48 protein-coding genes, 2 tRNA genes, 1 other RNA gene and 4 pseudogenes (1 of these 55 running past the window's edge) are annotated in these 56,063 nt (G+C 70.8%); 20 read left to right on the plus strand and 35 right to left on the minus strand.

The features are described from left to right. From ACIBK8_RS32475 to metF, 3 genes are all read left to right on the plus strand, one after another. Positions 1 to 294, plus strand: a 294-nt coding sequence (locus tag ACIBK8_RS32475) for a methionine adenosyltransferase domain-containing protein (protein ID WP_399045909.1), incomplete at its 5' end; no start/stop codon positions are given. 35 nt (positions 295 to 329) lie between these two features. Continuing rightward, positions 330 to 1,307, plus strand: coding sequence for a carbohydrate kinase family protein (locus tag ACIBK8_RS32480; RefSeq protein WP_399045911.1), 978 nt, complete (start codon positions 330 to 332; stop codon positions 1,305 to 1,307). 41 nt (positions 1,308 to 1,348) lie between these two features. After that, on the plus strand, positions 1,349 to 2,260 hold the full coding sequence (metF, locus tag ACIBK8_RS32485; protein WP_399045985.1) for a methylenetetrahydrofolate reductase [NAD(P)H]: 912 nt from the start codon (positions 1,349 to 1,351) through the stop codon (positions 2,258 to 2,260). A gap of 61 nt (positions 2,261 to 2,321) precedes the next feature. Here the strand turns inward: metF and ACIBK8_RS32490 are convergent, their stop codons facing one another. Beyond that, positions 2,322 to 3,536: a cytochrome P450 gene (locus ACIBK8_RS32490; RefSeq protein WP_399045913.1), complete on the minus strand. Its 1,215-nt coding sequence runs from the start codon at positions 3,534 to 3,536 to the stop codon at positions 2,322 to 2,324. A 481-nt stretch (positions 3,537 to 4,017) separates the two neighbouring features. On the opposite strand from ACIBK8_RS32490, the gene ACIBK8_RS32495 reads away from it, so the two are divergent. Further along, positions 4,018 to 5,256 (plus strand): cytochrome P450, encoded by a 1,239-nt coding sequence (locus ACIBK8_RS32495; RefSeq protein ID WP_399045915.1) that lies wholly within the window; start codon positions 4,018 to 4,020, stop codon positions 5,254 to 5,256. A gap of 38 nt (positions 5,257 to 5,294) precedes the next feature. On the opposite strand, the gene ACIBK8_RS32500 is transcribed toward ACIBK8_RS32495, so the two are convergent. From ACIBK8_RS32500 to ACIBK8_RS32515, 4 genes are all read right to left on the minus strand, one after another. Further along, positions 5,295 to 6,353: a PP2C family protein-serine/threonine phosphatase gene (locus ACIBK8_RS32500; protein ID WP_399045917.1), complete on the minus strand. Its 1,059-nt coding sequence runs from the start codon at positions 6,351 to 6,353 to the stop codon at positions 5,295 to 5,297. A 215-nt stretch (positions 6,354 to 6,568) separates the two neighbouring features. Continuing rightward, complete coding sequence (locus ACIBK8_RS32505; RefSeq protein ID WP_399045919.1) at positions 6,569 to 7,273, minus strand: DUF4232 domain-containing protein; 705 nt, start codon at positions 7,271 to 7,273, stop codon at positions 6,569 to 6,571. Positions 7,274 to 7,465: 192 nt separating this feature from the next. Continuing rightward, a complete protein-coding gene (locus tag ACIBK8_RS32510) occupies positions 7,466 to 8,668 on the minus strand; it encodes a cytochrome P450 (RefSeq protein WP_399045921.1) in 1,203 nt (400 codons plus the stop codon). Between the two features lie 47 nt (positions 8,669 to 8,715). Beyond that, positions 8,716 to 9,453 carry a DUF3159 domain-containing protein gene (locus ACIBK8_RS32515; protein WP_399045923.1) on the minus strand — a complete coding sequence of 246 codons (738 nt, stop codon included), beginning with the start codon at positions 9,451 to 9,453 and terminating at the stop codon, positions 8,716 to 8,718. 241 nt (positions 9,454 to 9,694) lie between these two features. Here ACIBK8_RS32515 and ACIBK8_RS32520 point away from each other — a divergent pair, with 241 nt between their 5' ends. Both ACIBK8_RS32520 and ACIBK8_RS32525 read left to right on the plus strand, forming a co-directional pair. Beyond that, a complete protein-coding gene (locus ACIBK8_RS32520; protein WP_399045924.1) occupies positions 9,695 to 10,423 on the plus strand; it encodes a response regulator transcription factor in 729 nt (242 codons plus the stop codon). A gap of 40 nt (positions 10,424 to 10,463) precedes the next feature. Beyond that, positions 10,464 to 11,858, plus strand: coding sequence for a sensor histidine kinase (locus ACIBK8_RS32525; protein ID WP_399045926.1), 1,395 nt, complete (start codon positions 10,464 to 10,466; stop codon positions 11,856 to 11,858). 393 nt (positions 11,859 to 12,251) lie between these two features. On the opposite strand, the gene ACIBK8_RS32530 is transcribed toward ACIBK8_RS32525, so the two are convergent. The 5 genes from ACIBK8_RS32530 to ACIBK8_RS32550 form a co-directional block, all read right to left on the minus strand. Then, positions 12,252 to 15,695: an FG-GAP-like repeat-containing protein gene (locus ACIBK8_RS32530; RefSeq protein ID WP_399045928.1), complete on the minus strand. Its 3,444-nt coding sequence runs from the start codon at positions 15,693 to 15,695 to the stop codon at positions 12,252 to 12,254. 790 nt (positions 15,696 to 16,485) lie between these two features. Beyond that, positions 16,486 to 16,572 (minus strand) — tRNA-Ser (locus ACIBK8_RS32535). A gap of 68 nt (positions 16,573 to 16,640) precedes the next feature. After that, a complete protein-coding gene (tadA, locus tag ACIBK8_RS32540; protein WP_399045930.1) occupies positions 16,641 to 17,168 on the minus strand; it encodes a tRNA adenosine(34) deaminase TadA in 528 nt (175 codons plus the stop codon). 67 nt (positions 17,169 to 17,235) lie between these two features. Continuing rightward, positions 17,236 to 17,772: a hypothetical protein gene (locus tag ACIBK8_RS32545; RefSeq protein ID WP_399045932.1), complete on the minus strand. Its 537-nt coding sequence runs from the start codon at positions 17,770 to 17,772 to the stop codon at positions 17,236 to 17,238. Positions 17,773 to 18,030: 258 nt separating this feature from the next. After that, positions 18,031 to 18,237, minus strand: coding sequence for a hypothetical protein (locus ACIBK8_RS32550; protein WP_399045934.1), 207 nt, complete (start codon positions 18,235 to 18,237; stop codon positions 18,031 to 18,033). A gap of 178 nt (positions 18,238 to 18,415) precedes the next feature. On the opposite strand from ACIBK8_RS32550, the gene upp reads away from it, so the two are divergent. Next, a complete protein-coding gene (upp, locus tag ACIBK8_RS32555; RefSeq protein WP_393689449.1) occupies positions 18,416 to 19,051 on the plus strand; it encodes a uracil phosphoribosyltransferase in 636 nt (211 codons plus the stop codon). A gap of 103 nt (positions 19,052 to 19,154) precedes the next feature. Here upp and ACIBK8_RS32560 read toward each other — a convergent pair whose 3' ends face one another. The 8 genes and pseudogenes from ACIBK8_RS32560 to ACIBK8_RS32595 form a co-directional block, all read right to left on the minus strand. Further along, positions 19,155 to 19,811, minus strand: coding sequence for a LytR C-terminal domain-containing protein (locus ACIBK8_RS32560; RefSeq protein ID WP_399045936.1), 657 nt, complete (start codon positions 19,809 to 19,811; stop codon positions 19,155 to 19,157). 142 nt (positions 19,812 to 19,953) lie between these two features. Further along, complete coding sequence (locus ACIBK8_RS32565; RefSeq protein ID WP_003986294.1) at positions 19,954 to 20,250, minus strand: type II toxin-antitoxin system VapB family antitoxin; 297 nt, start codon at positions 20,248 to 20,250, stop codon at positions 19,954 to 19,956. Positions 20,251 to 20,442: 192 nt separating this feature from the next. Then, positions 20,443 to 21,045 (minus strand): DUF4232 domain-containing protein, encoded by a 603-nt coding sequence (locus tag ACIBK8_RS32570; RefSeq protein WP_399045938.1) that lies wholly within the window; start codon positions 21,043 to 21,045, stop codon positions 20,443 to 20,445. Positions 21,046 to 21,186: 141 nt separating this feature from the next. Next, positions 21,187 to 21,732 (minus strand): hypothetical protein, encoded by a 546-nt coding sequence (locus tag ACIBK8_RS32575; RefSeq protein WP_399045940.1) that lies wholly within the window; start codon positions 21,730 to 21,732, stop codon positions 21,187 to 21,189. Beyond that, positions 21,729 to 22,433, minus strand: a complete 705-nt coding sequence (locus ACIBK8_RS32580) for an RNA polymerase sigma factor (protein ID WP_399045942.1) — start codon at positions 22,431 to 22,433, stop codon at positions 21,729 to 21,731. Before ACIBK8_RS32580 ends, ACIBK8_RS32575 begins: the two co-directional genes overlap by 4 nt. Before the next feature lie 26 nt (positions 22,434 to 22,459). Then, complete coding sequence (locus tag ACIBK8_RS32585; protein WP_399045944.1) at positions 22,460 to 22,939, minus strand: LPXTG cell wall anchor domain-containing protein; 480 nt, start codon at positions 22,937 to 22,939, stop codon at positions 22,460 to 22,462. 216 nt (positions 22,940 to 23,155) lie between these two features. After that, positions 23,156 to 23,355: pseudogene (locus tag ACIBK8_RS32590) on the minus strand (bL32 family ribosomal protein). 250 nt (positions 23,356 to 23,605) lie between these two features. Next, entirely contained in the window at positions 23,606 to 24,661 is a 1,056-nt protein-coding gene (locus tag ACIBK8_RS32595; RefSeq protein WP_399045946.1) for an NAD(P)-dependent alcohol dehydrogenase, read from the minus strand. A 139-nt stretch (positions 24,662 to 24,800) separates the two neighbouring features. Between ACIBK8_RS32595 and ACIBK8_RS32600 the strand changes: the two genes are divergently transcribed. Continuing rightward, positions 24,801 to 25,664 (plus strand): helix-turn-helix transcriptional regulator, encoded by an 864-nt coding sequence (locus ACIBK8_RS32600; RefSeq protein ID WP_399045948.1) that lies wholly within the window; start codon positions 24,801 to 24,803, stop codon positions 25,662 to 25,664. Between the two features lie 33 nt (positions 25,665 to 25,697). Here ACIBK8_RS32600 and ACIBK8_RS32605 read toward each other — a convergent pair whose 3' ends face one another. Continuing rightward, entirely contained in the window at positions 25,698 to 26,252 is a 555-nt protein-coding gene (locus tag ACIBK8_RS32605) for a PadR family transcriptional regulator (RefSeq protein WP_399045950.1), read from the minus strand. A 213-nt stretch (positions 26,253 to 26,465) separates the two neighbouring features. Here ACIBK8_RS32605 and ACIBK8_RS32610 point away from each other — a divergent pair, with 213 nt between their 5' ends. Beyond that, on the plus strand, positions 26,466 to 26,885 hold the full coding sequence (locus ACIBK8_RS32610; protein WP_399045952.1) for a nuclear transport factor 2 family protein: 420 nt from the start codon (positions 26,466 to 26,468) through the stop codon (positions 26,883 to 26,885). 95 nt (positions 26,886 to 26,980) lie between these two features. On the opposite strand, the gene ACIBK8_RS32615 is transcribed toward ACIBK8_RS32610, so the two are convergent. Both ACIBK8_RS32615 and ACIBK8_RS32620 read right to left on the minus strand, forming a co-directional pair. Next, a complete protein-coding gene (locus tag ACIBK8_RS32615) occupies positions 26,981 to 27,190 on the minus strand; it encodes a ferredoxin (protein ID WP_393689430.1) in 210 nt (69 codons plus the stop codon). A 79-nt stretch (positions 27,191 to 27,269) separates the two neighbouring features. After that, positions 27,270 to 28,481: a cytochrome P450 gene (locus ACIBK8_RS32620; RefSeq protein WP_399045953.1), complete on the minus strand. Its 1,212-nt coding sequence runs from the start codon at positions 28,479 to 28,481 to the stop codon at positions 27,270 to 27,272. Between the two features lie 352 nt (positions 28,482 to 28,833). Here ACIBK8_RS32620 and ACIBK8_RS32625 point away from each other — a divergent pair, with 352 nt between their 5' ends. After that, entirely contained in the window at positions 28,834 to 29,310 is a 477-nt protein-coding gene (locus tag ACIBK8_RS32625) for a MarR family winged helix-turn-helix transcriptional regulator (protein WP_393689426.1), read from the plus strand. Between the two features lie 27 nt (positions 29,311 to 29,337). Here ACIBK8_RS32625 and helR read toward each other — a convergent pair whose 3' ends face one another. The 7 genes from helR to ACIBK8_RS32660 form a co-directional block, all read right to left on the minus strand. Further along, complete coding sequence (helR, locus tag ACIBK8_RS32630; protein ID WP_399045955.1) at positions 29,338 to 31,524, minus strand: RNA polymerase recycling motor ATPase HelR; 2,187 nt, start codon at positions 31,522 to 31,524, stop codon at positions 29,338 to 29,340. 293 nt (positions 31,525 to 31,817) lie between these two features. Beyond that, on the minus strand, positions 31,818 to 32,975 hold the full coding sequence (locus ACIBK8_RS32635) for an SPFH domain-containing protein (RefSeq protein WP_399045957.1): 1,158 nt from the start codon (positions 32,973 to 32,975) through the stop codon (positions 31,818 to 31,820). Positions 32,976 to 32,986: 11 nt separating this feature from the next. Then, positions 32,987 to 33,238: a hypothetical protein gene (locus ACIBK8_RS32640; RefSeq protein ID WP_399045959.1), complete on the minus strand. Its 252-nt coding sequence runs from the start codon at positions 33,236 to 33,238 to the stop codon at positions 32,987 to 32,989. A gap of 208 nt (positions 33,239 to 33,446) precedes the next feature. After that, a complete protein-coding gene (rocD, locus tag ACIBK8_RS32645; protein WP_399045960.1) occupies positions 33,447 to 34,682 on the minus strand; it encodes an ornithine--oxo-acid transaminase in 1,236 nt (411 codons plus the stop codon). Next, positions 34,679 to 35,470 carry a dimethylargininase gene (gene ddaH, locus ACIBK8_RS32650; RefSeq protein ID WP_399045987.1) on the minus strand — a complete coding sequence of 264 codons (792 nt, stop codon included), beginning with the start codon at positions 35,468 to 35,470 and terminating at the stop codon, positions 34,679 to 34,681. The genes rocD and ddaH overlap by 4 nt, the downstream gene beginning before the upstream one ends. Before the next feature lie 188 nt (positions 35,471 to 35,658). Further along, entirely contained in the window at positions 35,659 to 36,198 is a 540-nt protein-coding gene (locus ACIBK8_RS32655) for an Lrp/AsnC family transcriptional regulator (RefSeq protein ID WP_393689416.1), read from the minus strand. Between the two features lie 90 nt (positions 36,199 to 36,288). Continuing rightward, positions 36,289 to 37,758, minus strand: coding sequence for an amidohydrolase family protein (locus ACIBK8_RS32660; RefSeq protein WP_399045963.1), 1,470 nt, complete (start codon positions 37,756 to 37,758; stop codon positions 36,289 to 36,291). A 417-nt stretch (positions 37,759 to 38,175) separates the two neighbouring features. Between ACIBK8_RS32660 and ACIBK8_RS32665 the strand changes: the two genes are divergently transcribed. Both ACIBK8_RS32665 and ACIBK8_RS32670 read left to right on the plus strand, forming a co-directional pair. Then, positions 38,176 to 39,072, plus strand: a complete 897-nt coding sequence (locus tag ACIBK8_RS32665) for a RimK family alpha-L-glutamate ligase (protein ID WP_399045965.1) — start codon at positions 38,176 to 38,178, stop codon at positions 39,070 to 39,072. Then, the gene (locus tag ACIBK8_RS32670) at positions 39,069 to 40,076 is read left to right on the plus strand and encodes a RimK family alpha-L-glutamate ligase (protein WP_399045967.1); all 1,008 of its coding nucleotides are present in this window, start codon (positions 39,069 to 39,071) and stop codon (positions 40,074 to 40,076) included. The genes ACIBK8_RS32665 and ACIBK8_RS32670 overlap by 4 nt, the downstream gene beginning before the upstream one ends. On the opposite strand, the gene ACIBK8_RS32675 is transcribed toward ACIBK8_RS32670, so the two are convergent. After that, positions 39,970 to 41,256 (minus strand): MFS transporter, encoded by a 1,287-nt coding sequence (locus ACIBK8_RS32675; protein WP_399045969.1) that lies wholly within the window; start codon positions 41,254 to 41,256, stop codon positions 39,970 to 39,972. The genes ACIBK8_RS32670 and ACIBK8_RS32675 overlap by 107 nt on opposite strands. 66 nt (positions 41,257 to 41,322) lie before the next feature. Here ACIBK8_RS32675 and ACIBK8_RS32680 point away from each other — a divergent pair, with 66 nt between their 5' ends. Continuing rightward, a complete protein-coding gene (locus tag ACIBK8_RS32680; protein ID WP_399045970.1) occupies positions 41,323 to 42,345 on the plus strand; it encodes a LysR family transcriptional regulator in 1,023 nt (340 codons plus the stop codon). Positions 42,346 to 42,413: 68 nt separating this feature from the next. Here ACIBK8_RS32680 and ACIBK8_RS32685 read toward each other — a convergent pair whose 3' ends face one another. Next, on the minus strand, positions 42,414 to 44,810 hold the full coding sequence (locus tag ACIBK8_RS32685; RefSeq protein ID WP_399045971.1) for a SpoIIE family protein phosphatase: 2,397 nt from the start codon (positions 44,808 to 44,810) through the stop codon (positions 42,414 to 42,416). 491 nt (positions 44,811 to 45,301) lie between these two features. Continuing rightward, positions 45,302 to 45,800 (minus strand): annotated as a pseudogene (locus ACIBK8_RS32690) (transposase family protein). Between ACIBK8_RS32690 and ACIBK8_RS32695 the strand changes: the two are divergent. Next, entirely contained in the window at positions 45,723 to 45,884 is a 162-nt protein-coding gene (locus ACIBK8_RS32695) for a hypothetical protein (RefSeq protein WP_399045990.1), read from the plus strand. The pseudogene ACIBK8_RS32690 and the gene ACIBK8_RS32695 overlap by 78 nt on opposite strands. A gap of 52 nt (positions 45,885 to 45,936) precedes the next feature. On the opposite strand, the pseudogene ACIBK8_RS32700 reads toward ACIBK8_RS32695, so the two are convergent. Beyond that, positions 45,937 to 46,029: pseudogene (locus ACIBK8_RS32700) on the minus strand (IS5/IS1182 family transposase); the annotation flags it as partial. Positions 46,030 to 46,575: 546 nt separating this feature from the next. Here ACIBK8_RS32700 and ACIBK8_RS32705 point away from each other — a divergent pair. Both ACIBK8_RS32705 and ACIBK8_RS32710 read left to right on the plus strand, forming a co-directional pair. Next, positions 46,576 to 47,160: a hypothetical protein gene (locus tag ACIBK8_RS32705; RefSeq protein WP_399045973.1), complete on the plus strand. Its 585-nt coding sequence runs from the start codon at positions 46,576 to 46,578 to the stop codon at positions 47,158 to 47,160. 33 nt (positions 47,161 to 47,193) lie between these two features. Further along, positions 47,194 to 48,054, plus strand: a complete 861-nt coding sequence (locus ACIBK8_RS32710) for a hypothetical protein (protein WP_399045974.1) — start codon at positions 47,194 to 47,196, stop codon at positions 48,052 to 48,054. Positions 48,055 to 48,405: 351 nt separating this feature from the next. Here ACIBK8_RS32710 and ACIBK8_RS32715 read toward each other — a convergent pair. The 3 genes and pseudogenes from ACIBK8_RS32715 to ACIBK8_RS32725 form a co-directional block, all read right to left on the minus strand. Further along, positions 48,406 to 49,775 (minus strand): annotated as a pseudogene (locus tag ACIBK8_RS32715) (IS1380 family transposase). Between the two features lie 122 nt (positions 49,776 to 49,897). Continuing rightward, complete coding sequence (locus ACIBK8_RS32720; RefSeq protein WP_399045976.1) at positions 49,898 to 50,788, minus strand: hypothetical protein; 891 nt, start codon at positions 50,786 to 50,788, stop codon at positions 49,898 to 49,900. A gap of 1,092 nt (positions 50,789 to 51,880) precedes the next feature. Further along, positions 51,881 to 51,968, minus strand: a tRNA-Ser gene (locus tag ACIBK8_RS32725). Between the two features lie 120 nt (positions 51,969 to 52,088). Here ACIBK8_RS32725 and ffs point away from each other — a divergent pair. The 4 genes from ffs to recR all read left to right on the plus strand — a co-directional run. Further along, positions 52,089 to 52,187, plus strand: an RNA gene (gene ffs, locus ACIBK8_RS32730) — signal recognition particle sRNA small type. 206 nt (positions 52,188 to 52,393) lie between these two features. Continuing rightward, positions 52,394 to 54,976 carry a DNA polymerase III subunit gamma and tau gene (locus tag ACIBK8_RS32735; RefSeq protein WP_399045978.1) on the plus strand — a complete coding sequence of 861 codons (2,583 nt, stop codon included), beginning with the start codon at positions 52,394 to 52,396 and terminating at the stop codon, positions 54,974 to 54,976. 423 nt (positions 54,977 to 55,399) lie between these two features. After that, entirely contained in the window at positions 55,400 to 55,750 is a 351-nt protein-coding gene (locus tag ACIBK8_RS32740) for a YbaB/EbfC family nucleoid-associated protein (RefSeq protein WP_393689393.1), read from the plus strand. Positions 55,751 to 55,801: 51 nt separating this feature from the next. Beyond that, positions 55,802 to 56,063, plus strand: partial view of a recombination mediator RecR gene (gene recR, locus ACIBK8_RS32745; protein WP_393689391.1) — the beginning only. 338 nt of this gene lie beyond the right edge of the window; 262 of the gene's 600 nt are visible here — the first part of the coding sequence; its start codon is at positions 55,802 to 55,804; its stop codon lies beyond the right edge, outside the window.

Below are 56,063 nucleotides of genomic sequence, written 5' to 3' on the forward strand. Positions count from 1 at the left end.
GCGGGTCTCGCGGCGCGTTGTGAGGTGCAGGTGGCGTATGCGATCGGCAAGGCGGAGCCGGTGGGTCTGTTCGTGGAGACCTTCGGTACCGCCACTGTCGACACCGACAAGATCGAGCAGGCCATCGGCCAGGTCTTCGACCTCCGCCCCGCCGCGATCATCCGCGACCTGAACCTGCTCCGTCCGATCTACGCGCAGACCGCGGCTTACGGGCACTTCGGCCGTGAGCTGGACGACTTCCCCTGGGAGCGCACCGACCGGGCCGCGGCCCTGCGCACGGTCGCCGGCTCCTGAGCCCACCGCCTTCGAGCCCAGGTCCGGAGAGAGATATGCGTATCGCTGTCACGGGGTCCATCGCCACCGACCATCTGATGGTTTTCCCCGGCAAGTTTTCCGACCAATTGCTGGACGGACATCTCGACAAGGTCTCCCTGTCGTTCCTCGCCGACAAACTGGAGATCAGGCAGGGCGGGGTCGGCGCCAATATCGCGCTGGGACTCGCACGGCTGGGCATGAGCCCCGCACTGCTGGGCGCAGTGGGACGCGACGCCGCCGATTACCTTCAGTGGCTGGCCGCCAACGGCGTGGAAACCGAGCGGATAAGGGTCAGTGCCTCGCTGCACACCGCGCGATTCGTCTGCACCACGGACGCCGAGCAGCGGCAGATCGCCACGTTCTACGCGGGCGCCATGTCCGAGGCACGGGATATCGCGCTGGCACCGGCGTTCCGCGCGGGACTGGATCTGGTGGTGGTCGCGCCCAACGACCCCGAGGCGATGCGCCGCCACACCGCCGAATGCCGGGAATCCGGCATCGCCTTCGCGGCCGACCCGTCGCAGCAACTCGCCCGCCTCGACGGCCAGACGGCCCGGGAATTGGTGGCGGGGTCGCGTTTCCTGTTCACCAACGAATACGAGGCCGCGCTGCTCGGGGAACGTACCGGGTGGAGCGCGCGGGAAATCCTCGAACGGGTCGGCACCTGGATCACCACACTCGGGCCGCGGGGCGCGACGATTGCCCGCGCCGGGGAACCCGAATGCACCGTCCCGGCCGTACCCACCGGCGACATTCTGGATCCGACCGGTGCGGGCGACATCTTCAGGTCGGGATTCCTCGCCGGTGTGGCCTGGGAATGGCCGTACGAGCGGGCCGTCCAACTGGGCTGTGCGCTGGCCTCCGTTGTCCTGGAATCCGTAGGAACCCAGGAGTACGAACTGTCCGCCGCACACCTGATGGCGAAGATGGACAAGGCGTACGGGGCGGCGGTGGCCGAGGAGATCGGGGCCCACCTGGAGGAAGCGCTGTGAATGCCGGGCCCGCCGACTTCGCGCACCCGGGACGGCCCCGGGTGCGCGACATACTCGCCGCCGGACGGCGTTCCTACTCCTTCGAGTTCTTCCCGCCCAAGAGCGATGCGGGCGAACGCGCCCTGTGGAATGCGATCCGGCGTATCGAAGCGCTCTCCCCGACCTTTGTTTCGGTGACCTACGGCGCGGGCGGCTCGTCCCGCGACCGTACGGTGGCCGTGACGGAACGGATCGCCACCGAGACGACGCTGCGGCCCGTCGCGCATCTCACCGCGGTGGGGCATTCGGTCCAGGAACTCCGGAACATCATCGGGCAGTACGCGGACGCCGGAATCGGTGACGTACTGGCACTGCGCGGCGACCCGCCGGGCGACCCGCGCGGCCCCTGGGTGCCGAGTCCGCAAGGTCTCACCTACGCCGAGGAGTTGGTTTCCCTGGTCCGCCGGTGCGGCGATTTCAGCGTCGGGGTGGCGGCCTTCCCCGAGCGGCACCCGCGCTCGCCCGACTGGGAAAGCGACATCCGCCACTTCGTCGCCAAATGCCGGGCGGGCGCCGACTACGCCATTACCCAGATGTTCTTCCACGCCGACGACTATCTGCGGCTCCGGGACCGGGTCGTGGCCGCCGGCTGCGATATCCCGATCATTCCCGAGATCATGCCGGCCACGGATTTCCGCCAGATCAAACGGTTCGCCGAACTGAGCAACGCCCGTTTCCCGGAGGCACTGGCACGGCGGCTGGAAGGCGCCCGCGACGACACCGGCGCCGCGCACCGGATAGGTGTGGACCACGCCACCGAAATGGCGCGGACCCTCCTGGACGAGGGCGCCCCCGGCCTGCACTACATCACCCTCAACAAATCAACCGCGGCCCAGGAAATCCACCTGAACCTGGGCCTGCGCCCCGACGGCCACCTCCCGGCCGTCACCGCCCCCGCGGGCGGTGACGGGTAACTCCACGCCGTCCCGCACCAGAAGAGTGCCGATCACCCGGCCTGGTGAGCCTCCCCAGGGCTCACCAGGCCGCCGGGAGACTCAGCGGGCTGCGGGTGGTGGTGCCGAGCCGCCACTCGACGGCGGACAACGGCAGGGTGAGGCGCAGGTCAGGGAGCCGGGCGGCCAGCCGGTTGAGGGCCAGCCGCAGTTGCAGACGCGCCAGCCAGGTGCCGGGGCAGTAATGCTGACCGGCTCCGAAGGCCAGGGTCGGCCCCTCCAGAGGCGCGAACAGGCTGCCGTGCGCGGCACTCGGGAAGACCTCGGGATCCCGGTTGGCCGCACTGCGGTCCGCCGCGACCACTTCGCCGGCCCGGATGCGGACGCCGCCGACTTCGACGTCCTCGGAGGTCCGGAGGAGGCTGCCGGGCCGGTCCCCGTAGTCGCCGAGCGGGATGAGATGCAGCAGCCGGTCCGCCAGCAGACCGGCCGCTTCCTCGTCGGAGCCGATCCGGGCCCAGGTCTCCGGGCGCTCGCCCAGCAGGTAGAGCATGGCGTTGCCCAGGACCGTCAGCGTCGTCTCGTGCCCTGCCACCACCAAGCCGCAGACCAGATTGACCAGTTGCGTCTCCGGGATCCCGCCGTTGCGGTCGGCGGTCAGGACCAGGGTGCTGACCAGGTCGTCGCCCGGCGAGCTGCGCCGCTCGGCGAGGAGTTCGGCCGCGAAAGCGGAGAACTCCCGCAGGGCCACCGCCACGTCCTGAGCGTCCCGTCCCGCACCCGCGAAGGCGTGCTCCGACCAGTGCCGAAGCTGTTCGGTGCGCAGCTCCTCCATGCCCATCAGCCTGCTGATCACGGCTACCGGCAGGGGCAGGGTGTAGCCGGTGATCAGATCCGTTGGCGCGCCGCGCCGGACGAGTTCGTCCAGCAACCCGTCGACGACGGAGGTCACCCAAGGCCGCCAGCGTTCGATGGCCCGCGGGGTGAACGCCCGCTGGATGGTACGGCGCACCCGCAGGTGCTCCTGCCCGTCCTTGTTGAACATCGAGTCCGGGTCGTTGCCCAGGTTGAGGTTGTCGGTGAGCGGCGGGGCGTCCGGTGCGAAGAGCAGGGACCGGGTGAACCGTGCGTCGGTGAGCACCTTGCGGACGTCTCCGTAGCGGGTGATGAGCCAGACGGGGGTGCCGTTGGGCAGCGTCGTGCGCCGGGGCGGGCCCGGTTCGGGGAGCTTCAGACAGTGCATCGGTACCAACGCGTGGTCGGTGGTCTCCACGGTGGTGCCGTCGGTGTCGGACATGAATCCTCCTGGACCTGGCCGGTCCTACCCGTCCCGGACCTCCTGCCGGGGGCGTGAAGCCGCCCGGCCGGGGCACGGGAGAAGACCGGTGTGCGCGGGTCACCCGTCGGCCCGCTTCCGCTTCCGTGCGGCCCCTGGGCGATGACCTCCGCAGGGACCTGCCCGCCATGGTTCCGCGCACATTCCGCCAAGTCCCCACGGGCGGCGGCCAATCCACCCGTACGTGCGAAACGGACGCGGTGCGGCGGGTCGGCGCCGCACACGCCCAGGACCCACGGGCGAACGCCTGACCGCCCCCCGCCCCCGTACGCATGAACGTCAGCACTCTGCGCAGCACCGGGCATCAAGAGGGGAGCAACCTGTCGACAGGTCTGCTCAAGCGACGTACGCGTCCGCCGGACCACCCTGCCGGATCGCCCGATCGCCGCGCCCCGTAGCGCGCCGAGGCCACGGCCGACCCGCCGGGCACGGAGCCCACGAGGTGAGGAAGAACGTGAACGCCACCGCCAACATCCCATCAGCCGCAGCCCACAGCCCGGCCTATCCGATGGAGCGCAGCTGCCCGTACCGGATGCCCGACGGGTACCAGGCGCTGCGTGAGGGACGGCCGTTGACGCGGGTGACGCTGTACGACGGGCGCTGGGCCTGGCTCGTCACCGGCAACGCCGAAGGCCGCGCCCTGCTGCCCGACCCGCGCCTCTCCGCCGACACCAGCCACCCCTCCTTCCCCTGCCTGATGCGGGAGATGGCCGACCAGCAGGTCCCGCAGCTCCCGCTGATCGGCGTGGACGACCCTCTGCACGCCCGCCAACGCAGGCTGCTGGCCTCCGGATTCGGCATCCGCCGGATCGCCGCGCAGCGCCCGCACATCGAACGGACCGCGGCGGAACTGACCGACGCCATGCTGGCCGCCGGCGACCGGGCCGAACTGGTCGGCGCCTACGCACTGCCGCTCGCATCCGAAGCGACCTTCACACTCCTGGGCGTCCCGCCCGAGCAGCGCCCGGAACTCGCCGGACTGGCGAAACGCATGCTCACCCTCTCCGGCGAAGGCAACACCGACCAGGCCGAGCAGGCTTACCGCCAACTCCTCCTCCAGCTCGAAGAGTTGCTCGCCTCCCGGCACCTGACCCCCGGCGAAGGCGTCATCGACGACCTCATCGCCCACCACCAGCCGCTCGGCGATGCGGACATCGGCGACCTCGCCATGATGTGCATGGTCCTGATCACCGGAGGAAACGACACCACCGCCGTCACCCTCGCGACCTCCCTCCACGCCCTCCTCGAACACCCGGACCAGCTCGACCGCTTACGCGGCGACCCCACCCTGGTACCTGGCGCCGTCGAGGAACTGATGCGCCTCACCTCCGTCACCGACGCCCTCCTCCGCGTCGCCACCGCGGACATCGACGTCGCAGGCCACACGATCAGGGCCGGCGACGGCGTGATCTTCTCGACGATGCTGATGAACCGGGATCCCGACGCCTGGGAAGCCCCCGACACCCTCGACGTCCACCGCAAGGCCGGCCGCCACGTCGCCTTCGGCTACGGCATCCACCAGTGCGTCGGCCAGAACCTCGCCCGCGTCGAAATGGAGATCGCCCTCACCACCCTGCTGCACCGCATCCCCACCCTCCACCTGGACCCCGACCACCAGGTGCGCAGCGTCACTCCGCACGCCCAGCTGGGAGGCGTGGCGGAACTTCCCGTCAGGTGGTGAGCGGGGCGCCGCCGAGTACGCCGACCGGTGGACCCGGGCTAAGCCGGCTGATCCCGCTGACCGTCGAGCCGCTCGGTAGGGGCGCACAAGCACACGGCGAGGGCGGCGATGTCGTCGTCGAGGCGTCCTCTGCTGTAGTGGAGGAGGTCATGGTGGAGAGCGTTGAGCAGTTCGCCGGGGTGTCCCGGGGGCTGCCGGCGCAGCCAGGACGTCACCGGGAAGAACTCGCCGTCGTGGCCGCGGGCCTCGGCGACCCCGTCGGTGTAGAGGAACAGCAGGTCGCCGGGGGTGAAGGCGAAGGTGTCGATGGTGTAGTGATCGCCGATCAGCTCCGCGAGGTTGAGCAGCGGAGAGGGCGCGGTGGGCTCCAGGGCGCGGACCTCCCCGCCGTTCAGGAGCAGCGGCGGGGGATGCCCGCAGTTGAGGATTCCGATGCTGCGGCCCCCGTGCGGGATCTCGGCGAGAAGGGCGGTGGCGAAGCGCTCCATCATGCCTTCGGGGGCAAAGGCGGCGTTGTAGCGGGTACTGCTGGCCTCCAGGCGGCGCGCGATATTGACCAGGTCGGCCTCGTCGTAGGCCGCCTCGCGGAAGGAGTTGACCATCGCCGCGGCCGAGCCCACCGCCGGCAGGCCCTTGCCCCGCACGTCGCCGATGAGCAGCCGGACCCCGTACTTCGTGTTGACGACCTCGTAGAAGTCGCCGCCGATACTGGCCTCCGCCGCAGCCGCGAGATACAGCGCCTCGATCTCGACGCTGCCGATGCGGTGCGGCATCGGGCTCAGGACGACCTGCTGCGCGGCGTCGGCGACGAGCCGGACCTGGAACAGGGTCTGCTCCCGCCGGAGCCGGACATGACTTCCGTACGCGGCTGCCACGGTGACGGCGACGATCCCCGCCGCCGTCCACCACGTCCCCAGGCCGGGGAACACCATGCCGAGGCCGATCATGAGGAGAAGGCAGACGGTCCCCAGCAGGATGGTGGGGAGTACGGGCCACATGGCGGCGGCGAGGGCCGGCGCTGCGGGCAGGAGCCGGCTGAAAGCCAGTTCCGGGGGAGTGCCGTACGCCAGGCCGGCGATGACGACCGTCAGGATCACCGGAGACAGCAGAGTGAGCCTCCGGCCGTGGCTACGGCGGAGGCTCACTCGTCCAGGCTTGATCACATTTCGCAGGATATCTACGCACAGCGGACATGGCGCTCTGGTGAGTCGGAGTCAGCCGACTGCGCCCGGACGGTGCACCCTGCTGGGCGATGGCACCGAGGCCGGGCGGAGCCGGGCTTTTCGGCGACCGGAGCCCGCGGCCGTGCCCGTCAGAAGTCGTAGGGCTTCTTGGTGTTCCAGTTGAGTACGTCGGCTTCGTTCCAGGTGAACTGGGGCTTGTCGCCCTTGGCGGCGACGGAGTAGTAGGGGCCGTTGTGGCCGTCGGTGCCGCGCAGTGCCATGGCGAAGTTGTCGGCGGTGTGGTTCTTGGAGCCGTAGTCGAAGAGGTTGACCGCGCTGTAGAGCTTGCCGCCGGGCTGGAGGGTGAGCTGCTTGTTGCCGCCCTGGTCGTCCTTCTTGGAGTGCGGCAGTGCGGCGCTGTCGACGTCGCCGCCGAGCTTCACGGAGGGGTAGGAGGTGACCCAGCAGGGCGTGGAGCCGGTGTTGGATGCGGTGATCAGGAGGTGGTCGCCCTGCTGTCCGGCGAAGCGGTGCTCCGCGGTGACCTGCAGTTCGTCGCCGACGCACTGCCGGGCGCCGGCCGTGGTGCCCTTGCCCGCGGTCTGGCCCGTCCCGCCCGATGCGGCCGTCGAGCGCGCGCTCGCCTTGGCGTCACCGCCGCCGTTGGCCTGCTCCGTGCCGCCCTGGCCGTCCTTGCCGTCCTGGGATGCGGGCCGGCTCTGTGCGGTGTTGGCGGTGTGGTCGGTGCCTGCTGCCTTGGAGTCGCCGTCGGCGCCGTTGCAGGCGGTCAGGCCCAGGGCCAGGGCGGCGGTGACGGTGGCCAGGGCGGCGGTACGGATCCGGGAAGTGCGCATGATCGGGTTCCCCCTGCGTTCGTGCGGGACTCCCTTGGACCGTTCCCGCGGTGTGGACACCACTCTTCCCGGCACCACTGACGTTCCGGCAACGCCTCACTCACGTCCCGCAAACGACCTACGCGCGAAACGGCCGGCCGGTCCGCGCGTCGGTCGTCCAGGCGGTGGGGTTCGTGGAGCGGACCGGAGGCACTACCAGGTGACGGGGACCTCGTTCAGGCCGCCGGTCAGCCGGTCCGTGCGGACCGCGATGTCCTCGATGTCCACGGCCAGCCGTAGGCGGGGGAACCTCCGGAACAGCGCCGGGAACACCGTGCGCAGCTCGGTCCTGGCCAGGTTCGCGCCGATGCAGAAGTGCGCGCCGTGGCCGAACGCGAGGTGCGGGTGGGAATCGCGCGCGGGATCGAACTGCTCGGGGTCGGTGAAGGCATCCGGGTCCTGGTTGGCGGCACCGAGGGCGAAGATCAACGCGTCACCGGCGTGCAGCGTCTGCCCCGAGACCGTGATGTCCTCGTGTGCGTAGCGCACCAGGCCCAGGCCGCCCGGCGAGGTCCGGCGCAGGATTTCCTCCACGGTGCTCTCGACCCGGCCGTCGGGGTCCGCGACGAAGGCGTCCCGGCGGGCCACATCGGACAGGAGCAGGAGGACGCCGAGGCCGATGCGTCCGGCGGTGGTCTCGTGACCGGCGAAGATCAGTCCCGTGACGAGCCGCGCGATGTCCTGGTCGGTGAAGGTGGGGAAGTCCCGTTGCGCGAGCACCAGATCGGAGATGACGTCCTCGGCCGGACGGGCCCGCTTGGTGTCGGCCAGTTTGCTGGTGTACGCCATGAATTCGTCCATGGCGGTGCGGGCCACGTCGCCCTCGTTGATCCTGCCGATCCGGTCGGAGAGGCCGCGGAAGAAGTCACGGTCTTCGTAGGGCACGCCGAGCAGTTCGCAGATCACGAGCACGGGCAGCGGGAAGGCGAGGTGTTCGTGCAGGTCCACCGGTTCGCCGGGAGACCGGTCATGGGCTGCCTGCATCGCATTGAGACACCCTTCGGTCAGTTCCCTGATGTGATCGCCCAGCGCACGCATCCGTTTGGCGGAGAAGGCGGGCGCGAGCAGCCTGCGAAGCCGCTGGTGGTCCGCCGCCTCGGTGTCGTAGTCCCCGGTAGGTCCGCTGTTGAGTGCGGCGTGGGAGATCTTCGAGGCCGTCTCCGGCGCCGGGTGTGACCGCCCGAGGCGCGGATCGCCCAGCAGCGTCCGCGCTTCGGCGTAGCGGGTCACCAGCCATGCCGGGTCGCCGGCGGGGGTGCGGACCTGGGTGAGTGGGGCCTGGCGGCGCAGGACGGCGTAGCGCGGTGCGAGGTCGAGCACGTTGGGACGGTCGAACGGCAGTTGGGGGGCGGTCATGGGCTGTTGCCTCCTCGATCGGTGGTTTCGCCGCGGATGCGCGTTCATCAAGCGGTCTTTTGCGGAGCAGGGGGAGTAGGGGGAGCAGGGGGAGGGAGAGGAGCCGGTGAACTCGCGTGAGCGTCACAGCGATCGGCTTCGCGGGCACAGCGGTGTGTACCGGCCGCGCGGCGGAAGACCCGCCAGGCCAGCAGCGCGCCGAGCCCGTGCACGAACGGCCCGGCGATGTGGGTGAAGCCGAGGGTGACGGTCTGGCCGGCCAAGAACAGCGGGACCTCGACCGACAGCATGACGAGCTTCATGGCGAACAGGACCAGGTTGGCTCTGGTGTAGGCCCGGCGGCGGATCGGGCAGCGGCGCCATCTGGTCCGCTCGCCGGTGACCAGCCCCGCCGCCAGGGCCAGCGGCGGCCAGCCGAACGCCAGCAACACCGGCGTCACCGCGGCCATGACGCCTTGGATCACCAGGCCGGGGAGAAAGAAATTGGTGGCGTCTCCGGTGCCTGTGGCCAGCGCACCTCCCACGCAGATGACGCCGAGAACACCGAGCGTGCGCCAGACAGGTTCGCTGCGCACCAGCCGGTAGACGCCGGTGACGACGGCGCCCGCGCAAGCGAACGCCACCGCGGCGGCGAGCCGGCGGGTCAGCCCGAAGCTCAGCGTGAAGCAGAGGCCAGGCGCGATGTCGATCAACGCTCCGCGCGCCCGCTTGCGCACGTCACGCCGGGTGTCGTCCGCACCCTCGTCGTCGCGGGACGGAGAGTCGCGGGACGGAGAACGGTCCATGGCTGCTCCAGGGGCTGGCGGCGCTCGTTCCGGTGTGCTGACGCCAGGAAACCCAGCGCGGCTGACCCCGCGCGGTCATCGGGCTGACCATTGCCTGACAGTGCCGCCCGACGGCGTTTCCGCTGCTCAGCCGCGAGCTTCCGGCGGACGGCGTCGTTCGGCCGCGCAGTAGGATGCCGACGGCCGGGATCCGGCGGCGCGCCGCCGCCGCAGACGAGTGACAAGACGATGGGCACCTGCCATGCGGTCCGCTTCTCCGAACGAGGGGGTGTCGCCGCCGCGCGGAAGCGGGCAGCGGCTGCTCGTCGTGGACGACGATCCGCGACTGGCCGAACTGCTGGAGACCACCCTGAGCCTGGCGGGCTATCAGGTAACGGTCGCGCAGTGCGGCGCCGACGCCCTGCACGCCTGCGAAACGGTCGGTCCCGATCTGCTGGTGCTGGACGTGATGTTGCCCGACATGGACGGCTTCACGGTGTGCCGACGGCTGATCGAGAACGGGACACGGCTGCCCGTGCTGTTACTGACGGCGCGGGACGCGATCGAGGACCGCGTGACCGGTCTGGTCACGGGCGCCGACGACTACCTCACCAAACCGTTCAGCGTGCTCGAACTGCTGGCCAGGGTGCACGCTCTGTTGCGCAGAGCGGGCACGGCAGCGGAGCCCAGCCCGGTGCTGAGTTTCGCCGACCTGACCGTGGACGAGCGCAGCATGCGGGTCCGCCGCAGCGACCGGCTGATCACGCTGTCGCCGACCGAGTACAAGCTGCTGCGCTACCTGATGGTCAACGCCGACCACGTGGTGTCGAAGGACCAGATCATGGACCACGTGTGGCAGCACCGGTTCGACCCCGGCGTCGTCGAGAAGTTGGTGTCCCGGCTGCGGGCGAAGGTGGACGTACACCCGCCGGACCTGATCCACACGGTGCGCGGCTTCGGCTACAGCCTGCGGCGCTCCGGAGGCGACTGACATGGCCCACGCCTGGCGCGGCTCACTGAGAGGCCGTCTCATGGCGGGGGTCATCCTGCTGGCGGCCCTCGGCATGGTGGCGGTCGACGTGACCGCGCTGATCGGGCTGCGCCTCTACCTCACCGGTGCCACCGACACCAACCTCAGCCAGGCCCGCGCCACCGTCCAGCGCCACGCCGAGAGCCACGCCGCCCCGATCCTGGAATCCACCCTCGACACCTTGGTTCCCGCCGGCGCCTACGTCGCGCTGCTCGACAAGCAGGGCCACGTCGTCACCGAGACAGCGGCACAAGGCCCCAACGGGCAGCCCACTCCACGCCCGGACCTGCCGAAACCGCTCCCGGACGGATTCGCCGAGCACCCGGTCACCGCACCGGCACAAGGCGCGGTCATACCGAGATACCGCACCCTGGCTTTCCCCGTGGGGGCGCACGCCATGGTCCAGCCGGCGACCGGCACGGCACCCGAACCGATCAGCGCGATGGTGATCGCCAGCAGCCTCGCGCTCTCCGACGATGTCGTGTACTGGCTCATCGGCGCCGATGCCGTGGCCACCCTCGCCGCACTCGCCGGAGTCGCCCTCCTGGGACATGGCGTGCTGCGGGTGGGCATGCGGCCCTTGCAGGACATGGCCACAACCGCCACCGCCATCGCAGCCGGCGACCTCCACCAGCGCATCGATGTCGTCCGGCCACACTCCGAGATCGGCGAGGTCGGCAGTGCGCTGAACCAGGCGTTCGACGCGCGACAACAGTCCGAGGAACGGCTCCGCCAGTTCGTCGCCGACGCCTCGCACGAGCTGCGCACGCCACTGACCACCATCAGAGGCTGGGCCCAACTGCATCTGCACGGACTCGCCCAGCAACCCGAACTGGCCGAGCGGGCAATGCTGCGCATCGAAGAAGAAGCCACCCGGATGCACACCACCGTGGAGGAACTCCTGCTGCTCGCCCAGCTGGACCACGGCTGCCCGCCGGCCGACACCCCGGTCGACCTCGGCAGGCTCGCCACGGGCGCCGTCACGGACGCCCACGCCCTCGACCCCGGCAGACCGATCACCGTCGATGTCCAGGGCGAGGCGTTCGTCAACGGTCACGAGGAGCGACTGCTCCAAGTACTGCGGAACCTGCTCAGCAACGCACAGCGGCACACACCCGCCGGAACACCGATCGCCGTAGCGGTCCACTCGCCGCGCGACGACCGGGTGGAACTGACCGTCACCGACCACGGCCCCGGCATGAACACCGAAACCGCGCACCGAATCTTCGAACGCTTCTACCGCGGCGACGGCTCCCGCAGCCCCAGCACAGGCGGCACCGGCTTGGGCCTGGCCATCGTCAAGTCCATCACCGAAGCACACGGCGGCACAGTGACGGTAACCACCACAAAGGGCAAGGGCAGCATCTTCACTGTTGCCCTCCCTGCTGCCCATTAGGGGCACTCCAACAGCCCTTGACCGTAAGTGAGTTGGCGGTAGTCGCGGCCTCACCGAAGCGCGCCGTGCAGCACCGCCGTGTTGCATGCGCCGCACGAACCCCCCTGACTGCGTTTCCGCAGGTCAGAGGGGCGTTTCGGTGTCGTTGGGTGGCGTTCCGTGCCGTTCGATGACGCGGTTCGCTGCATGTGCAGCGAGCTTCGAAGGGGCCGTTCAGCGCCTCGGACGTGCTTCTCGTCGAAGCGCGGGGAGGGGGGCTTCGGCGGTTAACCGAGGTGTGTCAGATCGAGCGCGTTGGCATTCCGCCCGGCAGGGGGGGGCGTAACGGCCCCGGCCGGGACCTGGCAGCTGCATGTGCCAGGCCCCGGCCGGGAGGTTCATCGGGTGTGGGCGCTACGTGTTGCCGCCCCGGTTGAGCCAGGCGCGGACGGATCCGCCGCCGTAGACGACGACGTAGTCGGCCTTGCCGTCGCCGCTGATGTCGCGGAACGCCACCTTGTTGCCGGGGTATCCGGTTTCCTTGACGAAGTACCGGTGTTCGGTGAAGCGCCGGCGGGCCTTGTCGCCGTTGTTGAGGTAGGCGTGCACGGCTCCGCGTTTGCCGACCATGAGGTAGTCGGCTTTGCCGTCGCCGTTGACGTCCGCCAGGCGCAGCATGCTCCGGGAGCCGTAGAAGACTCCGGGGGCCCAGTTCCGGTGCTCCTCCCAACGCCACCCGCTGCTCCCGTACTCGGGGAGGTTGTAGTAGGCGTGGACGGAGCCGTCCTTGCCGACCCGGAGATAGTCGTCACGGCCGTCCCCGTTGACATCGGCGAACCGGACGGCCTCCTGCGGGACATTGTCAAAGTTCAAGCCGACCGGTCCGGGCCCGCCCCAGTTGATCTCGCGACCGCTGTCCGTCAGGCCCCCGTTCGGGATGAACCGCACAGCATCGTCGGCGTGCGAGGGAGGGATCACGGCGATGTCGTCGAGTCCGTCTCCGTCCAGATCGGCGAAGCGGAGTTCCCAGTCCTTGGCCCAGGTGAGGTCGAGTTGCTGGTCGACGCTGTCGGTCCGCACCTCTTTCCAGCGTGGCTTGCCGGGCTTGCCCTTGCGATTCAGAGCGATGCGCAACGTGCGATTCTTCTCGTCGATGCGCACGTAGTCGTCGCGACCGTCGCCGTCGAAGTCCGCGAGGTCGGTGCGGCCCGAGGGGTGGGCCATGCCGGGGGCGATGGTGCCCAGCGCGCGCCAGCCAGGTCCGGCCTTGCTTCCGTCGCCGGAGTGGCATGGGGAGTCCGGTTTCTGCGGATCGGGCTTCTCGATCCAGCCCTCGACCGCGGCGTCCATGACTCCCTCGTAGAAGTCGTTGCCGAGTTTCGCGTAGCCGTTGTCGTTGGGGTGGGAGTCGTTCTGGAGGCCGTCGCCGACCTCGACGTCACTGGTGTCCACCAGCCGCACGTGCTTGCCGTGTGAGCGGAAGTCCCGGACGATGCCGGGCAGTTCGGCGTTGAACGCGTCGATGCGGGGCTGCATACCGGGTTTCGCGGTCGGGAGGACCTTCGCGACCACGACCACCGCCTTCGGCGAGTCCGCCAGCACCTGCTTGATCAGGGACTTCATCCGCTGGGGCGCCGTCTTCAGCCGGTAGACCTGGTCGAAGTCGTTGGTCCCGGCATGCAGCGTGATCACGTTCGGCTGATACCGAGGCACGGCGCACGCGGCAAACCCCGCGATCTCATCGATGCGCTTACCCCGATGCCCCTCGTTATCAGGGTCGGGCATGTTTCCCCGTCGCCCCGAGCCGACGAAGTTGAGCTTGTCTTCGCCGACCACGTCTTTCAGGGCGTTGTACAGCACGCCGCGGTACCCGTTGCCGTCCGAGCTCTCCAGGCCCTCGGTGATCGAATCGCCCAGCGGCATCAGGCGGATGTGCGGCGCCTTCGGCCCCGGCTCGGATTCCGGATCCACCAGCTTGAAGCTCTGGTTCTCGTCATTGGCGCACGCAGCGAGACCGACAGGGCGGTTCTTTTCGGTGTGGTGCTGCAGGCACAGGTTGGTGGCTTCGTTGCGGTAGCGGACGGTGCCGTCCGCGAACCGCTCGCCCAGCCAGCGCTGGCCTGCCCCGCCGACGCCACGGTCCTCGTCGCACCGCCGCAGCTCGGCAGCCGTACGGACCCCGGCGGACACGTCGTGCACCCCCAGACACACCTGGGTGCCGTACGGGCTCTTGAACCGCACGAGGTTGTCGCCCGGAGTGAGCCGCTCGACGTTCCAACCGGACCGGAAGCGGTCCGACCCCGGCGGGGATCCCTCGGACGGTGCGGGTGCGGGCCGGACCTCGCTCCCGGGTGAGCCCGTGGTGCGGGCCACCCGGCTGCCGTGGAACAGGGCGGATTCCAGACGGACGTCGGTGGCGGCCGTCGGCCAGTCCCCTGACGGCCCGGCGGGGTTGTCCCGCCAGTGCTGGTGGGGGTCGTCGGTGCACGTCTCCGCGATGACCTGCTCGGCGTACCGGCCCATGCAGAGATAGGGGATGGCCACGTTCCGCCAGCGCTGCGCCCCCTCACTGATCTCGTTGCGCCCCACGTCCACGTCGTCGATGGCGTCGGTGAGCGTCCACTGCGCCCGCGGGCTGTCGCACGGGCCGTCCACGATCAGGGAGGTCTGGTCCGGTTGGGCGTCCGGGCCGAGGGAGGCGCAGATCTCCCCGGCGCGGCGAGCGGAGCGGGTGCCTTGGCTGCCGCTGCCCAGGGCCGCGAGGATCTGGGCCCCCGACCGCAGGACGCGCGTGCGAAGGCGGGCCGATCGGTCGCCTACCCTCCAGGAGCCGTTCACGTTGCGTTGGATTCCCCGGTTGTTGCGCCGTAGCGCGGTCACCGTGAGGTCGTGACCGGGGGACGGTCCGGACGGCGGGGCGGGCGCTCCCGCCCGAGCGATCCGGACCAGCACATGGTCGGCTCCGGTACCGCTCGGGACGGTCGCGCGCAGGTCGCTCGGCATGCCGTACGCAATCGCGTAGTCCAGCTCGCTGGGCCGGTTGCCGGTGATGTGTGTCGGCCGATTGGTGCGCAGCAGCCGCTCGCCGGATTCCAGGTGCAGCGACTGGCGGGCCTGGGTGTTGTCACGGTTGAGGATGTTCACGTTGAAGTCGCCGAGCACGACCCAGTTGGGCGCCTCCGGGTGGGCGCGGGCGTGGGCACGAACCTCTTCGAGCAGGCCCGGGACGTCGCCGCCGCGGGCGTGGGTGTCCCAGTACCACGTGTCCCCGAACCGCAGACCGAGCAGCGGACGTGACCGGTAGGCGTTGTTCGGGCCGTCCGGGTCGTAGACCGGGTTCTCCAGGACGTAGACCTCGTCGGCGACGGCGTCGGTGACGAGCGCCAGGTTCACCCGGCCACCGCGCCAGCGGTCCACGTCGGTTTCCCCGTTCCGCTGCGGGTCGGTCTGCAGGAAGTACACCTGGCGGATTCCGCCGTCGGTCTGCCAGGGCGTGCGCGTGACGATGTCGGGCTGTTCGTGCGGGCGGCCCCCGACGTCGATCCGCTGGACGTCTTCCCCCTCCGCCGGCGGGGGCGGTCCGGGGCCGACTTCCTGGAGCGCCAGCAGCACGCCCCGCCCGGCCCTGGGTGCCACATCCGTGGTCCACCGGGTGCCTCTGTCGGAGCCCTGCATGTTGTACGTGGCGAACTCCGACGGAGGGTCACTGTCCTCGGCATGCGCCGGCGTCGCGGCCGGCGTCACGGCCAGCAGGGCCGCCAGTGCGCTCAGGACGGTGACCACGGCGGTGATCCACCGCCGTCGCGCCGTCGGTATCCGCGAAGTCCCCAGGACCCGCGGACGGCTGTCTCTGATCATCGATCAAGTCCCTCCCCGTTGGTGGTCCCCCGCGCCGGTCGGCACGGGGGACCGCAGGGGCCGCCGGCTCGCCCCAGCGGCACCGTGTGGCCGTACCGGCAGCGGACCCGGATCGGAGCGCCTCCCCCGATCCGTGGTCGAGCCGGTGCTGCACGGATGCCGAACGAGCGGTCCACAGCCCCGCCGACCGGAGGAGACGCGAAGAGCGGCGCACGAGGTTCACGGACCATCGCTATCCGGCCCCACCTCGCACCCCCCGTTCCGTACGACTCGACAGCCGACTGGCCAGGGTGAACGGGCTACGCGCTCAGCACGTCCACCGGCCTCGGCAGCTCGGCACCACGGCCCCGAATTCTCCCGGGAAAGTCCCCCTGGCCTGGTGCTTCACCACGTCGGGCCGAACTCCGGAACAACGAGCCGACGTTGTCTTCTTCCGGCCCGGTCGGAAAACAGGAGAGGGGGCGGCAGCGGCTGTCCGAGCGCGTCGTGCCCGAAAACCCTCCGCCGGTGCAGGTCAGGCCACCAGGTGACCGCCGCAGGCGGAAGACCGACCCGGCAGCCGAGTGGGACGAGCCGACTGACAAGGCGGCGGGTGGTACTCCGTGCTCACCATTCCTGGGATCCGTGGGACGGCGCTCCCACCGAGGGGTGCTCCAACGCCCCTTGTTTGCAGGGGAGTTGACGACAGCTACGGCCTGGCCGGGTGTACTGTGCAGCGGACTTCGCTGCACATGCAGCGAGCAAAACACCCCCCTGACCACGTTTCCGCAGATCAGAGGGGTGTTACAAGCGGTAGCGGTGGGATTTGAACCCACGGAGGAGTTGCCCCCTCACGCGCTTTCGAGGCGCGCTCCTTCGGCCGCTCGGACACGCTACCGAGAGAGAGCTTAGCCCAAGAGGGGCCGTGGGCCGAAATCGGATGCCGGGAGCTGTGGGCTGGCGGGGTCAGCGGTCGCGGAAGAAGGTGGTCAGGAGGGCTGCGCAGTCGGTTTCGAGTACGCCGGTGATGACCTCGGGGCGGTGGTTGATGCGGCGGTCGCGGACCACGTCCCAGAGGGATCCGACGGCGCCGGCCTTCGCGTCGTAGGCGCCGTAGACGACGCGGTCGACGCGGGAGAGCACGATCGCGCCCGCGCACATCGTGCAGGGTTCGAGGGTGACGACGAGGGTGCAGCCGGTCAGGCGCCAGTCGCCGGGGCGGCGGGCGTCCCCGGTGTCGCGCAGGGTGCGGGCGGCGGCGCGGAGGGCGAGTACCTCGGCGTGTGCCGTCGGGTCGCCGGTGGCCTCGCGGGTGTTGTGGCCGGTGCCGATGACGGTGCCGTCGGCGGACAGGACGAGGGCGCCCACCGGGACGTCGCCGGTCGCGGGAGCGTGCGTGGCCTCCGCCAGCGCCTGCCGCATCGGTGCGATCCAGGGATCGCGCAGCGGGTCGGGCGCCGGGGAGGGGGAGGGGGCGGATGGGGGGACGGTCATGTCCCCAGTGTCGGGGACGTGACCGGGAGCGCGGGCCCGGCGCGGTGCGGGTGCGGGCCCGCGGGGCTCAGCGCACGGCCTCCAGGACGTCCGTGCAGCCGAGGGCGTCGGCGATCTGGGACAGGGCGTCGCTTTCGAGCATGAGCAGCTCTTTCGGGCCGACGCCCAGGTCGCTGAGGAGTTCGACGTCCCCCAGCGGGCCGGGTGGCGGCGCGTGGCTCGTGGACTCCGCCGTCGTCTCGTTGTCGTCGTTCGGATCCGTTTCGGGTTCGCCGTCCTCCGTACCGTCCAGGTCGAGGCTGTCGAGGTCGGACGTGTCGTCGTCCTCGCGGCCGAGCAGTTCCTCGGTCAGCATGGCGCCGTACGAGCTTTTGGCGGCGGCGGCTGCGTGCGAGACGAAGACGCGGGGGTCTTCCTCGCCGTCCACGCGGACGACGCCGAACCACGCGTCCTCCTGTTCGATGAACGCGACCACCGTGTCGTCGTCGACCGCCGCCTCCCGGGCCAGATCGGCCAGGTCGGTCAGCGTTTCCACTTCGTCGAGCTCCGTATCGCTCGCTTCCCACCCGTCTTCGGTGCGCGCGAGCAGTGCGGCGAAGTACACCGTGACTCTCCCACTGTCATAACGTGCCGGGCCGGGCGGGGCGACGCGGATGCGCCACTGGTCCCGCCCCCGTCGGAATCGTGGCAGAAACAACGCGTCCGCGCGGGGTCTTCGGCGCTGCGTCGTGCGGCGGTTGTGAGAGATGTCGCTCACGTGCCGGAGCGCGGGCGGGGGAGTTGGGTGCTTTCCGGGCACGGGCGAGAGGCGTGCGGGCCCGCGCGTGGCGCCTCGCCGTGCCGGTGGCGCGGGCCGCGGCGGCTACCAGCGGAACGTACGCATCCGCACGGCCTGCCGCATCCGGGCGGCCCGTGCGCGGCGTGGCTGTACGCGGGCCCGCAGCTCCTTCGCCTCGTGCAACTCGCGGAGGAATTGGGCCCGTCGCCGCCGGCGTGCCGCGTCGCTCCCGTCCTCGCGGGCGCCGGACGCGGCGTCCGGCGTGTCGTCGGAAGGCTGGGAGTCGGCCACGCGGCACACACCACCTCGGGGTGAGGTCCTCGCCCGGGGCCGAGTCGGCGCACCGGGGTACGTGCCCACTTTCCCCCGATGCGGCGGTTTGATGCCCAGGGGGTTGCGGGGCCGGCGAACGCCTTGGCGGGGTACCGGGCGGGCGCCGGGGCCCGCCGGCTCGGTTAGTGTCGATGTCATGCGGATCCACGTCGTCGACCACCCGCTGGTGGCGCACAAACTCACCACACTGCGCGACAAGCGCACCGATTCCCCCACTTTCCGGCGGCTCGCCGACGAGCTGGTCACCCTGCTCGCGTACGAGGCCACCCGTGATGTGCGTACCGAGCAGGTCGACATCGAGACCCCGGTGACGACGACCACCGGCGTGCGGCTTTCGTACCCCAGGCCGCTGGTCGTCCCGATCCTGCGGGCCGGTCTCGGCATGCTGGACGGCATGGTCAGGCTGCTGCCCACCGCCGAGGTCGGCTTCATGGGCATGGTGCGCAACGAAGAGACGTACGAGGCGCAGACCTACGCCACCCGGATGCCCGACGACCTCTCGGGCCGTCAGGTGTACGTCGTCGACCCGATGCTGGCCACCGGCGGCACGCTGGTCGCCGCGATCCGCGAGCTGATCAAGCGCGGTGCCGACGACGTCACGGCGATCTGCCTGCTGGCCGCGCCGGAAGGTGTCGAGGTCATGGAGCGCGACCTGGCCGGCACGCCGGTGACGGTGGTCACCGCGGCGGTCGACGACCACCTCAACGCCGACCGGTACATCGTGCCGGGGCTCGGTGACGCGGGTGACCGGATGTACGGCACGGCGGGCTGACCTCCCGGAACTCGTCCCCTGACACCACTCGGGCCCCTCGCCGTGCTGCGGCGGGGGGCCCGGGTCATGCCGTGCGGAGGGCATGCCGTGCGGAGGGGGTGCGTCAGCACTTCTCGGGGGCGGGCGGCGGCGGGGCGGGGTGCTTGAGCCGCGCCAGGGACTTCTCGGCGTCCTTCGCCGTGGTCAGGTCCTTGAAGGCGTCGCCGATGATCAGGTCGACGGCGGTGTCCTTGCGGTCGTCGGTCTGCTGCCTGGCGCCGGTGAGCTGGGTGCCGAGCACCTTCAGCTGGCCGTCGGCCGCCGCCTTCGGGCCGAGCAGCAGGCCGCTGGTGGTGACCTTCTTGTCGTAGGCCGCGGGTGCGTTGCCGACCTTGCCGATCATGAAGCCGCGCTTCTTCAGCGCGTCGGCGGTGCGCTTGGCCAGGCCGGAGCGCTGGGTGGCGTTGAGGACGTTGACGGTCATGGTGGCGGGCTCGGGCAGCGGGGGGCCGGCCGCGGGCCTGGCCGGTTTTCTGCCCTCGTCGGGCCGTCCGTCCCCGCATTTCTCCTTGCTCTCGGCGGCCTGGGCCTTGCCCGCGGTGCCGCCGAACACGTCGATGAGCTGCAGGGTGCCCCAGCCGGCCAGGCCCAGGACGCAGACCGCCGCGACGACGGTGAGGGCGATCCGGCGGCGGTGTCGGGGACGACGCATCCGCGGATACCTGTCGCCCGTGATGCGGTACTTCTTACCGCCCATGCCAGGGGGCGTCAGCATGCTCATGGGCGCAGCGTAGTGCGGGCCCGTGCGCATGCCTACTAAATGATCAATGCGTGGCGTGTGAGGCAACCCGAAAGGGCCAATCGCGGCAAGGGGGAGCTGGGGCCGGTGCCGACGCCTGACACGCCGGGCCGGGCGCGGTGGCTCAGCCCAGTTCGAGCACCCGGGCGTGCAGCACCTGGCGCTGCTGGAGGGCGGCGCGCACGGCGCGGTGCAGGCCGTCTTCGAGGTAGAGGTCGCCCTGCCACTTGACGACGTGGGCGAAGAGGTCGCCGTAGAACGTCGAGTCCTCGGCGAGCAGCGTTTCGAGGTCGAGCTGCTGCTTGGTGGTCACCAACTGGTCGAGGCGTACCGGGCGCGGGGCGACATCCGCCCACTGACGGGTGCTCTCCCGGCCGTGGTCCGGGTACGGCCGCCCATTTCCGATGCGCTTGAAGATCACACGGAAAGCCTACCGGGCGAGCGGCTGCGGGCGCAGCCATGCGACGGGAGTATGAAGGCGACAATCGGCCGTAAATCCGGATCGATGCAGCGGTGTGCCGCACATCAGGAGCGAGGGTGGGGCGCGGAGCCTCGTTCCGGGGCGGTCAGAAGTTGTGCACAGGCTGTGGACGGCGGGTGCGGTGCGGGGTGTTCACCACCGTAGGGCGTCCGCGCGGTGCGCCTGCCAGTACGTGACCCGGGCGGCGTCCGGCTCGACGCGTACCGGGCCGCGGCTGTCCAGGCCGACCTGGGCCGGTGCGGCGCCCACGGCCAGCGCGACGCCGAACTGGGATATCCGCGTGTGGTGCCGGCCGGGCGGGCGGCCCGTCGAGGTGTGGTGCGCGCGGACCGTGGCGTAGGCGCTCTGGTGCGGGGCGAGGGAGACGGGGGCCGGTGGTCTGCTGGCCTCGATGGCGGGGACGGCGGTCCGCTGCCTTTCGGTGAGGCGCAGCAGCGGGTACGGCTGGGCGGCGAAGGAGCATTCCTTGTCGGCGTAGTTGGTGACGGTCAGCAGCAGCGGGCCGTCCGGCCGCTTGCCGCCTCCCGCGGGGCCGGCCCGGAAGGTGAGCATCTCGGGTGTGCAGGCGACCGGGGTGCCGGTGGACGTGGTGTCGCCGTACGCGGCGAAGGGGGTCGCGGGTGCGGCGGCGGTGGCGGTGCCCGAGCCGCCGCGGCAGGCGGTGAGCGACAGCGCGGTCGCGGTGAGCAGTGCGGCGGCTGCGATCCGGCGCCCGGCGGCGGTGGCGAACGGCATGGGGGCTCCCCTGGGCGTACGGCGTGCGGTGGCCGGTGATCGACGGCCGATGACCGGCGGCGGGTGGCCCGCGGTACGACGATCTTGCGCGCAGCTGCTGCTGATCGGCTAACACGCGGCTAACGCAGGTCGGAGGGCGGCTCAGGAGGACGGGCGGGCGGTGGCACCCGGGGGCGGGGCGTCGGCGCGGGCGGTGGGGGTTGCGGGCGGTGACGAGGTGGGGGCGCTGCTCGGTGGCTTGCCCGCCTCCCGGGCGGCCCGGCCGGGGGTGTCCGTAGGGGTGGCGGAGGGGCGGTGGAGCCTGCGGGGGTCCGGGGTGCGGGAGGGGGTGGGGGCCGCGGGATTGGCGGACGGGGTGGAGACGGACGGGGTCGGCGACGGGGTCGGGGAGTCCGGTACGGGGGTCGGCGAGGAGGCCGGGGACGGGCGGGCGGGCGGCCCGTCGGGGGTCAGGGCGGCGTAGCCGCAGGCGACCGCAGCGGCGGTCGCGGCGGCGGCGAGCGGCAGGGCGAACCGGCGCGTCCAGTGGCCCACGGCGGAGCGCAGGCCGCGCCGTTGCTGTGCCACCGGCGGCCGGGCCGGGCGCAGGTCGCGCGGGCCGATGGTGTCGGCCCGCGCCGCGAGGGCGTGCCGCAGCCGGGTCTCCACGGGCCTTTCGGCGCCGGGGTCGTGGCCTTCGGTGGTCATGACCGCTCTTCCAAGATCTTCTCCAGTGCGTCCAGGGCCCGGCTGGCGAGGGACTTCACCGAGCCGCGGCTGATGCCGAGGGTCGTCGCGATCTGCGCCTCGGTCAGGTCGCCCCAGTAGCGCAGGACGAGGACCTCACGGCGGCGTGCGGTCAGCTGGTTCAGCGCGGCGATGACCTCGCGGTGCTCCTCGTCGAGCACGATCCGCTCCTCGGCCGACGGCGCGTCGGCCTCGTGCGGCGGGGTGTAGTTGCGTGCGCTGCGGCGGCGTCTGAGCACCGAGCGGGCGGCGTTGACGACGGCGGTCCGCAGGTAGGCGAGCGCGTTGTCGACGTCGGCGAGCCGCTCGCCGTGGCGTTTGCAGAGCGCGGCGAACGCGTCCTGGACGACGTCCTCGGCGGTGGCGCGGTCGTCGACCAGCAGCACGGCGAGACGGACCATGGCCAGCCGGTGCGCGTGGTACAGCTCGCCGATCGTCGGCCGCTGCTCCGGGGGCGGGGCCGTCGTCGGCGCACTGTGCGGGTCCGGCGGCCGGGGTACGGCGGCGGCGTTGGGGGACGGGTGGCGGGACGCGTACCCGGGCCGGCCGCCGTCGCGGGTCGCGGACGGGCGGACGGTGCGGCGCAGCCACTGCCACAGGGCAGGCCGCGGCCCCGGCAGGGCGAACCGTGCCGGGGCGGGCTGGGGGAGTGCGTATTCCATCGGTTCCCAGAAAGGGGCGGTGGGGGTCAGGCGCGCTTGCGGCGGGCGGCGTAGACGGTGCCGCCGCCGATGGCGAGCAGTGCGGCGGCGCCGCCGCCCAGCGCGAGGGTGGTGCCGTCGGACGCACCGGTGTGCGCGAGTTCCTTCTTGTCGGCGTCGCCCCTGCTGCCGCCGACGGGCGCGGGGGCGGGCGCGGGGCGGGTGCGGTCGCCGGGGGTGGCGGGCTGAGCGCTGGGGCGGCTGTCGGGCACGGTGCGGCCGGGGTGCGAGCGGACCGGGGCGGGGACCGCAGTGGCCCGCTCCCCGGGGGTGCTCGGCTGCGGCTGGGCCTCGCTGGGCCGGGCCGACGGCTCCGCGGACGCGCTGTGCCCGGAACGCGGCGCGGGGGCGGTGTCGTCGGCGTACGCCGGGCCGGCCGCGGACAGACCGGCCAGCGCGAGCGCGGCGAGCAGTCCGGCACCGGCGGCGCCGCGCAGCCGGGCGCGGGTGGTGGTGCTCCGCGTCACGGGGGAGGGGGACGGCGCGGCTGCGTGCGAAGTGCGGGAGAGGTTCACGGTGTGCTGCTCCACTGTCGACGGGCGGCGCCTGGTGGCGCCCTCACCTCTGACGACGTGCGGCAGGACCCGGGGTTGCCGATGGAGCGAAAAAACTTTTGCGGGATGCGGCGGGGCGTCGGCCGCGGTGGGGCGGGCCCGCCGGGACCGTGCCGTGCCGCGTCGCCGTCAGTCCTTCGGGTCGATCAGGCCGAGGCGGTACGCCTTCACCAGGCGCTGCGGGACCTGGTACACGGAGCCGTCCACGGTGACCGGGACCAGCTGCGGGGTGCTGGCCTTCCACTGGGCGCGGCGGAGGGGGTGCCCCCATGCGTTCAGCGATGGGGGAGTGTGTTGCTGCGGGAGAGCTTGCGCTTGGGTACGGCCATGGGGTTCGGGGCCTCCTCGGGGCGGAGTGGGGCGGACACCGGGAGGTTATATGGGAATGGGTTTCATTTCCACTTTGGGGTGGGGAGGTGACGGGAGGTGGAAAGGGGGACGCCCGGGACGGCCTGGTGGGGCCGTCCCGGGCGTGGGTGCTCCGGGCGCCTGCGGGGGGAGCGGCGCCGGAGCGGGCCGGGCCGGAGCGTGGTGTCCGGGCCCGGCCTGGTCGGATCGTCGTGTCCGGTCCGCGCCGGGTCAGATCGTCGCGGTGTCGATGACGAAGCGGTAGCGGACGTCGCTGGCGAGCACCCGCTCGTACGCCTCGTTGATCCGGTCGGCGCTGATCACCTCGATGTCCGCGCCGAGGCCGTGCTCGCCGCAGAAGTCGAGCATCTCCTGGGTCTCGCGGATGCCGCCGATCAGCGAGCCCGCGAACGACTTGCGCTGCTGGATCAGCGCGAACGGCGCGATCGGCAGCGGGTTCTCCGGGGCGCCGAGCTGGACCAGGGTGCCGTCGGTGCGCAGCAGGCCGAGGTAGGCGTTGAGGTCCAGGTTGGCCGAGACGGTGTTGACGATCAGGTCGAAGGTGCCGGCCAGCGCCTCGAAGGTGGCCGGGTCCGACGTCGCGTAGTAGTGGTCGGCGCCGAACCGCAGGCCGTCGTCCTTCTTGCGCAGCGACTGGCTCAGCACGGTGACCTCGGCGCCCATCGCGTGCGCGATCTTGACGCCCATGTGGCCGAGGCCGCCGAGACCGACGACGGCGACCTTCTTGCCGGGGCCCGCCTTCCAGTGGGACAGCGGCGAGTAGAGGGTGATGCCGGCGCACAGCAGCGGGGCCGCGGCGTCCAGCGGGATGCTCTCGGGGATGCGCAGCGCGTAGTTCTCGTCCACCACGAGGTGGGTGGAGTAGCCGCCGTAGGTGGGCTCGCCGTCCCGTCCGGTGGCGGCGTACGTCCCGACGTTGCCCAGTTCGCCCGTGCAGTACTGCTCCAGTCCTGCCAGGCAGTTCTCGCACTCGCGGCAGGAGTCGACGAAGCAGCCGACGCCGACCCGGTCGCCCGCCCGGTAGCGGGTGACCTCGGAGCCGACCTCGGCGACCACACCGGCGATCTCGTGGCCGGGGACGATCGGGAAGGTCCCGCCGTCGCCCCATTCGGCGCGCACGGTGTGGATGTCGGAGTGGCAGATTCCGGCGTACTTGATGTCGATCAGGATGTCGTGGGCACCCAGTTCGCGGCGCGGAATCGTGGTCCGCTCCAGCGGTGCCTTCGGTGCGGGTGCGGCGTACGCGGCGACAGAGGTGTGGGTCATGCACCCGAGCATGCAGGCGGACAAAAGCCCTAGCCAGTGCCCCCTTCAACGTATGACGGGCGTTCCTACCACTGGCGGGACCACCCACGACGAACCGCTACGTTTCCCCGGCGGGCCGTGGGCTGCGCATACTGCGGTTATGGACCAGCGCACCGAATTGAGCGAGTTCCTGCGCTCCCGGCGGGCCCGGCTGCGGCCACAGGACGTCGGACTGCCCGACCACGGAAGGCGCCGGGTGCCGGGGCTGCGGCGGGAGGAGCTGGCGCAGCTGGCCGGGGTCAGCGTCGCGTACTACATCCGGCTGGAGCAGGGCCGCGGCCGGAACGTGTCGTCCGCGGTGCTCGACGCCATCGGCAACGCGCTGCGGCTGACCGGCGCGGAGCGCGATCACCTCGCGCATCTGGCCCGCCCGGTCTCCCGGCGGGTGCGCCCGGCGGGCCGCCCGCAGCGGGTGCGGCCCGCGCTCCAGCAGCTGATCGACACGATGGACGCGGTTCCGGCCTACGTCATCGGGCGGCGGCTCGACATCATCGGCTGGAACCGGCTCGCCTGCGCGCTGCTCGGCGACCTCCCCGCGCTGCCGCGCAAGGAGCGCAACCTGGCCTGGCACGTCTTCCTGGACCCGGCTGCCGGCGACCTGTACGAGAACTGGGAGGCGAAGGCCGCCGACGTCGTCGGCTTCCTGCGGCGGGACGCGGGCCGCAACCCCGACGACCCCGAGCTGGCCTCGCTGATCGGTGAACTGTCCGTCAAGAGCGCCGAGTTCCGCTGCCTGTGGGCCGCCCACGACGTCCAGGACAAGGGCTTCGGCGTCAAGGTGCTCAACCACCCGCTGGTCGGCCGGCTGACCCTGGCCTACGAGACGCTGGCCCTGCCGGCCGACCCCGACCAGCAGCTGATCACCTATCACGCGGAGCCCGGCTCGCCGTCGGCGCAGTCGCTGCGGCTGCTGGCTTCGTGGACGCTGGACGCGGCGGCGCCGGGGACGGGTCCGGAGCGCTGAGGCGCGGCGCCCGGCCTCCCGCGCCCTGCGCCCTCACGCCCGGCGCCCGCGCAGCACCCCCGCGGCCCGCTCGCACCAGTCGCGGGTCTCGCGTTCGAAGGCGAGACCGCGCAGGCAGGTCAGGTACGGGCCGATGCGGGCGCCGTCGGCCAGGAAGGTCTCCTCGTCCAGGCCGCCGCGCAGCCGTGCGAGCAGCTTCTCGAAGACCTCCGCCTTGCCGGCCGCGATCCGGGCGCGCTCGGTGAGCTGCGCCAGCACCGGATCGGCCGTGATCCGGTCCACGGCCTGCACCTTCACCAGCAGGTCGTCGCGGATGAAGGACGGCTTGGACGTGGCAGCCGCGAAGTGTTCCAGGGCGGCGACCCCGGCGTCGGTGACCGTGAAGAGGCGCTTGTTCGGCCGGGTCTCCTGGACGACCTGGCGGCCGGTGACGAGCCCGTCCCGCTCCAGAGCCGCCAGCTCGGCGTAGAGCTGCTGCGGCAGCGCGTACCAGAAGTTGGCGACCCCGGCGTCGAACGCCTTGGCCAGCTGATAGCCGCTGTACTCGCCGTCCAGCAGCGCCGCCAGCACCGCATGCCGCAGAGCCATCGCCTCTCCGCCTCTCGCGCCGGGGCCGCGCCCCGCAACCGTCCCGGCCGCGCCGCCGTCCGGGATCTCCTCTGAGGTCTTGGTATCAGGAATCGCCCGGGGGTCTTGCTCCGGGGAGCGTCCTGTGGGCAGCATCGACCCCGGAATCCATAGTCATAATTCTGACTATGCGGTGGGTGGCTGCGCGCTGCCGCGGCACGAGAGGGAGACGCCATGACGACGACTGTCGAACGGTTCAGGGAAGCGGTGGAGAAGCGTGAACTCAGCTCTCTGGAGGGCCTGTTCACCGCGGACGTGCGTTTCTACAGCCCGGTGAAGTTCCGCCCCTTCGAGGGCAGGGCGATGCTGCTCGGCGTGTTCGGCGTGCTGCTGCGGACCTTCGACGACTTCCGGTACGTCGGCGAGCTGGCGGGCACGGCCGACACCGCGGCGGGCGCGGCCGACTCGGCGGTCCTGATCTTCCGGGCCACCGTGAACGGCAAGGAGATCCACGGCATCGACCTGCTCCAGTACGACGAGGCGGGGCTGATCGAGGAGTTCACCGTGATGGTGCGCCCGCAGAGCGCGGTGCAGGCGCTGGGCGAGGCGGTGCAGGCCGGTCTGGTGGCCGACGGTCTTGTGGCGGGCGGCTGACGGCGGGCGCCCCGGAGCGCCGCGGGCCGCGCCGGGGGTACCTGCCCCGGCGCGGCCCGCCGCACGGCCCGTCCGCCTGCGCGGTCAGGGGTGCGTCAGACCCGTTCCTGCGCCTGTTCCAGGGTGATCGCGGCGGCCGGGCAGACGGCCGCCGCCTCGCGTACCGCCTCGTGCAGGTCCGCGGCGGGCCTGGCGTCGAGGAGGACGACGATGCCGTCCTCGTCGCGCTGGTCGAACACATCGGGCGCGGCCAGCACACAGCTTCCGGCGCCGCAGCACTTGTCCTGGTCAACGGTGATGTGCATGGTTCTCCTTCTGGTGCGGCCGGCCGGTGGCCGGCGGGTGGGACGGCGGGTGGCGGTCACCGCGCGGTGGCGGCGGCCCTCACCACGCGATGGGCAGGGCGTGGACGCCGTAGATGCCCATGTCGGTGCGGAACGGCACCTCGTCGAAGGGGATGTCGAGCCGCAGCCCCGGCAGGCGGCGCAGCAGCGTCTCGATGGCGATCTGGAGTTCCGCCCTGGCCAGCCCCTGCCCCAGGCACTGGTGGACGCCGAAGCCGAAGGCGACGTGGCGGCGGGCGTCCCGGCTCACGTCCAGTTCGCCGGAGCCGGGGAAGACGCCCTCGTCGCGGTTGGCGGTGTTGATCGTGCAGATCACGCCCTCGCCGGCGCGGATGGTGTGCCCGGCGATGGTGACGTCATCGGTGGCGACCCGGGTGACGCCGTTGTGCACGATCGTCAGGTAGCGAAGGAGTTCCTCCACCGCGCCCTTGATCAGCGTCGGATCCTCGCGGAGCGCGGCCAGTTGGCGGGGGTTGCGCAGCAGGGCGAGGGTGGAGAGCGCCGTCATGTTGGCGGTGGTCTCGTGCCCGGCGACCAGCAGCAGGCGGCCCATCGCGGCGATGTCCCGGTTGCTGAGTTCGCCGCGGGCGGCCAGCCGGCTGACGATCCCGTCGTCCGGCTCGCTCCGCTTGGTCTCGGCCAACTGCTCCAGGTAGACGAGCAGTTCGTCCTGTGAGACGCGTACGTCATCCGCGGTGGAGGTGAGGTTGAGCAGGACCCGGCTGCGCTCCTGGAAGAAGTCGTGGTCCTCGTACGGGACGCCGAGCAGCAGGCAGATGACCAGCGAGGGCAGCGGCAGCGCGAACTCGGCGACCAGGTCGGCCGATGTGCGGCCTTCGGTCATCCGGTCCAGCAGGTCGTCGGCGATGCCCTGCACCTGCGGGCGCATCGCCTCCACCTTCTTGATCATGAAGTCGGCGGTGAGCATCCGGCGCAGCCTGGCGTGCTCCGGGTCGTCCTGCCGGATGAAGCTGGAGGTGTTCGACGACGCCAGCTCCTTGAACCCGGCGGTGAGGAACGGGAATCCGGGGCGCTTGGCGTCGGAGCTGAAGCGCGGGTCGCCGAGCACCTCCCGTACGTCCTGGTAGCGGGTGACCAGCCAGCACTCGGAGCCGTCCCAGAGGGTGGCCCGGGTGACCGGCTCCTCCTTGCGGGCGTGCTCCACGGACGGCGGCGGGTCGAAGGGGCAGCCGGATGCCCGGGTGGCCGGGACGGTGAGGGGTGCGGTTGCGGTGTGCGGTGCAGTCGTCATGGGCTGGTCCTTCCACGAACGGGACACGGCGGCGGTGCCGTGCCGAACGGTGCGGGTTGCGCCACTTCCTGACGGGCCGGCTGGGCCCGGCGGCACCGGTTGTGCCGCGTCGGCGGGCCTCGTCATTACCCGCTCGTTAACTCTTTACCTGACTAAAGCAATTAACGTGATTCACGCTAACCCACGCCGAGTTGACGGGGGAAGGGGCGGATCGGGCCGGAACGAGGTTGGCTCAATTCCGCCCAGCGGGAGCGTGCGCGGTCCGCCCCCGCGCCGCGTCAGGTCCGCCCCTCGGGACCGGCACCGCACCGACCCGGCCCGCCGCCGTCACCGTCCCCGCTACAGTGCCCCCATGCCGGAGCCCGCGAGTGACCAGGACCCCATCGTCGCGCTGCAAAGAGTGCTGGCCACCGTGTCCTACCTGCTCACCCGCTCCCAGGCGCACGAGCAGCTGGCGATGCGGGCAGGGGTGAAGGCGGGGCGTTCTGACCTGTGGCTGCTGATGGCGCTGGACGGCAGCGGCGGCGTCAGCCGGGTCGGCGATCTGGCGGCCCTCCTGATGGTCGAGCCGTCCCATGTGACGCGCCAGATCAGCCGGTTGGAGTCGCAGGACCTCGTCGCCCGCACCCCGGACCCGGCCGACCGGCGCGCCCGGCAGGTCGTCATCTCCCCGCACGGCAAGGCCGTGCTCGAACGCCTTCAGGACGCCCGCAGGGCCGGACTGCACCAGGCGCTCGAAGGGCTCGACGACCACGCCGTCGCCACCACCGTCGACGTGCTCAACCGGCTGGTGCAGCACGTGCGGGAGCGGGACGCCGAGCAGGAGTGACGCCTCCCGGGCGGCGTCAGGAGCGCGTCAGGAGCGGGTGAGGACGACGAGCTTCTGGGTCGCCCGCGTCATCGCGACATAGCGGTCGACCGCGCCCTCGATGCCCGTGCCGAACTCCTCCGGGTCGACGAGGACGACCAGGTCGAATTCGAGCCCCTTCGACAGCTCCGGTGTCAGCCACCGGACGCGGGACGTCGCCCGGAACGCGCCGCCCGCACTCTCACCGGCGCCGATGACGCAGGCGGTCCCCTCGGCCTGCGCGGCGAGCCAGCCGCCGAGTACCGCGTCCAGATCCGCGACGGAACCATGGACCACGGGGATGCCGCTGCTGCGGATGGACGTCGGCACATTGGCGTCCGGGAACGCGGCGCGGATGGCCGGCTCGGCGTGCGCCATGACCTCTTCCGGCGTGCGGTAGTTGATGCTCAGGGAGGCCACGGTGATCCGGTCGAGCCCGGCCCGCTCCAGCCGCTCCCGCCAGGACTCGGTGAACCCGTGCCTGGCCTGCGCGCGGTCCCCGACGATGGTGAAGCTCCGGGACGGGCAGCGCAGCAGCAGCATCTGCCACTCCGCGTCGGTCAGCTCCTGCGCCTCGTCCACGATGATGTGCGCGAAGGGACCGGCGAGCAGGTCCGGGTCCGCGGGCGGCAGTTCGGCCTCGTCGACCAGGCTGACCTGGGCGTCCTGGCCGCGCAACATCGTCACCAGGCCCTCGCCTTCGTCACCGTCGGCGCCGGAGTCGGCCGCGGCGTCGATCAGGTTGTCGACGACCTGCGCCATCCGCTCGCGCTGGGCGGCGAGTTGGGCCTGGTTCCTGAGCTTTCGCCGGTCCGCCTCCGGGTCGCCGAGCCGCTGCCGTGCCGCGTCCAGGAGCGGCAGGTCGGACACCGTCCAGGCATGGGGCGCGTCCTTGCGCTGGAGCTTGCGCACCTCGTCGGTGCTGAGCCCGGGAGCGCACCTGCGCAGGTAGGCGGGGACCGACCACAGGTCCCCGACGAGGTCGGTCGCCTCCAGCATCGGCCACGCGCGGTGGAGGGTCGTGATCAGCTCCCTGTTCTGGAGCAGCGACCTCCGCAGCAGCTCGGGCGGGGCGTCGCTGTCGTCCTTGTCCATCAGGATCGCCAGCAGCTCCTCCCGGATCTGCTCGCGCGCCTCGTTGTGCGGGGTGCCGGGCTCCACCGCGGCGAACGCCGCCGCCCACTCGTCGGCGCTCAGCCAGATGTCGGACCAGTGGCTGGACACCGTCATCCCCTCGGCGGGCGGCTCCTCGTAGAGGCCGACGGCCGGTTCGATCGCCGCCACCAGGTCGGCCGACGCCTTCAGCCCGGCCACCTCCGGGTCGGCCTCGACCGCGGCCCCTTCCCCCTCGGCGACGAGGTCCCGCAGGGTGCAGGTCTGCACACCCTCCTCGCCGAGGCTGGGCAGGACGTCGGCGACGTAGGCCAGGTAGGGCCGGCTCGGACCGACGAACAGGACGCCGCCCCTGCGGTGGCCGAGGCGGGGGTCGGCGTAGAGGAGGTGGGCGGCGCGGTGCAGGGCGACGACGGTCTTGCCGGTGCCGGGACCGCCGTCGACGACCAGGGCGCCGCGGGATCCGGCCCGGACGATGGCGTCCTGGTCGGCCTGGATGGTGGCGAGCACATCGCGCATCCGGGCCGACCTGTTGCTGCCCAGGCTGGCGATGAAGGTGGACTGGTCGTCGAGCGCGGCATGCCCCGCACGCCCGTCGGCGGTGAACACCTCGTCCCAGTAGTCGCTGATCAGGCCGCGGGTCCAGCGGTACCTGCGGCGGCTCGCCAGGCCCATCGGGTGGGCGTGGGTCGCCGCGAAGAACGGCTCGGCCGCGGGGGAGCGCCAGTCGAGCAGCAGCCGGCGGCCCGCGCTGTCGGTGAGGCCGAGGCGTCCGACGTACACGGGCTCGGGGCTGTCCGCGAAGACGATGTGGCCCAGGCACAGGTCGAGGCCGAAGCGGCGCAGGGCGCGCAGCCGGCCGGTGAGCCGGCGGATCTCCGTGTCCCGGTCCATCGCCTCGCGGCCGGTGCCGCCCGGCGCCCTGCGCGTGGTGTCGAGGCGGTCGGACAGTTCGGCGATGGCCTGCTCAAGGCTCTCCGCGACGGCCGCGAAGTGCTGTTCGTCGCCGCCGGTCAGCGCCGGGTCGGCCTTGGCGGAGAGGTGGACGGGAAGGTCGAACGCGCTGGTGGCCAAGGGGTTCATGACATCACCGACAACAACACACGCACTTCGTGAATCTCTCATTTCCGCAGGTTCTGGCTTCGGCCCGCGAATTTTGCCCCAGGACGGGGGCCTTGCCGCAAGACCCCCCGTGCGCTATATGTTGAAAGTGGCAGGGAGTGGGTATGCCTCCTTGTTTCCCCCGGCCGTTTCCCCCGCCCGCACCGTCGGCCGGTCGGCCGGGAAGTCTCACGGCCCGCGCGATTCGCGGAAGACATGGCGAAGTCCCGCCAGGATCAGCAGACCTGACGGGACATCACTTTTCGCGAACGGGCCTAACGGATCTCGACCGGCCCGTTGTCGGCCGTGCGGGCCTCGCCCTCCTGGCCGTCGCGCTTCTCGAAGCTGCCGTCGGACGCGCCGATGTTGCGGCGGACCGAGTCCAGGATCGTCAGGCCCTGGCCGACCAGACCCGCCGCGATCTCGCCGAGGCCGTCCGCGCCGTTCAGGACGTTGACGTTGGCGCCGGAGAGTCCCGCCGACGCCTCCTTGACGATCTGCGGCAGCTGGTCGATCAGCATCCGGTCCAGCGCGACCCGGTCGTGCGAGGCGGCGGCCTCGGCCTGGATCTTCATCCGCTCGGCATCGGCCAGCGCCAGCAGCCGGATCCGCTCGGCCTCCGCCTCGGCCGGCTTGACGACCTCGGCCACCAGCTCCTGCTGGCGCAACAGGGCGGCCCGCTCGGCGAGTTCGGTCCTGGCGGCCAGCACCTCCTGCTGGGCGTGCGCCTGCGCCAGCGGCCCGGCCTGCGCCGCCTGGGCCTGCGCGCGGTCCACCTCGGCCGAGTACTGCGCCTGGACCACGGCCGTCTGCCGCGAGTATTCGGCCTGGTTCCGCGCGGCCTCCTGCTCGGCCTCGGCCGACGCCTGGGTGGCCTGCGCCTGCGCGATCTGCGCCTGCCGCTGGATCGCGGCCTTGTGCGGGGCCGACATCGCGTCGATGTAGCCGGTGTCGCCGTCGTCGATCGACTGGATCTGCAACGAGTCGACGATCAGGCCGATCTTCGCCATCTCCGTCTTCGACGTCTCCAGCACCTCGGTGGCGAGTTTCTGCCGCTCGGTGACGATCTCCTCGACGGTCATCGAGCCGATGATCGAACGCAGGTGACCTGCGAAGATCCGGCCGGTCAGGACCGACATCTGGTCCTGGTCGGAGAGGAACCGCTGACCTGCGTTGACGATGCTCTCGGTGTCGTTGCCGACCTTGAAGGCGATCACGGCGCGGACGGTCAGCGCGATGCCCTGCTTGGTCACACAGGTCTCCGCGACCTCGGACTCGCACATCGACAGCGTCAGGAAGCGGGTCTTGCGGAAGACCGGGAGCACGAACTTGCCGTGCCCGATCACCACGCGGAACGGCGCCTCCCCGTGCCCTCGCCGGCCGCCCGAGATCAGCATGGCCTCGTCAGGGGCCGGTACGCGGTAACCGAACATCTCTTGACTCCTCAACCGGCGCTGCCGGCCTCGCCGTTCAGCGCGTCCAACGGGTCGGTCCAGGCGATGACATCGACCTGGCGGGTGCCGCGGGAACCGATCACGAGCACGGGGGTGCCGGTTGCCAGCGGCTCGGCCGACCAGGCGAGGAACGCCTCCGTGCCGCCTCTGACGCGCACCTGGACCTCGCCGGGCCCGGCGGTGCCGCGGGTGCCGATGAGCAGCACACCGGTGCAGCCGATCACGGCCTCGTCCTGCGCCATCGACGGCTTCCCCCTCGCCCTGGTGGTCCTGCTGCCGACCTTAGCGCCTGTCGTTCGGATCGGGCCGGGCTCGCGGGTTCCCCATCTCGGCGCGTCCCACGGGCGGTTGCCCGTACCGGCCTGGACGCCGCGGGCGCGGAGACGGTTCCCCGGCCGCCGCGGTCGACAGCGCGCGGCCCCCGCCGTCCGACGGGGGCCGCGCGTCGTGTCAGGCCAGCACCTTCTCCAGCGAGGCCAGCGCCGATTCCAGTACCTCGCGGGTGATGGTCAGCGGCGGGGCGAGCCTGATCGTGGAGCCGTGGGTGTCCTTGACCAGGATTCCCTCGGCCATCAGGCGTTCGCTGATCTGGCGCCCGGTGCCCAGGGACGGGTCGATGTCGACACCGGCCCACAGGCCGCGGGCGCGGAAGCCGGTGACGCCCTTGCCGGTCAGCGTGGTCAGACCGGCCCGCAGGACCTCGCCGAGTTCGGCCGCCCTGCGCTGGTACTCGCCGGTGGCGAGCAGGTCGATGACGGCCGAACCCACCGCCGCGGCAAGCGGGTTGCCGCCGAAGGTGGAACCGTGCTCGCCGGGGTGCAGCACCTCCATGATCTCGCGGCGGGCGACGACGGCGGAGACCGGGACGATGCCGCCGCCGAGCGCCTTGCCCAGCAGCAGGACGTCGGGCAGGACCGACTCGTGGTCGACGGCGAGGGTGCGGCCGGTGCGGCCGAGCCCCGACTGGATCTCGTCGGCGATGAACAGGCAGCCGGTCCGCCGGGTCAGCTCGCGGACGCCGGTGAGGTAGCCGTCGTCCGGGATGATGACGCCTGCCTCGCCCTGGATGGGTTCGATGAGGACGGCGGCGGTCGTCTCGTCGATGGCCGCTTCGATGGCGGCGAGGTCGTTGAACGGGACGATGCGGAAGCCGGGGGTGAAGGGGCCGAAGCCGTTGCGGGCGGACTCGTCGGTGGAGAAGCTGACGATGGTGGTCGTCCGGCCGTGGAAGTTCTCCGCCGCCACGACGATGGTCGCCCGGTCGGCCGGGACGCCCTTGACGTCGTAGGCCCACTTGCGGGCCAGCTTGATGCCGCTCTCCACCGCCTCGGCGCCGGTGTTCATCGGCAGGACCATGTCCAGGCCGGTCAGTTCGGCCAGCGAGGCGGCGAAGGACGCGAGCTGGTCGTGGTGGAAGGCGCGGGAGGTGAGGGTGAGACGGTCGAGCTGGCGGTGCGCGGCCTCGGTCAGCGCGGGGTGGCGGTGGCCGAAGTTGAGCGCGGAGTAGCCGGCCAGCATGTCGAGGTAGCGGCGCCCCTCGACGTCCTCGACCCAGACGTCTTCGGCGCGGGCGACGACCACGGGCAGCGGGTGGTAGTTGTGTGCGACGACAGGTGTCTCGGCGCCGATCAGTCCGGCCGACGAGCGGGCCGCGCCGGCGGCTGCGGGACGGGCGTGCGTGGTCATGAGCGGACCTCCTGGGTGCAGCACTTGATGCCGCCGCCGGCCTTGTGGAACTCCGACAGGTCGACGGGGACGGGGACGTAACCCTCGTGGATCAGCTGATCGATGAGGTGGGTGGCCTGCGGGGCGATGAAGACGTGGCGGCCGTCGGAAACGGAGTTGAGGCCGAACGCCATCGCGTCGTCACGGGTGGCGAGCACCGCCCGCGGGAACAGCCGCTCCAGCACTTCGCGGCTGCCGGCCGAGAACGCGCCCGGGTAGTAGGCGATGGCGGCACCGGCCGCGCCGCCCGTGTCGTCGAGGGCGAACAGGGCGGTGTCCAGGTGGTAGAAGTACGGGTCCACCAGCTGGAGGCCGATCGTCGGGACGCCGAAGAACTCCTGCACCTCCGCGTGCGCGGCCCGGCTGGTGCGGAAGCCCGTGCCGGCCAGGATCAGGCCGCCGGCCGGCACCAGATCGCCCTCGCCCTCGCACAGCGACTCCGGGTGGTGGACGTCATGGCCGGCGGCCTTGAACCAGCTCTCGTACTCGGCGGATTCCGGGCGGCGCTCGGGTGCGTGGAAGGACGAGCCGAAGACCCGGCCGCCCAGGACCAGCGCCGCGTTCGCCGCGAACACCATGTCCGGCAGCCCCGCCACCGGTTTCACGGTCTCCACCGCATGGCCGTGCGCGCGGTACGCGTCGACCAGCGTCTGCCACTGGAGGCGGGCCCGCGCGGTGTCCACCGGCGCGCCTCGGCTCATCCACGGATTGATGGCGTACTGCACGTCGAAATATCTGGGCTCGCACATCAGATAGCGCCGGAGGCGGGAATCGGTCGGCACGGCAGGATCCCTCCGCTTCGTAGGGACGCGTCCGGCCCACCGCGGGGTGACCGCGGTGGTGACCGGGAACATCTCCCACGGTAAGGAGCGGTCACCGCGCGCAACAAGAGAGAGTCGCTGCGCGCCGACGCAGGAACGCTGCGTCCGGTCGCCCGTTACGGAAGGATCGTTGCGTCCCTTCCGGTGTCGTCCGGGGCCGCTTGGCGCGCCCCCGCCTCCGGACTTTCCGGCAGCAGATGGGACAGCACGAGATAGCTGATCGTCTTCCGGATGAACGGCTCGTCGCGGATCCGTTCCAGCACCTCCTCGAAGTGCGCCACGTCGGTCGCCCGCACGTGCAGCAGCGCGTCGGCGGCGCCGGTCACGGTCATCGCCGCGGCGATCTCCGGGTGGTTGCGCACCACTTCGGTCAGCCGCCGCGGGGGCGCCGCGCTGTCGCAGTACACCTCGACGTACGCCTCGGTGCGCCAGCCCAGCGCGGCGGGCCGCACCGTCGCGGTGAACCCGGTGATCACCTCGGACTCCCGCAGCCGGTCGACCCGCCGCTTCACCGCCGTCGCCGAAAGACCGATGGCCGTGCCGATCTCCGCGAAACTCGTCCGGGCGTTCTCGATGAGCGCCGCGACGATCTTGCGGTCCAGCTCGTCGAAGGACGCGGCCTTGCCTGTGGTCCTGCCTGCGGCCTTACCGGTCACGGGGCCTCCCGATCCGTCGGATCGCTCCACGGTATCGACCCCGGGGCCGGTGCGGGACGGCCGGGACGCTCCTGATCGCCCCGGTCCGCGCTACCGGGGTTCGACGCGCCGGATACCGGCCCGGCGGACCACCCGATGACCCTCCTGCGCCGCCCGCTCCACCAGCGCCCGCCCGTCCCAGTCCGTCGGCCGGCCCTGCCACAGGCGCAGCCGCCCGCCGACCACCACCGCGGTGATCTGGTCGCGGCCCGCCAGCCTGACCAGCTCCCAGCGCAGGTCGTAGGAGGGTGTCAGCTCCGGCACCCGGAGGTCGACGACGAGGTAGTCGGCCGCCTTGCCGACGGCTATCGCGCCGGTCACCCGGCCCAGTCCGACCGCGTCGGCGCTCAGTCGCGTCGCGTGGTCGAGCCACAGCCGCCCGGCGCCGCACGACGAGTCGCCCGCGGCCAGACCGTACGTCAGCCGCTGCGCCGTCTCGGCGGCGTCGACCAGCCGGAACCCGTCGCCGCGCGTCCCGTCCGTACCGGTCCCGAACCGGACGCCGAGCGCGGCGAGTTGGGTGGCCTGCGCGACGGCGTTGCCCTTCCAGGCGCTGGCCACCGGGTTGTAGCTGATCGCCGCGCCGGAGTCGGCGAGCTGCTGCATCTCGGTGGGGGTGAGCAGGGTGGCGTGCGCGCCGAGCGTGTGCGGGCCGAGCGCGCCGATGTGGTGCAGATGCTCGACGGGGCGCCGCCCGACGCTCTTCAAGGAGCGTTCCACGGAGGCCAGATGCTCGTTGACGTGGACCTGGAAGACGGCGCCCGCTTCGGCGCAGAGGTCAGCGGTCCGCCGCAGCACCGTGTCCTTCGCGTCCTCGGGGACCGCGACGGCCAGCGAGGGGTGGACCAGCGGATGCCGGTCCCACCGGCCCAGATGCGCGGGCCCGCCCTTGCCGTCGGAGACGATCTTCGACAGTACGCACCGGATGCCGGCCTCTTCGGTGCCCTGCGCGATCACCTCGACGTCGACCGGCGCGCGGGTGCCGGCGTCCGCGACGGTGGTGAAGCCGCCGCGCAGCGCCTCCAGGGCGGCCAGTTTCGCCGAGAGGTACGCGCTCTCCTCGTCCAGCGCGCGCTCCAGCGGCTCCCAGACCGTCTTGAAGATCTCCGAAGGCTGCCCGAACGACTGGGCCTTGCCGAAGCTCTGGGTCAGGTGGTGGTGCGCGTCGACGAAGCCCGGCATCACCAAGTGCCCGTCCAGGTGCAGGGGGTGCAGGTCCTGGTGGCGGGTGATGAGCTGCTGCGCCGGCCCGATCTCGCGGAACGTCCCGCCCTCGACGAGCGCGGCCCTGTCCCGCACCGGCCCTTCGGGCAACAGCAGCACCTCGGGCACCAGCAGCTGCCGGTCGCCGCCGAACTCGCCCGGCCCGGTCGCCGCGTACGCGGCAGGGCCCCCGGCCGCGGCGGACAGCAGCCCGCCGGCCCCGGCGGCCCCCGCCCCGACGAGCAGCCGCCGCCGCCCGACACCGGTCCTTCCGTCCTCCGCCGCCCGCGCCGATTCCGTCTCCGCTTCGTACGTCACGCTCTCCGCCCGCCTCCCGCTCCGTGCGCCCGGCCCGGCGCCTTCGGTCCGTCAGGGCCCGTCGGCGAGGAACGGTCGCGCCGGGCGGCCCGACCTTAAAGCCAGGCCAGAAGCGGAACAAGGCTTCCGGAGTACGGGAATTGACGGTGCGGGAGAAGGGTGGCGGATCTTCCGGGATTACCGGAGAATGCCCAGCTCGGGAGCGTCCCGCAGGCGTCCCGGGTGGCGTAACTCCACGGAAATACCGGACCGGTGACGACGTCGGGACGCGTACCGTGAGGCCCTCCCGTCGCCGCCGCACGGCAGCGATGCCCACCGGCGGCTGACCGCCCGGGACATGGGATCCTGAAGGATCGGATCAATCAGGGGTCTGCCGGACCGACGGCCGGCGGACGTCCGCAATACGAGGTGCAACCGATGAGACTCTGCTTCCTTGTGGAGGAGCAGTACCGCCACGACGGCATGCCCTTGGACGTGGTGCGCCAACTCAGGGCGTGGGGGCACCGGGTGGACATCGTGCGCCCCGGAAGTTCGCTGATCCGGATCTCCGAGGAGATCCAGGCGGGCAGCCATGACGCCTGGGTGCTCAAGACCGTGTCCGGCGGCCCCGGGCTGACCCTTTTAGAGGCCGCCGCCTCGGTCGGTCTGACCACGGTCAATGACGCGCGGGCCATAAGGGGCGTCCGGGACAAGGCGCTGGCCGCGGTGATTGCGCGCAGCCACGGGCTGCCGGTGCCGGTCACCTACGCGGCGTCCCGCGCCGAGGAGTTCGCGCAGGTCCCCGAGGCGGAATACCCCCTCGTGGTCAAGCCGGCCGACGGCAGCTCGGGGCGCGCCGTCCGGCTCGTCGCCTCCCCTGACCGGCTGCGCGCGGCACGGGGAAACGAACCCGACGGCGACGGCCTGCTGATAGCCCAGCCGTACGTGCCCAACTCCGGTACCGACCTCAAGGTGTACTGCGTCGGCGGCGAACTGTTCGCCACCGAACGCTGCTCCCTGCTGCACCCGGGGCACACGGTCCGCGAGCGGCAGGTACCGCTCACCCCCGAAGTCGCCCGGATGGCCGCCGAGATCGGCACCGTCTTCGGACTCGACCTCTACGGCGCCGACATCCTGCTGGGCCCGGAAGGACCGGTGATCGTCGACGTCAACGACTTCCCCAGCTTCCGTCAGGTCCCGGACGCCGTCGCCCGGGTGGCGTCCGCCGTACTCGACCTGGCCCGCACCGGATCCGGACGGTACGGTACCGCCGCACCGACCACCGCACCCCGCGTCCCGGCACAGGCCGTGGCGCCCGTGGGGAGTACCCGTTGAGGATCTGCCTGCTCACCGCCGACCCCGGCCACCCGCTGCTGGCCGCCACCACGGAACTGCTGCGCGCGGGGCAGCACCGGGTGGAGCTGCTGGACCCCGACGCCGGCCCCGGCAGCGGCTCCGTGGTCCCCGCACCGCGCCGCCCGGACGAGCCGAGCGCGGCCGGCGCCTTCCTCCCCGGGCCGCTCGCCTCCGGCCCGCTGGCCGACGTCTACCTGCTCAAGAGCCACTCCCCGCGGGGCCTGGCGCTCGCCGCCTACCTGGAGGATCACGGGGCGCCGGTACTCAACTCGGCGTCCACCACCGGGCTTTGCCAGGACCGTACCGAGATGGCCGCGCTGGCGCTGGCCGCCGGGCTGCCGTTCGCCGCGACCAGAACCCTGCGCACGCTCGCGGAACTGGCCGACGAGGGAGAGCCGCAGGTCCCGCTGGTCGTCAAGAGCCGGCACAGCCGCAGGCACGATTTGGTCACCCGGGTCGACACCGCCGCCCGCCTCCACGAACTGGCCCGCGCCTGGCCGCACGAGCCCGTGGTCGTCCAGGAGTTCGCCGAGAACAGCGGCTGGGACCACAAGCTCTGGGCGGTCGACGGCCACCTCTTCGCCGCGACCCGCCGCTCCGAACTGTCCCCCGAGGGCCGGGGCGAGAACCGCCCCGCCGACGTCCGCGACCTCCCGGCGGGCTGGGCCGACCTGGCGCTCCGCGTCGGCGAGGTCTTCGGCCTCGACGTCTACGGCGTCGACCTCCTCGACGCGGGCAACGGCACCCCGCTCATCGTCGACATCAACGCCTTCCCCGGCATCCGCGGCCAGTCGGGCGCCCCGGAAGCCCTGGCGGCCCTGGCCCTGCGCACGGCACGGCGCGGGCACGCGGCGCGCGGGCTCGTGACCGGCGCCGCTACGCGCCCGTCTCCGCCCCCGTCCTCCCCGGTGCGCCCGCCGCGGCGCCGGGACCGGGATCCGGTGCCTGGCGTGGGGTCGCCGGGCGCAGGCGGCGCAGGGTGAGGGCGCTGAGGAGGGCCACGGCGACGAGGCAGGCGCAGTAGAGGGTGAGGCCGCCCCAGGCGTGGGCGGAATAGGCGACGCCGCCGACGGTGCCGCCGACGGCGCTGCCTATGTAATAGAAGAACAGGTAGACGGCGGCACCCTGGGCGCCCAGGGCGGTGGCGCGCCCGCCGACCCAGCCGCTGGCCACGGCGTGCGCGGCGAAGAAGCCCACCGTGAAGACCACCAGCCCCGGGATGACGGCACCGAGCTGCGGCACGAGCATCACGGCCAGGCCCGCGAGGGTGATCAGCAGCGCGGGAATCAGCACCCGGGGGCGGCCGAACCTGTCGACCAGACGGCCGGCCGCGGCGGACGAGAACGAACCGGCCGCGTAGGCGACGAAGAGCAGTCCCGCGGCGGTCTGGGACAGGTGGAACGGTGCCGCGATGAGGCGGAAGCCCAGGTAGTTGTAGACGGTGACGAAGGCCGCCATCGCGACGAAGCCGATGACGTAGAGCCGCAGCAGACCGCTGTCGGGCAGCGCCCGGCCGATGCCCGCCGCGAGGGCCCGGGGGCTCGGGTCGCGGGGCACGAAGCGGACGGACGCCGGGATCGTCAGCCGGAAGAGCACCGCGCACACCGCAGCCGCCACCCCCACCGCGCCGATCGCCCAGCGCCAGCTGCCGGTCAGGTCGAGGATGCCGTCGGCGACGAGGCGTCCTGCCATGCCGCCGATGCCGTTGCCCGCCACGTAGAGGCCCATGGCCTGGCCGAGCGACTCGCGGTGCACCTCTTCGGCGAGGTACGACATCGCCGTCGCCTGGAGTCCGGCCAGCGCGAGGCCCTGGAGGACGCGGATGACCAGCAGCGCGGCGAAGTTGGGCGCGAAGGCGGCGGCGACACCGAGCAGGGCGGCGGCGGACAGCGCCAGCGTCATCATGCCGGTCCTGCTCCACGCGTCCGACACGGCGGTCAGCGGCACGACGGCGATGGCCATCGCGGCGGTCGAGACCGAGATGGTCAGCGACGAGGTGGCGGGGGAGAGGTGCAGGTCGAAGGAGAGGGCCGGCAGCAGTGCCTGGACGCAGTACAGCGTCATGAAGGTGGTGAGCCCGGCGGCGAAGAGGGCTCCGGTGGCGCGGCGGAAGCCGGGCGTCCCGCGCGTGTGCGCGGCAGGCGTTATGGCCGATTCAGTCACCCGGCCGACGGTAGGCCGCCACAAATGATGCGTCCAATGCATGGATCGTCGCTATATATTCCGTATATGGAACACATGTGTGAGGAGTGGGGAGGGCGTGCGGGACGTGGGGGACACGAGAAGCTGCGGCTGCACGATGCGCAGGGTGTGACCGCGCTGCCCCTGGCGCCCCTGCTGGGCATGTGCCCCGACCTCGTACGGTTCGAGGCGGTCGCCAGGCTGCAACACCTCTCCGCGGCAGCCGCCGAGCTGGAGGCCCCGCAGTCGACGGTCAGCCGCAGCATCGCCCGCCTCGAAGAGGCCGTCGGCACACCCCTCTTCGACCGGGAGGGCAGGGGACTGCGGCTGACCCGGCACGGCCGTGCCTTCCTGGCCCGGGTACGGCGCGGCCTGGAGGAGATCGCCACCGGCTGCGAGGAGCTGCGGCAGGCCACCGGCATGCCGGGCACGGTCGCCATCGGCTTCCTGCCCGCACTCGGCACCGCCCCGGTGCCGCTGCTGGTCAGCTGGTTCCGGGCGCGGCACCCGCAGGCCCGCTTCCAACTGGTCCAGGACAACGCCGAAGGGCTGCTGGAGCGGCTGCGGGCCGGCGAGGTCGACCTCTGCCTGACCTCGCCGCTGCCCGACGAGCCTGGCATCACCACCGTGCCGGTCGCCCGCGAGCCGCTGCGGCTCGTCGTCCCCGCCGGTCACCCCCTGGCGGGCCGCAGCCGGATCCGGCTGACCGACGCGGCGCACGAGGACTTCGTGATGGCCACGTCCGGGTACGGGCTGCGTCGGCTCGTCAACGGCCTGTGCGCGGCGGCCGGTTTCACCCCGCGGGTGGCGTTCGAGGGCGCGGAGATCGCCACCATCCGCGGCTTCGTCGCGGCCGGGCTCGGCGTGGCGGTGCTGCCGCCGTCCCCCGTGGCCATGCCGGGACTCGTCGATCTGCCGCTGCACGACCCGGCCGCGTACCGCACGGTCGGCATGACCCGGGTCACCGCCCGCACCCCGACCCCGGTCGTACGGGACTTCATCCACCTGCTGAGAAGCCGCGCCCAGGAGTGCTTCGGCGCCCTGGCATCCGGCGGCCCCGAACTCCCCTGACCCGCACCGGACTTGCCCCTGAACCGAACCGGACGTGAGCCGTCCGCTCCCCGCTCCCCGCTCCCCGCTCACCCCGCCGGTTCGATGACCTGCTCGGTCCACACGGTCTTGCCCGAGGTTCCGTAGCGGCTGCCCCAGCGGGTGGTGAGCTGGGCGACGAGGAACAGGCCACGGCCGCCCTCGTCGGTGTCCCTGGCCTGGCGCAGCCTGGGCTGGCTGTTGCTGGAGTCGGTGACCTCGCAGACGAGCACCTGGTCACGGATCAGCCGCAGGCCGATCGGCCCGCGGGCGTAGCGGAGCGCGTTGGTGACGAGTTCGCTGACGACCAGCTCGGTGCTGAACGCGAGGTCGTCGAGCCCCCAGCGCACGAGCTGCTCGGTGACCAGCTCCCGCGCCCGCGCGACCGCGGTGGGACGGGGCGGGAACTGCCAGCCGGCGGTACAGGAGGCCGGGATCGCCCGGGTCCTGGCCAGGAGGAGGGTGATGTCGTCGGGCCGGTGCGGCGCGGACCGCAGCGGCTCGACCACGTCGTGCCCGATGTCGTCCAGCGGCCTGCCAGGCCCCGCCGAGCCGGAGAGCCGGGCGAGCACATCGGCCTCGGCGTCCCCGTACGTGCCGCCGTCCTCGCGGCGGGTGGCCTCGATGAGGCCGTTGCTGTAGAGCGCCAGGATGCTGCCGGGCGGCACCTCGACCTCCGTCACCTCGAACGGCATCCCGCCGACCCCCAGCGTCGGCCCCGGCACGATGTCGATGAAGCGGGCGGTCCCGTCGGGATGCACCACGGCCGGCATCGGGTGGCCGGCGCTGGCGACCCGGCAGCTCCGGTCGACCGGGTCGTAGATGACGTACAGGCACGACGCCCCCATGGTGTCGGGGTGTTCGGCCTCCTCGGCCATGCGGTGCACGAGGTCGTCGAGGCGGGTCAGCAGCTCGTCCGGGCCCAGGTCGAGGTCGGCCAGGGTCTGCACGGCGGTACGCAGCCTGGCCATGGTGGCGGTGGCGCCCAGACCGTGGCCGATCACGTCGCCCACGACCAGCGCGGTCCGCAGCGAGGACAGCGGCACCGCGTCGAACCAGTCGCCGCCGACGCCGGCCTCGCCCTCGGCCGACAGGTAGACACCCGCCGTCTCGGCCGCCGCCGTGCTGCGGGACACCGGCGGCAGCAGGCTGTTCTGCAGCATGACGGCCATCCGGTGCTCCCGGGTGTAGCGGCGGGCGTTGTCCATGCCGAGCGCGACGCGGGTGACGATCTCCTCCAGCAGCTTGGCGTCCTGCCCGTCGAACGCCAGCCGCCGCCGCGTCCGGTACACCTGCACATAGCCGAGCACCATGCCGCGGGCCACCAGCGCCGACCCGATGGCCGCGAACAGGCCGTCCGGCACCAGCCGCGCCGCCTCCGGGTCGTCGCCGAGGAAGGCGATGTAGTCGGCCGGATCGTTGACGACCAGCACCTGGCCGCGCTCCAGGTCACGGAAGCGCGGCTGGTCGTGGACGGACGGCAGCACCTCGCCTGCCTGGATCTGCCCGGCGGGCCAGGGGCCGTGCGCGTGCTTGACCGCCACCCGCCGGAAGTCGCCGTGCACACCCCGCACGCTGTGCGGCGGCTCACCGCCCCGCAGCGTCGCCTCCGCGATCTCCACGGTGGCCAGGTCGCCCATCGAAGGCACCAGGAGATCCACCAGATCCTGGGCGGTCCGCTCCACCTCCAGGCTGCCGCTGACGCTGCGCGACGCGCGGTAGACCATGTCGAGCCTGCGCACCGACCGGTACCGCTCGGTGACGTCGACGAGGGACGTCATGACGCCGTTGACCCGCCCCCGCAGATCGTGCACGGGGGCGGCGGTCATCGAATAGATGAGGTCACTCTTCCCCGGCTGCGGATCACGCAGCACACCGGAGGCGTCCACCACCGGCTCGTCGCTCTCCATGACCTGCCGCAGCAGATCAGCCCCCGTGCGGTCGCCGTCCATACCGGACATCGCCACGAGCGGGTCGAAGCCGTCGCCGCGCAGCCGCCCGGCCCGCGCCACGGCCGGACTGCTGTGCCGGATCCGCAGGTCAGGACCGTGCACAGCCAGCTGCCAGGCGTCCTGGGCAAGCAGCGTCCGCCCCAGCGCGCTCTCATCGCTCCACACCGACAAGGTCTCCACCGGCAGCCCGACCGCCACCACACCCGACACCCCGGCCGGCTCCAGCAGCCGCACCCACACATCCACGAGCCGCCCGCTCCGATGCCGCAACGCCAGCACCCGCCCCCCAGGGGCACCCCCGTACGGCTCCTCCGAACGGGTGTACCGCCGCACCCCCAGCAACCCCCGCGCAGCCACCCCCACCACCTCGTCCGCCGCATACCCCAGCAGCTCAGCCGCCCCCCGCGTCCAGTGGCTGATCAGCCCCCGCCCGTCGATCACCACCACGACGACGCCGTTCAGCGGTACCGGCGGAACCGCTCGGGGCACAGCCATGTGATCACTCCGGACGTCGGACGGGCCGATCACTTCAGTGTCCCTCCCCACAACGGATCGAACTAGCGGTGACGGCTGGTCGGGGGCGGGGAGGGCGTCCCGGTGCGCACTCGGTGGGCCTGCCTGCAACTGAGACGGCAGGAGACGGCGTAGGAGAAGAGAAACGTCGAAGAGCCCGGTGAGGCACTGCCGGAGGATACGAGATTCGAACTCGTGAGGGGTTGCCCCAACATGCTTTCCAAATGTTCGTGTGGCCGTTCGGCGGGGTTCGTCGGCATCCTGACCTGCGGCTGAGCGTGCCCAGCAGGGGCCGCTGAACGTGCCTGAATGCAACCCAAACTGCAACCCTCGTCGAGGTCTGTCAGGAACCCAGACTCTTACGGCGCACACGCATATAGGTCTCTGATCCGGTACTTCTACCCCACCCACCACTCGTGGCGCGATATCCCATCCCTGTCTGGGCACGTATCTGCTTGGCAAACGCGTCAAGGTCATTGATGACGCACTCGCAGTCCAGATGGACACGGGCAGTGAGGTTTTTCAGCGCTGCCGCTCCAGGGTGAGGACGGCAGCCGAGATTGACGACAGGCGGTTCGGGCTGCAGCGGCCCTGCGGAAGATCCGCCGGGACTTCAGCCTCGCGACACTCCGTTCGACTGGTGCTCGGGCTGCTGACAGCGCCCGGTTGACCGTTCGCTGGGTAGGGGCGAGTTCCCCGTGGGGCGGGCGTTTGACCGGGTTGGTCACCCAGGTGCCAGCTCTGATGTAGCCACAGTCGGCGAGCCTGGCGTTCGCAGATCCGGATGATCCGGTGGGTGCGGACCGCGGTGAGATCGTGGGTGCTGCCGGGTAGCGCGGGCGAGATCCACAGCAGCCTGCTCACGAGATCGGCCACGACCTGTACGTTGAAGCCGTGGCGACGGTGCTTGTGGGAGAAGTCGGCCCGGCTGTCGCCGACCCGGTCGCACTCCGCGAGCGTGCCGTCGAGCAGGACGTGATCGGGATCGGTCCCCGCAGGACCCGCAGGAGTCCGGGCGCCCGCTGGGCGAGATGGTCGATGACGGCGGTGGCGTAGCGTGGGCGGTGCCCACGGAGATCCTCAAACCGGCCGAGAGCTGCGCGAGGGTGTCGTGCCGGCGGAGGTAGGTTAGCCCGATGAGAGCCCGCTGGTGCGGGGGCAGTTTGCAGTGGCGGTCACCCTCGCGGGTGACGATGAGCATGGTGACCCACTCGACGAGTGCGTGGGGTAGGTCGAGTACAGCAGGATAGGGAACCAACGCGGCTCCTGTGCTGATGAGTTGAGGCGTCGAACACCTCTCTCAACAGCGCGGGGGCCGCGTGCGTTGCGGGAGCCCGCCTCGTCACCCGTCCGGTGGCCACTCTGAAAGGGCTCAGTGATTTAGCTGCCCATTGGTCTCTTCTCACCCGGGTCCAGCATCCAGCGCACCGTTGGTCCTCCCAGTCATGCGAGACCGGTGCCGCGACTGACCTCTGCAATCACCACGCCCGGTCGGATCACCCAACCACACCGCAACTCCTCGCAGAAAACCGCAGTTCGGCAACCCTCCGCCCTGAGCACATCAACCACTCCCGTGACACCGCACAGGACATCAACCGCCAGTCCCCACACACAACACCAACAGTTCAACCTCGGCAATTAATCATGATTATCACTTTAAATGCCGAGAGTATGACTCTTTGCGAGGTGGCGAGACGCTAATGCGTCGTGCTTAAATACCGCGCGGAACGGCGTTGTGGAGATTCCTATGACCACAGCAATTGTAACGGCCTGTGCCAGCTTCCTGATTGCCATCACAGCTTACTGGTTGAACCATCAAGGAGAGAATCGTAGGTCTATCAGGGAAGCGCGATTCGACTGGGTGAGCAGCCAATTGAAAGACCTCTATGGCCCACTTCTCGTTCTCGCGGAAACAAACGAGAAGGCATGGAACGAGTACTGCAGACACTTCATTCCGCCCAGCGTTACGGGCTCGGCCGGCATTCCGCTGTCGGAACTGGAAGAGGCGCGGTGGCGCAGGTGGGTACAAGAGGTGTTTGCTCCGACAGCCCAGAAGATGCGGGAGATCATCACCGCCCGGGGCGACCTGATCATCGGAGGAGAAATGCCTCCCGTAGTCCTAGAGTTTTGCGCGCACGCAGTGGCTTATAACGTCCTTCTGTCGGACTGGGGCGGAGCTGGCCCAACCAAATCTACCCTGATCGGCCATCCGGGAATCAGGTTCCTGTCCTACGTTCGAGAGTCGTACGGATCACTCAAAGCGGAACAGGCAATCCTGCTGAAGGCTGCTCATGACGCTGGCCGATCCGGATTCGATCTTTCAGCACGCTGACAAAAATGGAAGGAGAGCGCTATCAAGGTATTCTTGAGCTGGTCCGGAGATCGCTCCAAGAAGACTGCTGAAGCCCTGTGGTCCTGGTTGCCGGACGTCCTTCAGTACATCAACCCCTGGCTCTCCAGTCTGGATATTTCCGCAGGAAGGAGAGGGGTTCGAGAGATCACCGATGAGCTTTCTGAAACAAACTTTGGAATAATCTGTACAACTCCAGAGAATCAATCTTCCACTTGGATCAACTTTGAGGCCGGCTCCCTCGCCAAGCAGGTTAATGACGGCTATGTCGTGCCGTTCTTGATCGGCATGAAAGCTAAGGATCTCATCAGTCCTATCAGTCAATTTCAGGCTGTTGCCGGGGATAATAAAGGCGACGTGCAAAAGCTGCTCTTCGACATTAATGACGCGTCGGGAAGTCTGGCGATCCCACGCGAAAGACTGGAGCGTGCCTTCCAGAAGAGCTGGCCGGAATTCGAGCAAAACATGAGGAACATTACTGCAATCTCATCGGGGGGTGATATCTCGAACGCGGTTCAGCGATCCGAAGCCGACATGACGGAGGAGATCCTCCTCATTGCTCGACAGCTCGATCACCGCATGGCGGAGATCGAGGGATATACGCTGAGGGCAGATGGAATATCGAGGCGGCCACCTCGGGAAATTCGCCGGATCAGTGAAGAGAAATTCATCGCGTCGTCATTCGCAAAGATCGGTTGGGGGGCCGTACGCTCTTCTTGGGAGGGTGAGCGGGTGGTCATCGTAACGCAGATTTCAGACGGATCCCCGCGGTCGATTTCACGTAATTTCGTCGAGCGGCTTGCGAAATCCCTAGGGCGAGAGGTAGTCGTGCAGGGAGAGGGTGGAAAGTTAATTGTTCGCAGCAATATTTCCTGAGTCCCTAATGCTTTCTTAGGGTCTGTCTCGCCGATTTTGCCGGGATCGCGTCGCGCAGCACGACGCCTCGCAGAATTGGCGAAGCGCCCTCATGGAACCATTAGGGGGGCACTCTGATGCCTTGCTAGCCGTCGTTATAGACGCCGCTCCCTGATCCGGTACCGGTAAGGGCCACGAGACGCACCCTAGCCTCGATCGTTCATGAAAGGTCCGTCAGCTTGCTGGCGGACTCTTTGTGGTGGGGGTTTCGGCGTCTGGGCAGGCTGACGGCCCGGTTGTCGCGTCGGGTGTGCGCCGGGTTCCACGGCTCCGGTCGGAGTGGTGCTGCTCGCAGGGACGGGAACGTGCCGGTCAGCCGGGGTTCGGGAGGACGCGGAGCCGGTCCAGGGCATCGCTGATCACGTCGGCCCAGGGCCAGTGTCTGGCCAGGCGGAGGTAGCGGCGGCGGCCGGTGGTGATGAGCTGCGCGGCGGCGGAGAACAGCCGAAGGCGGCGGGGCTCCCACAGACGAGCCTTGCCGGTGAGAGCGAGCCGGGGCATCCAGGCCAGCAAGTCCAGGGCGATCTGGATGATCTCCAGCCAGATCTGGTTCTGTGCGGCGCCGTGGAGGGGAAGGTTGCGCAGTCCGGTGGCGCGGGCGGCGCGGATGCGATCCTCAGCACGGGCACGCTGGCGGTGGCGCAGTTCAAGGGCGGCGATCGCCTCGCCCGCTGTGTTGGTGGCAAAGCAGGTCAACCGCATGCCGTCGGCGTCGGTAAAGCGCAACTGGGCACCGGGGTGCGGCCGTTCCTTCCGCACGATCAGCCGCAGCCCGTTGGGCCAGCCGGTCAGGCAGTCGCCGCCGAGTTCGGCAACCCAGGCGCCGTCGCGGATGTCGTCGTCGGGTTTGACGGCCGCCGTCCAGGCCGCGGCAGGGACCTTCAGGACGGCCTGGTGGATGGCGTCGGTGATGGTCATGCCGACCGAGTACAACACCACCGGCCGCGCTGGGCGAGCCAGGCGACGAACTCGTGGGTGCCGCCTGCGGAGTCGGTACGGATCAGCGTCTGCCGGCCACGCCGGAACCGTTTCGGCAGCTGGGCCAGGGCCAGTCTGGTGGCCTCGATGTGGTCGGCTGCGGTGTTGGAGCCCGCGTTGCCGGGCCGCAGCAGGCCCACGACCGGCTCGCCGGACCCGCTGCGGCCGTGGTCGACGAATCCCATCAGCGGGTGGTGGCCGAACGTCTTCTTCCAAGTCGCGGCTGCGTCCTGCTTCTCGGAGTGGGACAGGACGAGGACGCCGTCGATGTCCACGATCACCTGCCCGCCCGCGTCCGGCGCTGCTTCACCGGCCAACCGCCATACGTGTTCGCGCACTTCAGCACGGGCGGTGCGCAGTGCTGCCAGGACCCGCTGTCCGCCCGACGCCAGCGTGTTGATCAGCCGGGAGACCGTGGGGTCGGAGGCTACCGGCCCGAACACGGCCGGCTCAGCCCGCAGCAAGCCCACGTCGGCCAGGCAATCCCCGCCGAGTGCCACCGCGAGCGCGACATCCAGCAGGATCTTGCCCGGATCGTGCACCGCCCGGGCCTTCCGCCATGGCTCAAGCGCGGCCGATATCGCCATGTCGAGACCGGACTCGCGGATCATCTCGACCAGCAGCACGGCCCCAGCCTGCGAGACGACCCCACGACCGCCGCCCTCGACGAGGACATGCGGGTAGGACCCGATACGCTTCTTCACCTGGAAAGTGCCTCCGGCGGTGGCGGGAACAAGGACCTCAGCAATCCTCATTCTCGCTGGTCAGAGGCGCTTTCTGCTTTCTTGATCACCAGTCGGACAGCCCGCCTCGTGAAAGCGCGAGGCTAGCGCTTGAATCTCACCTCCACCGGCATCGGCATCTTCTCCCGCTTCTTCAAACGCTGAAGGCGCAATTCTCCGGCTTGATCCGGTTGAACCCAGGCGTTCCACGCCTTGATATAGATCGCCACCTGGTCCCGTAAGCCCATCCTGCGCTTGGAACCCCGCTTCTGTGTACCCCTCGGCACCTCTCGCAGAGCGAGCCTCGCATCGCCAGGGTCTAGATTCGCACCCGACTTGAGACCCGAGGTCCAGTCCTCAATTTCTGCGGGATGTGCCCCAGGTGCAGCCTCTGTGGTCAAGAAAAAGCCCACCGCCGCCGCCGTCTGACTAGCAAATAGGTACTTGGAAAGCTCACGGCCGATGGCCACCGCCTCCCCGTACCTGTCCTTGTCACCGTAATATGCTGCGAGGATCCGGTCATTCGACACGTAAGCCTGGGCACCGTTCCATGATCCATTCGGCATGGTCTTGAAGAGGATTACGTGGCGAATGGTGGAGGAAAGTAGAGGCAAGTACTTCTCGCCTGTCGACAACAGTGTATCCGCTGCACTCCGTCGCTTTCCGGTGTCGAGAACAGGGAAGACGTCTTCTGACAGTCCATCGAAAACGAACATCGTTACGGGAGTATTGGCCTCGATAATCGCATGGAGGCGATGCTGGCCATCGAGAAGTACACCGGCTTCGTCGAAGGCGATTCCCTGATGAGTCAACTTCCATTCGCCACGCAGAATGCTCTCCGTTAGGGATCTCACCCGCCCCATGTCCAGGCGTCTATTGACCGAGGCTCGGGACAGAAAAGTTTCGGCGATCTCAGGGGTTACGTTGACGAGTCGCGAGGCGGGGTTTCCTCTCGGCTCTCCTGGCTTCTCAGGATCCGCAAGAGCAATATTCATTTTTTTATCCTAAGGCTGCCGACGACTGAGTACTCACTCTCAATCGAAAATGATCAATTTTGATCCACCTGTGCGCCATCCGAAGACCGCAGATGTCTTATTAAGATTGAACTGTTGGTGTTGCGGGGTTGGCAGTGGGTGTCCTGTGCGTTGTCATGGGAGTTGCGGTGTGCTCGGGGCGGCGGGTTGACTGCTGAAAGGCGCTTGGGCGGCGCTGCCGCACTTGAGTGATTCGCAGTTCGCACGGCAGAGCCGGAGAGTGAGTTGGCGAGGGCCGGACTCGCCCAGCTGGGAGGACCAGCGATGGACTCCAGCCGCTTCAAGCCCGTCATCGACAGACGCTTTCACTCGGCCACACCTCCAGGGCGTACACGAACTCCTGGCGACGCGCGGCCCGCAGACCAGCCGCACGGCGCTGCGATCAGGAACGTCGCCGGAGCAGGCGGGCGGGCTACGCGAAGGCCACCGCCTGGAAGGTGTAGTTGTGCACGGCGGTCAGTGCTTCGCGCTTGCGGCTGTAGTAGAGCTTGTTGGTCAGGAGCCCCGCTCAGTGGTCCGGCGGCGGGGTCCACATCGCGGTCTCGGTGAAGATGTAGTGCACCCAGACGTCGTCCGCGCGTCCGCAGGGTGGGTGCCGGGGGCGGGGTGCCGGAAGAGGCCGTGGAGCGGGGTGAGGCCGACGGCCTGCCACGCGGAACGACTGCTTGCCCCAGTCGGCGCCGAACCCGGGGGCCAGGACTTAGCGGAGGAAGGCCGGCGATTCCGCACGCGCTGTCGGGCAGGCGCTTCCGGTCCGCGACGGGGCCGCGAGACAGAGCACTGCCGCTCGCGAGCGAATCCGCCCGCGGCCGTGGGCTCTCCTGGGGCCGGGCGTGATTGCTGTCCGGTCTTTCCGCCGCTTGGCCGGGCGGTCTCGAGGCCGTATCCAGTTCGACATGACCAGGCACTGGCCCCAGCGGGCCATCCGTCAGGGATCTTCACTCAGGCAGGAGGGCGTCGGCCGGCCGTTGGCATAGCAGGGCCGTCCCAGCGACGTTGAAGGGCCCCACCGCAAGCGATGGGGCCCTTCAACGTTAGTGCCCGGTGAGGCACTGGCGGAGGATACGAGATTCGAACTCGTGAGGGGTTGCCCCCAACACGCTTTCCAAGCGTGCGCCCTAGGCCACTAGGCGAATCCTCCGCCGCAAACAATACAAGACGTTGGAGGGTGCTCGCGAACATGATCCGGAGGCGGGGGTCCGGGAGGGAGTGAGGGTGGGAGGTGGGTCGTATCCGGGGTGGGGGATCCGCTACTGTGGTGCGCAGCCCCTCACGTGGCGCTATCTGACTGAACTCCCCCAGGGCCGGAAGGCAGCAAGGGTAGGTCGGCTCTGGCGGGTGCGTGGGGGGCGCTTGCGTTTGCGATGGAGGCCGCCCGCCCCTGCCCGAGCGGAGCCGGGAACTCGATGGTGGCCGGCCGCCCGTGCCCGAGCGAAGTCGAGAGCTTGGTTGGGGCCGCCCCTGCTTAGGCGGAGCCGGGAGCTTGGTTGGGGTCTCCCCTGCTCGAGCGGAGCCGAGAGCTTGGGGACGGGTCGATTGTCGGTGGGGGCCGATATCGTCGTATGCGTGTCGTCCCTCGCGCTGTACCGCCGCTACCGACCCGAGACCTTCGCCGAGGTCATCGGGCAAGAGCACGTGACCGATCCGCTGCAGCAGGCATTGCGGAACAACCGCGTCAACCACGCGTATCTGTTCAGCGGGCCGCGCGGCTGTGGCAAGACGACGAGCGCGCGGATCCTGGCGCGGTGCTTGAACTGTGAGGAAGGTCCCACTCCCACGCCCTGCGGGACGTGCCAGTCGTGTGTGGACCTGGCCAGGAACGGTCGGGGATCGATCGATGTGATCGAGATCGACGCCGCGTCGCACGGTGGCGTGGACGACGCCCGTGAGCTGCGTGAGAAGGCGTTCTTCGGGCCGGCGAGCAGCCGCTACAAGATCTACATCATCGACGAGGCGCACATGGTCACCTCGGCGGGCTTCAACGCCCTGCTGAAGGTGGTCGAGGAGCCGCCGGAGCATCTGAAGTTCATCTTCGCGACGACGGAGCCCGAGAAGGTCATCGGGACGATCCGGTCGCGTACGCACCACTATCCGTTCCGTCTGGTGCCGCCGGGGACGCTGCGCACGTACCTGGCGGACGTGTGCGGGCGGGAGTCCGCCCCGGTGGAGGACGGGGTGCTTCCCCTGGTCGTCCGGGCCGGAGCCGGTTCGGTGCGTGACTCGATGTCCGTGATGGACCAGCTGCTCGCCGGAGCCGGTGACGACGGTGTGACGTATGCCATGGCGACGGCGCTGCTCGGGTACACGGACGGGTCGCTGCTGGATTCGATCGTCGAGGCGTTCGCGGCAGGGGACGGCGGCGCGGCCTTCGAGGTCGTCGACCGGGTCATCGAGGGCGGGAACGACCCGCGGCGGTTCGTCGCCGACCTGTTGGAGCGGCTGCGTGACCTGGTGATCCTGGCGGCCGTGCCGGACGCGGGGGAGAAGGGGCTGATCGACGCCCCCGCGGACGTCGTGGAGCGGATGACGGCGCAGGCGTCCGTCTTCGGGGCCGCCGAGCTGAGCCGGGCCGCCGATCTGGTCAACACCGGCCTCACGGAGATGCGCGGAGCGACGTCGCCGCGGCTGCAACTGGAGCTGATCTGCGCGCGGGTGCTGCTGCCCGCGGCCTACGACGACGAGCGGTCGGTGCAGGCGCGGCTCGACAGGCTGGAGCGCGGGGCCGGTGCGGCGGCGCTCGGCGGAGGCGGAGGCGGAGGCGGCGGCCCGGTGGGTCCTGGCGCCTTCCCGGGCGGGGCCGGTGGTCCTGTGGTCTCTTCCGGTGGTGGACCCGCGGCTGGGTACGTGCCGGGTCCGGAGGCCCATCCGGTGGGTCCGCCCGCAGGTCCTGCGGGTCCGGCCGCGGCGCGTGCGGCGGTGCGCGGAGCGACGGGTGGGACCGGAGGGGCCACTGCCGCCGGGCCGGAGCAGGGGGCTCCGTTGTCCGGGGCCGGTGCTGCGGCGGACGGTGCCGGTGTTCCTGTGGGCGGGGTGGCCGGTGGCGAGGCGCCGGCTGCGGCGCCCGCGGCCCAGGGTGGTTCGCACGCGGCGGAGCGGGCCGAGCCCGCGGCGCGGCCGGGTGCCTGGCCGGGCGGCACCGGCGGCGGCGGGGCTGCCGCGGCAGGTGGCCAGGGTGCGGGTACGTCCGCTGCCGGGGGCGATGCGCAGGCCGCTTCCGGGGCGGCTGCGGAGAGTGCGCCCGCCCGGCCCGGTGCGTGGCCGGGGAGCGCGGGCGGCGGCAGCGCCGCCGGAGGAGGACGGCAGCCCGGCGGCTGGCCGTCGGCCACGGCGCCCGGCCAGGGCGCCCGGCAGGCGCCCACCGCGCCCACCGCGCCACCCGCGGCTCCCGCGGCCCCCGCACCGGAGAGGCCCGCCCCCGCGCAGCCGCAGGCGGGCGGGGCACCGGGGGCGCCGGGTGCACCAGGGGCACCGGGAGCGGCACAGGTACGGCAGATGTGGCCGGACATTCTGGACGCGGTCAAGGGCCGCCGCCGATTCACGTGGATCCTGCTGAGCCAGAACGCCCAGGTGTCCGGCTTCGACGGCACGACGCTCCAGATCGGCTTCCCGAACGCCGGTGCGCGCGACAGCTTCGCCAACGGCGGCAGCGAGGACGTGCTGAAGGACGTGCTCGCCGAGAAGTTCCGGGTCCAGTGGCGGGTGGAGGCGATCGTCGATCCGTCGGGCGGCGCCAATCCGCCGGCCGGCGGGGCCCGTGGTGGCAGCGGGGGCGGTGGCCAGGGCGGTGGTTACGGCGGCGGTGGGCCGGCCGGTGGCTATGGAGCGGCACAGAGCCCCGCGCAGCAGCCTGCGCCGCAGGCGGCCCCGCCGCAGCCGAGCGGCCCGTCGGGCGGGTCCGGGTCCGGTCAGGGCGGCGGCCAGGGGGCCCGGATGGCGCGGGAGGCCGTGGCGCCTCCGGCATCGGGCGGTGGCCAGGGCGGACGGCCTCCGGAGCCCGAGTACACCGCTCCCGAGCCGCCTCCGATGGCGATCGAGTACGACATGCCGGCCGAGGACGACCCGGACCTGGTGGACTCCGCGCTGAGCGGCCACGACCTGATCGTGCGGGAACTGGGCGCGACGGTGGTCGAGGAGTTCAACAACGAGTGAGTGTGGAGTTCAACAACGAGTGAGAGAACGAGTGAGAGAACGAGTGAGAGTGAGTGAGGACGGGGAGGGGCGTGGGGAGCAGGGCGTTGAGCCCGCGCTCACCGGCCCTGCCCTCGCCCCAGCCACACCCTTCACCTCGCCGATCACCCGGATTGGGTACCGGGCGGCCAGGTAGGCGGCGGGCGGAACAGGCCGGATACCGGGAGGAAACCGGCCGGATCGACGGCGCGGCGGGGGCGGAATCGCGGGTGGACGGGGTCGGGCACGGGCTGCCCGGGTGTGCGTCCGGTGGGTGTCCGGTGGGTGTCCGTGCGCGCCCGGCCGTACATGCATGCTCCTCCGTCCGGCGTAGGGCGCCGGGCCCGTGGAGCACGTAGGCTCGGGCTACCGCACCAATCGTTGTCGTATGGCAGGAGTCACGTCGTGATCCCCGGTGGTCAGCCCAATATGCAGCAGCTGCTTCAGCAGGCCCAGAAGATGCAGCAGGACCTTGCGGCGGCTCAGCAGGAGCTGGCCGAGACGCCCGTCGAGGGTTCTGCGGGCGGCGGACTCGTCAAGGCGACGGTGACCGGCTCCGGTGAGCTCCAGAGTCTGGTCATCGACCCGAAGGCGGTCGACGCCGAATCCGCGGAGGAGACGGCCGAGACGATCGCCGATCTCGTGCTCGCCGCCGTGCGGGACGCGAACGCCAGCGCCCAGCAGTTGCAGCAGCAGAAGCTCGGCCCGCTGGCGCAGGGCCTCGGCGGCGGTGGAATTCCCGGTCTCCCCTTCTGAGGAGTAGCCAACTAGCGTACTGAGTACGGCAGAAGAGAAAGAAGACGTTCCGTGTACGAAGGCGTGGTCCAGGATCTGATCGACGAGTTGGGCAGGCTGCCCGGCGTCGGTCCCAAGAGCGCGCAGCGGATCGCCTTCCACATTCTTCAGGCCGAGCCGACCGATGTCCGCCGGCTCGCGAACGCGCTGATGGAGGTCAAGGCCAAGGTCCGGTTCTGCAGCGTGTGCGGCAATGTCGCGCAGGAGGAGCAGTGCCGGGTCTGTCTCGACCCGCGGCGTGATCCGGCGGTCATCTGCGTCGTGGAGGAGCCCA

The sequence above is a fragment of the Streptomyces sp. NPDC050161 genome (assembly GCF_044460025.1).
Lineage (GTDB): Bacteria > Actinomycetota > Actinomycetes > Streptomycetales > Streptomycetaceae > Streptomyces.

What these genes read in the sequence shown, in the direction of transcription:
- helR (WP_399045955.1), bottom strand. Translation starts at nt 31,524, where the DNA reads ATGAACCCCTTGGCCACCAGCGCGTTCGACCTTCCCGTCCACCTCTCC.
- ACIBK8_RS32640 (WP_399045959.1), bottom strand. Translation starts at nt 33,238, where the DNA reads ATGGCGCAGGACGAGGCCGTGATCGGCTGCACCGGTGTGCTGCTCATC.
- ACIBK8_RS32600 (WP_399045948.1), top strand. Translation starts at nt 24,801, where the DNA reads ATGGACCAGCGCACCGAATTGAGCGAGTTCCTGCGCTCCCGGCGGGCC.
- upp (WP_393689449.1), top strand. Translation starts at nt 18,416, where the DNA reads ATGCGGATCCACGTCGTCGACCACCCGCTGGTGGCGCACAAACTCACC.
- tadA (WP_399045930.1), bottom strand. Translation starts at nt 17,168, where the DNA reads ATGACCGTCCCCCCATCCGCCCCCTCCCCCTCCCCGGCGCCCGACCCG.
- ACIBK8_RS32615 (WP_393689430.1), bottom strand. Translation starts at nt 27,190, where the DNA reads ATGCACATCACCGTTGACCAGGACAAGTGCTGCGGCGCCGGAAGCTGT.
- ACIBK8_RS32515 (WP_399045923.1), bottom strand. Translation starts at nt 9,453, where the DNA reads ATGGACCGTTCTCCGTCCCGCGACTCTCCGTCCCGCGACGACGAGGGT.
- ACIBK8_RS32530 (WP_399045928.1), bottom strand. Translation starts at nt 15,695, where the DNA reads ATGATCAGAGACAGCCGTCCGCGGGTCCTGGGGACTTCGCGGATACCG.
- ACIBK8_RS32510 (WP_399045921.1), bottom strand. Translation starts at nt 8,668, where the DNA reads ATGACCGCCCCCCAACTGCCGTTCGACCGTCCCAACGTGCTCGACCTC.
- ACIBK8_RS32620 (WP_399045953.1), bottom strand. Translation starts at nt 28,481, where the DNA reads ATGACGACTGCACCGCACACCGCAACCGCACCCCTCACCGTCCCGGCC.
- ACIBK8_RS32525 (WP_399045926.1), top strand. Translation starts at nt 10,464, where the DNA reads ATGGCGGGGGTCATCCTGCTGGCGGCCCTCGGCATGGTGGCGGTCGAC.
- ACIBK8_RS32480 (WP_399045911.1), top strand. Translation starts at nt 330, where the DNA reads ATGCGTATCGCTGTCACGGGGTCCATCGCCACCGACCATCTGATGGTT.
- ACIBK8_RS32490 (WP_399045913.1), bottom strand. Translation starts at nt 3,536, where the DNA reads ATGTCCGACACCGACGGCACCACCGTGGAGACCACCGACCACGCGTTG.
- ACIBK8_RS32595 (WP_399045946.1), bottom strand. Translation starts at nt 24,661, where the DNA reads ATGACCCACACCTCTGTCGCCGCGTACGCCGCACCCGCACCGAAGGCA.
- ACIBK8_RS32605 (WP_399045950.1), bottom strand. Translation starts at nt 26,252, where the DNA reads ATGGCTCTGCGGCATGCGGTGCTGGCGGCGCTGCTGGACGGCGAGTAC.
- ACIBK8_RS32665 (WP_399045965.1), top strand. Translation starts at nt 38,176, where the DNA reads ATGAGACTCTGCTTCCTTGTGGAGGAGCAGTACCGCCACGACGGCATG.
- ACIBK8_RS32625 (WP_393689426.1), top strand. Translation starts at nt 28,834, where the DNA reads ATGCCGGAGCCCGCGAGTGACCAGGACCCCATCGTCGCGCTGCAAAGA.
- ddaH (WP_399045987.1), bottom strand. Translation starts at nt 35,470, where the DNA reads ATGTGCGAGCCCAGATATTTCGACGTGCAGTACGCCATCAATCCGTGG.
- ACIBK8_RS32680 (WP_399045970.1), top strand. Translation starts at nt 41,323, where the DNA reads ATGGAACACATGTGTGAGGAGTGGGGAGGGCGTGCGGGACGTGGGGGA.
- ACIBK8_RS32685 (WP_399045971.1), bottom strand. Translation starts at nt 44,810, where the DNA reads ATGGCTGTGCCCCGAGCGGTTCCGCCGGTACCGCTGAACGGCGTCGTC.
- ACIBK8_RS32560 (WP_399045936.1), bottom strand. Translation starts at nt 19,811, where the DNA reads ATGAGCATGCTGACGCCCCCTGGCATGGGCGGTAAGAAGTACCGCATC.
- rocD (WP_399045960.1), bottom strand. Translation starts at nt 34,682, where the DNA reads ATGACCACGCACGCCCGTCCCGCAGCCGCCGGCGCGGCCCGCTCGTCG.
- ACIBK8_RS32580 (WP_399045942.1), bottom strand. Translation starts at nt 22,433, where the DNA reads ATGGAATACGCACTCCCCCAGCCCGCCCCGGCACGGTTCGCCCTGCCG.
- ACIBK8_RS32635 (WP_399045957.1), bottom strand. Translation starts at nt 32,975, where the DNA reads ATGTTCGGTTACCGCGTACCGGCCCCTGACGAGGCCATGCTGATCTCG.
- ACIBK8_RS32610 (WP_399045952.1), top strand. Translation starts at nt 26,466, where the DNA reads ATGACGACGACTGTCGAACGGTTCAGGGAAGCGGTGGAGAAGCGTGAA.
- ACIBK8_RS32575 (WP_399045940.1), bottom strand. Translation starts at nt 21,732, where the DNA reads ATGACCACCGAAGGCCACGACCCCGGCGCCGAAAGGCCCGTGGAGACC.
- ACIBK8_RS32705 (WP_399045973.1), top strand. Translation starts at nt 46,576, where the DNA reads ATGACCACAGCAATTGTAACGGCCTGTGCCAGCTTCCTGATTGCCATC.
- ACIBK8_RS32520 (WP_399045924.1), top strand. Translation starts at nt 9,695, where the DNA reads ATGCGGTCCGCTTCTCCGAACGAGGGGGTGTCGCCGCCGCGCGGAAGC.
- ACIBK8_RS32505 (WP_399045919.1), bottom strand. Translation starts at nt 7,273, where the DNA reads ATGCGCACTTCCCGGATCCGTACCGCCGCCCTGGCCACCGTCACCGCC.
- ACIBK8_RS32570 (WP_399045938.1), bottom strand. Translation starts at nt 21,045, where the DNA reads ATGCCGTTCGCCACCGCCGCCGGGCGCCGGATCGCAGCCGCCGCACTG.
- ACIBK8_RS32720 (WP_399045976.1), bottom strand. Translation starts at nt 50,788, where the DNA reads ATGAATATTGCTCTTGCGGATCCTGAGAAGCCAGGAGAGCCGAGAGGA.